Origin of the sequence: Aeromicrobium sp. (genome assembly GCF_023146395.1) — a bacterium.
GTDB lineage: Bacteria > Actinomycetota > Actinomycetes > Propionibacteriales > Nocardioidaceae > Aeromicrobium.
The window spans coordinates 1-48,186 of sequence record NZ_JAGLCD010000021.1; the positions used below are offsets into that span (position 1 = coordinate 1).

Here is a 48,186-nt window from a genome sequence, read left to right on the forward strand (position 1 = left end):
AGGGCATCACGTCCAACGCGATCTGCCCCGGCGCGATCGAGACCGAGCGCACCAAGGAGATCGGGCCGGTGTTCGCCGCCGAGAACGGCCTGACCTACGAGGAGTACCTGGCGGACTACTCCAAGGACGCCGCGACGGGTCGCCTCAACACGGTCGAGGAGATCGGAGCGATGGCCGTCCTGCTCGCCGGGCCGGCGGGTGCCGGCATCACCGGTGCGATGCTCAACGTCGACGGCGGCACCGCCCCGTACTGAACCGGCGGACAGCGCTGACCGCCGGTTCGGCGCAGCACAGCAGGGGTGGAGCCGCGGCCCCACCCCTGCTGTGCTGCGCCGAAGCGTTCGAGGTCACCGCGGTGGCGGGGTCGCCTCACCCGCGGCCTGGGCGTCGTCGGCTGCCGCCTCGCGCTGCAGCTGACGACTGCGCCTGGTCTGGCCGACCACACGGCTGGCCAGCGCCACCGCGATCAGCAGCGCCGCACCCTGGAAGAGCGGCTGGATCCAGAAGGTGCCGGGCCCGAAGGTGAGCTGCAGGCCCTTGACGCCGAAGGCGAGCGCGAAGTACGCGATGAGCGTGCCCCAGACATTGGGACGGCGCGCGAACTGTGAGGCGCCGAAGAACACGGCGGCCAGCGCCGGGAAGAGCAGACCGGGGCCGACGCTGGAGTTGTACGTGCCGACCTTCATCGAGAAGACGATGCCGGCAAAGCCACCGATGACCGCAGACGTCATGAGCGAGCCATAGGTCAGCCGCTCGACGTTGAGGCCGGCGAGCCGCGCTGCCTCCGGGTTGCTGCCGACAGCGAACAGGCGGCGCCCCACCGGGGTGTGCTCCAGGACGAACCACATGAGGACGGCCAGCACCAGCAGGTAGAGGGCCACGACGGGAATTCCGAGGACCTGCCCGTTGCCCAGGTCGAGCCAGGAGGACTCGAAGGCGCCGGTGAGCTGGCGATTGTTCGCCATGAACAGCTGGAAGGCCAGGAGCACCTGACTGACGCCGAGGGTGGCGATCAGCGACTGGACCCGGAACTTCACGATGACCACCGCCGAGCAGAATCCGATCAACGCGCAGAACGCCAGGACGCCGATGGCGACCTGCCACGGCGGCAGACCGGGGTGGTTGAGGCCGAACCAGTTCATCAGGACCAGCCCGGTGCCCATCGTGGCGCCGACCGAGAGGTCGTAGACACCGGCTGCCAACGGCACCAGGAAGGCCAGCGCGACGATCGCCGTGACGACGCCCTCGCTGAAGGTCAGGCGCCAGGTCACCGACGAGAGGAACGTGTCGGGCCGGAGGATGCCGAACAGGATCGTGAATCCGGCCCACAAGATGATGGCGCTGTAGCGGCCGAGCGTCACGCTGAGGGGGGTCGAGGTGGCCCCGGAGCTGGACTTGAGGCTGCGCCTCGCCGCGGGGGACACGACAGGCTTGGTGGTGTCAGTGCTCATGCTGATGCTCCTGCGACTTGCGCGTGATCGATGGAGGGGGCGTCCAGGTCGACACCGCGGCGGAGCTCGGCGACCACCCGTCCGCGGGACATGACGAGGACGCGGTCGCACAGGCGGGCGAGCTCGTCGCTGTCGGTCGAGGTGATCAGGACCGACATGGAGGCGCTGGCGTGGTCGGTGATGATGCCGTGCACCTGCTCGCGGGCGCCGACGTCGATTCCGGCGGTGGGATCGTCCAGCACGAGGAACGCGGGCTCCAGGCGCAGGGCTCGCGCCACGAGGACCTTCTGCTGGTTGCCGCCGGACAGGGTCGTCATGGCGGCGTCCGGTCCCGAGGCGACGATGCCGAGGTCGTCGATCCAGCGGGCGGTCTCGGCGCGCTCGGACCTGTGGTCGAGACGGCCGACCACGGTGTGGGGGGCGAGGTCACTGATCGTCAGGTTGGTGCCGACGCTCATGGTGCTGAACACGCCGAAACGAGCCCGTTCACCACAGATCCACGCCATGCCGGCCGCCATCGCGGCGATCGGGCTGCCGGCGTCGACGGTGTCGCCGTTGATCGTCACGGTGCCCGCGGAGCGGGGTTCGCGTCCGATCGTCAGCGCGGCCACCTCCTCGCGCCCTGAGCCGGTGAGGCCGGCCACGCCGACGATCTCGCCGGGATGCAGGTCCGCACTGAAGCTCAGGAGGGCCGTGCCCTCCAGGCCGGTGATCTGCACGGTCGCCGGGGTCTCGCCGGTGGCGACCCGGGGTCGCTCGATGTTCTTGACCAAGGACCCACCGATGATCAGGGTCGTGAGCCGGTCGTGGTCGACCTCGCTCGTGGCCACGCAGGCCACCTTCACACCGTCGCGGAGCACCGTGATCGAGTCCGAGACGCTGAGGATCTCGTCCAGATGGTGTGAGACGAGGATGACGGAGTTGCCAGCAGCGGCCAGGTTGCGGATGGTGGCGAAGAGCGCCTCGACGTCCCGCGCCGGGAGCGCGGCGGTCGGCTCGTCGAGCACGATGAGCGCGGGGTCGTCGTTGTCGGGCAGAGCGCGAGCGATCGCGATGCGGGTGCGCTCGGCAATGCCGAACTCCCCGACGGTCCGGTCGACGTTGATGGGGGGACCCGTGCGAGCCAGGCAGTCGCGGGCGATCTGCTTGGCCTTACCCCAGTTGATCTTCACGCCGGCGATCTTGGGATAGGTGCGGCCGAGCATGATGTTCTCGGTGATGCTCAGGTCGTTCACGAGCCCCAGGTCTTGGTGCACGAAGCGCACGTTCAGCCGGTCGGCGGCCGAGGCCGAGCCGAGCTCGAGATCCTGGTCCAGGACCGTCGCGGTCGCCCCACGATCGGGGGAGTGGTAGCCGGCGAGGATCTTGATGAGCGTTGACTTGCCTGATCCGTTCTGGCCCACCAGGGCGTGGACCTCACCCACCTTCACGGTGAGGTCCACGCCGTGGAGAACCACGTGACCAGAGAACGTCTTGGAGAGTCCTCGGATGTCAAGGGCGTTCATGATCAGCTGAGGCCCCAGAGGGTCCTGTACTGATCCTTGAAGCCGTCCGGTCCGGGCCAGCCGTCCTGCAGGTCGACGATCGCCTCGGCCTCCTCGACCGTGTCGATGATGTAGATCGGCGGCACCGCGGCCGTGCGCTCCAGCCCCTGGTCCCACTCGCCGTTGGCGACGCGAGCCATCTGATCGGCAAGCGTCCACATGGCGTTCTCCTGCGGAGTTGCGATCCAGGCCGACGACTCGCCGTTGATGAGCGACTCGATCTGCGCCTGCTGCGGCTGGACGCCGACGACCTTGACGTCGTCGAGGCCGGCGCTCTTCAGAGCCTGGCCGAGCCCGGGCTCGAAGTTGCCGAAGGCGAGGTAGAGGTAGTTCACCTCAGGGTTCGACTGGAGGAACGAGACGATCGCGTTGGTGGATCCGCCGCTCGTGAGCACGTCGACCGAGATGTCGACCGGCTGGCTGGTGCACGTGTCGCAGAACTCCTCGAGGGTCTCCTCCACCCCCGGGACGGCGTTGGACAGGGTCGGGAACTCCGGCACGTTCACGACGCCGATCGAGGCGTCGGCGCCACTGTCCTCGATGATCCACGAGGTCAGCACACGCGAGTAGGTGTCGACAGCGGTGAGGTCGTAGCAGTTCGCGAAGAGGTTGCTCGCGTCACCTTCCGGGACGTCGCTGGAGTAGCAGCTGAAGTACGGGATGCCCGCGTCAGTGGCCGCGTCGAAGGCGTTCTGGAACGTGGCGACGTCGCTGCCGGTGCCGGCGATGTAGTCGACACCCAGGTCGATGGCCTGCTGGACGGCCGAGCCGAAGTCGGTGGCCGGCGCGTTGATGCCGGTGTAGTCCCAGCCGAGCTCGGTGACCGCCCCTTCGAGCGCATCGCCGAGGACCGTGCAGGTCGGGTCGGCACACACGATGAAGGCCACCGACTTCTTCTCAGGAGTGGCGCTGAGTGGCTCGGTCTGCTTGATGTCGGTCGGCGCGTCCTGGTACTCGGCGACGAGATCCTTGACCTCCTGGCTGACCTCGCCTCCGCCGGACCGTTCGCCGTCGCTGGATGAGCTGCAAGCAGCCAGCGAGAGCGAGCCGATGACGGCTCCCGCGATGAGCAGGCCGAGCCTGCGGTGCCGCATGGGATTCATGATTCCTCCATCGGGGGTGTGCCCGTCAGTCGCGGCTTCGAGGTCGGGGGCCTCGCTGCCAGTGTGACCTGGGACACGTGTGGATGTGTGGGACCACTTCAGCGCATGGCGGCGTTCCCGTCAAGAGAACATCATGAGAAATTATAAGATTCATGATGAGCAACTAGCCCGAGCTCGGGCACCGCGAGGCGCCCTCCCTGCGTCCGCCAGAGGGGTGCGACGTCGGGACGGGGAGTCCCGCGCCGCAGCGTCAGAGGCGCCAGTCGATCCGACGCTGGCCGGCCGACGGATCGCGTTCGAGGTAGGTCTGCGAGACCTCGAGGATGTGCTCGGTCATGAGCTTGCGGGCCTTGGAGGGGCGGCCGTCGAGGATCGCCTGAGCGACATCGGCGTGCGAGTGCGAGAGCATCTGGCGCTCGGCGATCGGATCGACCCTCTGGAGCACCTGTTCGGCCACGACGTGGGTCACGGCCTGGGTCACGAGGGTCAGGACGCGGTTGCCCGACAAGCCCGCGATCAGTGCGTGGAAGTTGTTGAAGTCGTCGAAGAGCTCGAGCTCGACGTGCGACTCGGTGTCGTACTCCAGGAACGGCGTGAACATCTCCCGCTTGGCCTTGCTCGAGGGGAGCTTGGCGGCGCGCTCGGCCAACGTGGGCTCGAGCGCGGCCCACGTGTCGAGCAGCTCGGAGTACGTCGCACCGCTCAGGTGGAAGTACAACGATGCCGTGCGCGCGAGGTACCCGGAGTTCAGCGGGGCCACGAACGGGCCGCCGCCGGGACCGCGCTTGATGTCGACGATCCCCTGGATCTCGAGCAGGCGCAGCGCTTCGCGCAGCGACTCGCGACTGACTTCGTAGCGCTCGAGCATCTCGGGCTCGGTGGGCAGCTTGTCGCCGACCCGGACACGGCCCTCGAGGATGTCGTCGACGATCCGCGAGGCGGTGACCTCGGCGGCCTTGGGGGCGCGCTGACGCGGGTTCTGGGTGTCGGCCGCGCTGAACCCGCGCGGCGCGTAGACGATCGGTAGGCCGTGCGCTGTGCCGTCATCCGGGCGGGGGGCTGACCCGCCGAGAAGATTCGGACGGCGAGCGTTCATGGGATTCCTTGCTCGAGAGGGCGGGTGCGGTCCGGGACCGCAGGGCCGGGCCTGCCCACTCTGGCAGTTTCCTTCCGAGGATTCAACGGACATTCGAGCCGAGATGAGGCGTGTCGCACGTCGAGGAGTCCCCCAATGGTCATGATGATTTTGGGCGGCCGACGCTCCTCGGTGACGCCTTGAGGTGCGAGGCCGGGTGACACCCTTGACTAAGTTCATCATGAGGAATAATCTGCAGGAGTGACGCAGAACACGTGGATGAGCGACCCCTCCGATCCGGTGATCGGGGTCGCAAGCGACTCCTCCCGCAGCCCCCGACCGCGGACCGGGCCTCTGGCCGGCGTGCGGGTCGCCGACTTCTGCTGGATGGGTGTCGGAGCCGTGGCGACGCGCCTCCTGGCCGATTTTGGCGCCGATGTCATCAAGATCGAGAACCGCAAGCGTCTCGACATGCCGCGCCGGCTCCCCATCTACAAGGGCGAGACCCGGTCCTACGGTGCCGAGGATCCAGACCCGGACCCGAACAAGGGCGGTCTGTTCAACAACTACTCCCGCAACAAGCTCGGCATCACGGTCGACATGTCCGACCCCCGCGGCCGTGAACTGGTCCTGGACCTGATCGAGCACTGCGGGATCGTGACCGAGAACTTCGCCCCCGGAGTCATGGAGCGCTGGAACCTGACGTACCCGGAGCTCCGGGAGATCCGCGACGACATGATCTTCGCGCGCATGAGCGGGTACGGTCACTCCGGACCACAGGCGCACTACCGCAGCTACGGGCCCGTGGTCCAAGCCGTCAGTGGCCTGTCGTTCAACAGCGGACTCCCCGGGCGGGAGCCGTCCGGCTGGGGCCTGTCCTACATGGACAACCAGGCCGCCTACTACAACTCCGCAGGTCTGCTGCTCGCGATCTACCAGCGCATGCTGACGGGCCAAGGCACCGAGGTCGACGTCTCGGCGATCGAGGCCGGGATCGGCTTGCTGGGCTCCGACCTGCTCGACACGGTCGTCAACGACCGTCCGAGTCGTCGTCCGGACTACCCGCGCGGCAACCGCCTGGAGCATCCGACGGCCGCGCCGCACGGCGTGTACCCGGCAGCCGGGACCGATCAGTGGATCGCGATCGCGGTGTTCTCGGAGGCCGACTGGAAGGCGCTGCAGACGGTGATGGGCGACCCGGCGTGGGCCAGCGATGCGCGCTTCGCGACGGCTGACCAGCGCATCGTCCACCAGGACGAGCTCGACGCCGCGATGTCCGGATGGACACGCGACCAGGACAAGCATCGCTTGATGGGCGCGCTGCAGGATGCCGGCATCGCCGCCGGCGCCGTGCAGAACTCTCAGGACCTCGCCGAGCACGATCCGCAGATCGCGGCCCGCGGGACGTTCTTCGAGCTCGACCACCCGGTCATCGGCCCCGCCCTGTTCGAGGGCTTCCCGGGTCAGCTCGGCGCCTCGAAGCCCGACCACTGGCGGTCCGCGCCGCTGCTGGGTGAGGACAACCAGTTCGTCTTCGGCGAGATCCTCGGCCGTGATGCCGAGACCCTCGCCGAGCTCTCGGCTGAAGGAGTCATCTGATGGTGGCCGCACAGGTCCTCCAGGGAACCAGCCCGGTCCGCGACCTCGTCGTCGTCGAGCTCGCGCAGAGCCCGGCCGGTGAGCAGACCGGAAAGTTCGTCGCCGACCTCGGCGCGGACGTCGTCAAGATCGAGCCTCCGGGAGGTGTCGCGAGCCGGCACGTCGGCCCGTGGGCCCACGGACAGCGGGACCCCGATCACAGCCTCGAGTTCTGGGCCTACAACTCCAGCAAGACCAGTCGGGCTCTGGACGCCGCCTCGCCGGACGACCGCTCCCAGTTCGGCGCGCTCCTCGCGACCGCCGACATCCTGATCGTCGAGGACCGCCGATGGCTGCGTGAGCTCGGCACCGACCTGGACGAGCTGCTGGAGCAGCGCCCCGACCTGATCGTCGTCGCGGTCACGCCATTCGGGTTGACCGGACCGTGGCAGGACTACCGCACGAGCGACCTCGTCGCCCTGGCGGCGGGCGGCATCCTCAACAGCTGTGGTTACGACGACCACTCCATCCCGCCGATCCGGCCCGGCGGCAACCAGGGCTTCCAGCTCGGCGCGAGCTTCAGCTGGTGCGCCCTGCTGCTGGCCCTCATCGAGCGTCGACGCACGGGCCTTGGTCAGCTCGTCGACATGTCGGTCCACGAGTCGAACGCCGTCAGCGGCGAGCTCGCGAATCCTTACTGGTTCTATCCGAAGGCACTCGTGCAGCGACAGACCTGCCGACACGCCCAGCCCGAGCCGACCCAGCCGGCGTTGTTCGAGTGTGGTGACGGCAACTACGTCTACTTCGCGCTGATCCTCGCCGAGCAGAAGGCGTGGTCGAGCCTGCTCGGCTGGATGTCGGAACTCGAGATGGCCGCCGACCTGACCGATGCCTCGTTCCAGGACATCGCCTACCGGCAGCAAGAGTTCAGTCACGTCCAGGAGGTCATCGAGGTCTTCTTCCTCGTGCAGGACGCGGACACCGTCTATCACGAGGGACAGCGCCGGGGGCTCCCGATCGGGCGGCTCAACGCCTTCGAGGACCTGCCGCTCGACGTGCACCTGCAGGAACGCGAGTTCTTCGTCGACCTGCCGACCCCGGACGGCGAGACCGTGACGTACCCGGGACTGCCGTACCGATTCTCCTCCTTCGAGACCGTGCCGGGACGTCCGCCGCGCCTCGGGGAGGGCCACCATGGTTGAGCCGGCCTGGACGCCCGGAGCCTGCGCGATCGTCGGAATCGGTGCGACTGACTTCTCCAAGGCCTCCGGTCGCTCGCCGCTGACCCTGGCCGCCCAGGCCAGCCGTGCCGCGCTGGCTGATGCCGGGATCGACCCGCGCTCGGTCGACGGCATCGTGCGGTGCGACATGGACCTGGTCTCGGCCCCGGCCCTGGCCGACTCGCTGGGTGTTCCGGACCTGACCTACTGGGGCGAGACCGGCCCGGGTGGCTCGGGTCCGGCCGCGATGGTGGGTCAGGCGGTTGCCGCGGTGACGGCGGGTCTGGCCACGACGGTCGTGGTGTTCCGCTCGCTCAACGGTCGATCGGGCAACCGGTACGGCCTGGTCGGCGAGCGCGGCGCGATCGGCGGGGAGGGCAGCTATGACGAGTTCTTCCTGCCCTTCGGGATGCAGACGCCGGGTCAGTTCTTCGCCGTCGTGGCACGCCGGTACGCGCACGAGCACGGGCTCACGCTCGACGAGCTCACGCACGGTCTGGGCTCGATCGCGCTGGCCAGCCGGGCCCATGCCAATGCCAATCCGGCTGCCCAGTTCTTCGATCGTCCCATGACGCGCGACGACTATCTCGCCTCACGCATGCTGGCGGACCCGCTACGCCTGTTCGACTTCTGCCTCGAGACCGATGGGGCCGCCGCGGTCGTCGTCACGACGACGGAGCGCGCTCGCGATCTGGCCGGCACCGCCGTCCCGGTGCTCTCGGTCGCGCAGGGAACGGGTCGCGGGGTGCAGCCGGGCCAGATGTTCCCGGCCCTCCTGCGCCCCTCGATCACGTCCTGGCCGTCCGCCGCGGCGGCGCCCACCGTGTTCGGTCGCGCCGGGATCTCGCCGGCCGATGTCGACGTCGCCCAGATGTACGACTGCTTCAGCATCACGGCGCTGATGCAGCTGGAGGACTACGGCTTCGTGGCGCCGGGCCAGGCGGCGCACCTCACGGAGGCCGACCTGTCGGTCGGCGGGACGCTGCCGGTCAACACCAGCGGCGGTCATCTGTCGGAGGGCTACATCCACGGCATGAACCACGTCCTGGAGGGCGTACGTCAGATTCGCGGCACCTCGACGAACCAGGTCGAGGGCGCCGAGCTGAGCTTCGTGACGTCGGCACCCCCTCCGGGTGCCAGCGCCCTCGTGCTGGGAGCCGACCGATGACCGACCAGAACACCCCCCTCGTCCCGGTGATCGACGACGTCGACACGGGCGGCTTCTTCGCCGCTGCCGCGCGTGGTGAGCTGGCGATCCGCGTCTGCAGCGAGTGCCGTGCCGACCTGCACCTGCCGCGGGAGAACTGCCCCCGGTGCGGAGCCTTCAGCCAGGAGTGGCGCACCGTCGCCGGCGCGGGGACGCTCTACAGCTGGACGGTGGTCGAGCACCAGGTGCACCCGGCCTACCCGGTTCCGTACACCGTGGTCCTCGTCGAGCTCGACGACGCGAAGGACGTGCGCCTGCTGGGCCGCCTCGACGGGCGACCCTCCCTCGAGATCGGCCAGCCCATGCAGGCCTGGTTCGAGCAGGTCGGCGACGCGACCCTGCCGCAGTGGCGGCCCGCCGCCGAGCCGTCCGAGGAGAACGTATGAGCACGACCATCAGGTGGGTCGACCCGGCCCTCGTCATCGACCCAGCGGCCGGTGGACCCGTCGAGCTGGCCGGAGCCCGCTGCCCCGTGTGCGCCACGACGGCCTTCCCCTTCCAAGGTGGGTGTCCGCGCTGTGGTGGTGAGGCGATGGAGCGCGTCGCTCTGCCGACGACAGGTTCCCTCTGGTCGTACACGGTGCAGAACTTCGAGCCCAAGCCCCCGTATCGCGGGGTGGAGCCGTTCGAGCCGTACGGCGTCGGCTACGTCGACCTCGGCGACGTGTGCGTCGAGTCGCGGCTGACGGTCAACGACCCGGCCGCCCTGTCGCTCGGCATGGCGATGCGGCTCGTGACGATCACGGCATTCGTCGACGGCGACGAGCCGGTCCTGACGTTCGCCTTCGCTCCCCAGGAGGTGGCGGCATGAGCACGGACGTCGCGATCGTCGGCATCGGCATCCACCCGTTCGGTCGTACCGAGGGGGTGAGTGGACGGGCTCAAGGGGCTCACGCCGCCCGCCAAGCACTCGGTGACGCCGGGGTGCAGTGGTCCGACATCCAGTTCACGTACGGCGGCAGCCACTCGGCCGGGGACGCGGACTCGTTGGTCTCCGACCTCGGCCTGACGGGCGCCCCGTTCATCAACGTGCACAACGGGTGCGGCACCGGCGGGTCAGCCCTCATCTCGGCCCGCAGCGCCCTGCTCTCCGGGCAGTACGACCTCGGCATGGTCGTCGGCTTCGACAAGCACCCGCGAGGCGCGTTCGCGACCAAGCCGTCGAGCCTCGGCATCGGCGACTGGTACGGCGAGACCGGGATGATGGTCACGACGCAGTTCTTCGCCCAGAAGATCGGGCGCTACATGGAGCAGTACGGGATCGGCGAGGAGACCTTGGCCGCCGTCGCGGAGAAGTCGTTCTCGTTGGGCGCGGCCAATCCGAACGCCTGGCGGCGGTCGCCCAAGACGCGGCAGGAGATCCTGGACGCGCCGATGGTCAATCATCCGCTGACGCAGTACATGTTCTGTTCGCCCGGTGAGGGCGGCGTCGCGCTCGTGCTCGCCCGCGGCGAGGTCGCCCACCGCTACACGGCGAACCCCATCTACCTGCGCTCGGCTGAGTTCCGGTCGCGCCGCTTCGGCTCGTTCGAGGTCTTCAGCCCGTGGACGACCCCCGAGATCCTGTCCGGACCGACCGGTGACGCCTCGGCGGCCGCGTTCACCTCCGCCGGCATCGGACCGGAGGACATCGACGTCGCCCAGATCCAGGACACCGAGTCCGGCGCCGAGATCATGCACATGGCCGAGACCGGTCTGTGTGCGCACGGCGAGCAGGAGAAGCTCATCCTGACCGGTGAGACCCGACCCGACGGCTCGCTGCCGGTCAACACCGACGGTGGCGTGATCGCCAACGGCGAGCCGATCGGGGCGACCGGTCTTCGACAGGTCTTCGAGTCGGTCCTGCAGCTCCGGGGCGACGCGGGCGACCGCCAGGTGCCCGGCAACCCCAAGACCGGCTTCACGCACGTGTACGGCGCACCCGGCATCAGCGCCTGCACCGTGCTGAGCCGCTGACACTTCATCGACCACTACAGCCAGGAGACGACATGACGTGGGGATTCGAGACCGACGCGGAGTACCAGAAGGACCTGGACTGGGCCGAGGAGCTCGTCCGGACCGAGATCGAGCCGGTCGACCAGCTCGTGGAGCACGCCTGGGACGTGGGCGACCCGGTGCGCAACGCCCTGATCCGCCCCCTGCAGGAGAAGGTGCGCGAGCGCAACCTGTGGGCCTGCCACCTCGGCCCGGAGCTCGGCGGCCAGGGCTACGGCCAGCTCAAGCTCGCGCTGCTCAACGAGGTGCTGGGTCACACCCACGCCGGCCCCGTCGTCTTCGGCAACCACGCGCCGGACTCGGGCAATGGTGAGATCCTCGCGCACTACGGCACCCCGGAGCTCAAGGAGCGCTACCTCAAGCCGCTCATCGACAACGAGATCGCCTCCTGCTACTCGATGACCGAGCCCCAGGGAGGATCGGACCCGACGGCCTTCGTGACCCGGGCGTTCGACGACGGCGACAGCTGGGTCCTGTCGGGCCAGAAGTGGTTCTCGTCGCACGCGCGCTTCGCGAGCTTCTTCATCGTCATGGCCGTGACCGACCCCGAGGCCGACCGGCACCGCCGCGCCTCGATGTTCGTGGTGCCGGCCGACACCCCCGGAATCGAGATCATCCGCAACGTCGGCGTCTACGGGCACGACGAGGTCGAGGGCACCCACGCCTACGTGCAGTACAACGACGTGCGCATCCCGAAGGACCACATCCTCGGCAACCGCGGCGAGGGTTTCGCCGTCGCGCAGACGAGGCTCGGCGGCGGACGCATCCATCACGCGATGCGCACGGTCGGCCTGGTGCGCGAGTCGATCGACATGATGCTCGAGCGCTCCGTGTCGCGAAAGAGCGGCGACGGCACGCTCGCCGATCGTCAGCTCGTCAAGACGATGATCGCCGACTCGTGGATCCAGTACCAGCAGTTCCGTCTGCTCGTGCTGCAGACCGCCTGGAAGATCGACCAGTACCAGGACTACCGCAAGGTCATCACCGACATCTCGGCCGTCAAGGCCGCGATGCCCAAGGTGCTCAGCGACGTCGTCGGCCGGGCCATCCAGCTGCACGGCTCGCTCGGCATCTCGACCGAGCTGCCCCTGGGCCAGTGGTCGGCCGAGGCCCACCACATGGCGCTGGCCGACGGTGCGACCGAGCTGCACCAGCTGCAGGTCGCCAAGCAGCTGCTGCGGGGCGCCACGCCGGCCCCGGGCCTGTTCCCGACCCGCCACAAGATCGCCCTGCGTGAGGCCGCCGAGCTCAAGCTCGGTGACCGTCTCGTCTCGGTCGACGACCTGGTCGGTGCTGAATGAGCGAGACCGCGACGAGCGCCGAGGCCACGACCGAGACCGCTCCGGTCCGGGCGGGCGAGGAGCTCGACTGGCCACGTCTGGAGGCCTACCTGCGCGAGCACGTCGACGGCCTCGAGGGTGAGTTCTCGGTGCTGCAGTTCCCGCGGGGCTCGGCGAACCTGACCTACCAGGTCACGATCGGCGACACCCGACTCGTGGTGCGCCGTCCCCCCTTCGGTCAGGTCGCGCCGGGTGCACACGACATGGTGCGCGAGTACCGCGTGCTGTCGAAGCTCCATGCGCAGTTCGACCGCGCCCCGAAGGCGCTCGCCCTCTGCGAGGACGTCGACGTCATCGGCGCACCGTTCCTCGTCTCGGAGTACCGCTCCGGCGTCGTGATCTGGAACGAGATCCCGGAGACGATGGCGCACCACGCGGACGCGGGCCGGGCCGTCGGCTTCGCCGTCGCGGAGGCGTTGGCCGACCTGCACGACGTCGATCCCGAGGCCGTCGGTCTCGGCGACCTCGGGCGCCCGGAGGGCTACCTCGAGCGCCAGGTCGGCGGCTGGCTGAAGCGCTGGGCCGCCGTGGCCGAGGACGGCAAGGAGGTCGTCACCGAGGTGGGCGAGCGCCTGCGTGAGCTGCTCCCGGACCGCGCCTCGGGCGCGATCATCCACAACGACTTCAAGATCGACAACTGCCAGTTCGCCGTCGACCAGCCCGACCGGGTGACCTCGGTCTTCGACTGGGACATGGCCACCCTCGGCGACCCGCTGGCCGATCTCGGCACCCTCTTGAACTACTGGCCCGAGGAGGGCGCGCAGGGTGCGATCGCGCTCCCGGGGATCGAGACGCTCGGGCTGCCGACCAAGGCCGAGCTCGTCGAGCGCTACGCCGCGCGGCGCGGCCTGGACCTGACGCGCGAGGACCTGCTCTGGTACGAGGCGCTGGGGTGCTGGAAGACCGCGATCATCATGCAACAGCTGTACATGCGCTGGGTCCGTGGCGAGTCCACCGATCCCCGCATGGGGGAGCGCGGCGGTCCCGTCGCCTCCCTGGCACGACGAGCACTGGACCTGCTGGACGGCGTCCAGCCCCACGGAAGGAATGCGTCATGAAGGTCGGTCAGCGACTCCGGAGCGCCGTGTGCGCGACCAACGTGGTCGTGGTGCGCGCAGCCGACGTCACGCTCTCGTGCGGCGGCACCCCCGTCGTCGAGAAGCTTGACGGCGAGCCCAGCGGTGACCTCGCCGCGGGCCACGACGGCGGGACCCAGCTCGGCAAGCGCTACACCCACGCGGCCTCCGGCCTCGAGGTCATGTGCGTCGCTGGCGGCGCCGGCGCGCTCTCGGTCGACGGCGAGGTCCTCGAGCTCAAGGCGGCCAAGTCGCTGCCGGCATCGGACTGACGTGCCGTGAGCATCCTGATGCTGCTGACGATGGCGGTCGAGCTCGATCCCGACCGCGTCGCCGTGACCTCGGGCGACGAGCACCTCACCTACGGTGACCTGCTCGAGCGCTCGCTCGCGGTGGGCGAGCTGCTGCGCAACGACGGAGCCGAGCACGTCGGTCTGCTCGACCTGAACACCTCGGCCTTCCCGGTGGCCCTCTTCGGCGCCGCGGCCGCCGGTCTTCCGCTCGCGCCGCTCAACTACCGCCTGGCCGACGACAAGCTGACCGAGGCCATCGGTCGTCTGAGCCCGATCGCGCTGTTCCGCGGCGAGGGCGTCGCGAGCGTCGTCGACGTCGGCGACCGCGACGTGGTCCGCGCGACGGGCGACCTGCTGACCGCCACGCGCGCCGCCAGTGCGGACGCCGAGCCCGAGCTGGTCGACAGCGAGTCCCCGGCCGTGCTGCTCTTCACCAGCGGCACCACGGGCACGCCGAAGATCGCGGTGCTGCGGCACCGCCACCTGTTCTCCTACGTCATGTCGACCGTCGAGTTCGGTCATGCGGGATCCGAGGAGGCCATCATGGTCTCGGTCCCGAACTACCACATCGCCGGTATCAGCTCGGTCCTCGGATCGATCTTCGGAGGGCGCCGGATCGTGCAGCTGCCGAGCTTCACGCCCGAGTCCTGGGTGGCCACGGCGGCGCGCGAGCGCGTGACCCATGCGATGGTCGTGCCCACGATGCTGGGTCGGATCCTCGATGTGCTCGAGGCGACCGGCGAGACCCTCCCGGCCCTGCGCCACTTGTCCTACGGCGGCGGTCGCATGCCGATCGAGGTCGTGGAGCGCGCGGTGCGGATGCTGCCGCACGTCGACTTCGTCAACGCCTACGGGCTGACCGAGACGAGCTCGACCGTGACGATCCTCGGGCCGGACGACCACCGCGACGCGATGGCCAGCGAGGATCCCGCCGTGCGGCGGCGCCTCGGGTCGGTCGGGCGTCCCGTGCCCAGCATCGAGCTGGAGATCCGGGGGGTCGACGGCACCGTCGTCGCGTCGGGCGAGATCGGTGAGGTCTACGTCCGCGGCGAGCAGGTCTCCGGCGAGTACACGTCGCACTCCGTCGTCGACGCCGACGGCTGGTACGCGACCCGCGACCAGGGCCATCAGGACCACGACGGCTTCCTCTACCTGCGCGGTCGCGCCGACGACGTCATCGTGCGCGGCGGCGAGAACATCTCCCCCGAGGAGGTCGAGGACGTGCTGACGGCCCACCCGCGGGTCCGGGCCGCGGCGGTCGTCGGGGTCCCCGACGTCGACTGGGGTGAGCGCGTCGAGGCCGTGGTCGTGATCGACGGCGAGCTCGACGACCTCGAGTCCGAGCTCGTCGCGCGGGTGCGCGCCGAGCTGCGCTCGACCCGCGTGCCGGTGGCCTTCCACGTCCGTGACGAGCTGCCGTTCAACGAGACGGGCAAGCTGCTGCGCCGTGCCGTGCGCGCCGAGCTGTCCGAGAAGGCTGGTGTCGCATGATCAGTGTCGAGAGCCCGGAGATCGGCGACGTCCGATCGGTCGCGTCCGACTTCTTCGACCGCCACCGCGTGGTGCTGGACGACGACGACGCCCCGCGGTACGACCGCGCGGCGTGGGTGAGGGCGTGCCAGGACCTCGGCGTCAGCGCCATCCTCGAGCCCGAGGACGACGGCGGCCTCGACGGCGGCGCCGCGATGCTCGCGGCGGTGCTGGTGGAGGCTGGCCGCACGCTCAGCCCCCTGCCGCTGCTGAGCTCGGCCGTCCGTGCCCAGACCGCCCTTCGCCTGATCGCCACGAACGACGCGCGCGACGAGCTCCTGCCCCAGCTGCTCACGGGCTCGGTCGTGGCGACGCTGGCTCCGTGGAGCCGGGCGATCGAGGCCAGCCCCGCTCCTGGTCCCGCCACCGTCGAGGCGGACTGGACGGTCTCAGGATCGGCGAACCGGGTCCTCGACGGCGTCGGCGCCGACCTGCTGCTGGTGCTGGCCCCGGTCGACGACGCGATCGGCCTGTTCGCGATCGAGGGCGACGTCGTGCGCGAGGCCCAGGCGACGATCGACGTCACGCGTCAGTTCGCGAAGGTCACGCTCGACGCAGCGCCCGCGCGCCTGCTCGGCACGGCCGACCAGGCCGTGCTGCCCACGCTCGACCACTGGACGACCCTGGCGTTGACGGCCGACCAGGTGGGCGGCGCCGCGGCGTGCCTGGCCATGACGGTCGAGTACCTCAACACGCGCGTGCAGTTCGGGCGCGTGATCGGCTCGTTCCAGTCGCTCAAGCACCAGTGCGCCGACCTGGCACTGCGCGTCGACGAGGCGCGCTCGGCCCTGGCTCACCTGGTGTGGGCGCTCGACGAGGCACCTGACCACGTCGCGGAGGCGTCCGCCATGGCGACCGTCGCCGCGTCGACGGCGTACACGACCTGTGCCGAGGAGACCGTCCATCTGCACGGCGGCATCGGCTTCACCTGGGAGCACGACGCCCACCGTCACGTGCGACGTGCTCTCACCGACCGATCGGCCTTCGGTTCCGTGCGTGCCGCGCGTGAGGCCGTCCTCACGGCCCGCGGAATCTGATCGCCCCACCATCCGACGTTTCCCTCGAGAGGAATCCCCATGACCACCGAGCTGTCCCCCACCCTGTCCCACGTCTCGGCCCCGACCATGAGCTATTTCACGGACAAGTTCTTCGGCCACGTGATCGACGGAGTCGTGGTCGAGTCGATCGAGGGCGGCACGATGCCGGTCATCGACCCCTCGACCGGCATCCAGATCGCCACGGCAGCGAGCGGTACCGCGGCCGACGTCGACCGCGTGGTCGCGAGCTCGCGCCGCGCCTTCGACGAGGGCGTGTGGCGCAACCTCTCGCCGCTGGAGAAGGAGGCCCGCCTCCACAGCTTCTCGCGGACCATCGACGAGCACCGCACGATCTTCGGTGACCTCGACGCGGTGGACGCCGGCCTGCTGCGCACCTACACCTCCTTCATCGAGGACTTCGGCGTCAACGCCACGGCCTACTTCGCTGGTTGGCCCACCAAGCTGCACGGCTCGATCCCGCCCGTGCCTGCCGGCATGAACGTGCAGCACCGTCGCCTGCCGCGCGGCGTGGTCGCCGCGATCGTTCCGTGGAACGGACCGAGCGCGGTCGTGGCGATGGCGGCGGCGGCCCTGGCTGCCGGCAACTGCATGATCCTCAAGGCGGCCGAGAACACCCCGATGAGTGCCGTGCTGATGGCGGAGCTCGCGGTCGAGGCCGGCATCCCGCCGGGCGTATTCAACGTGCTGCAAGGCACGGGCCAGGCCGTCGGCTCGGCCCTGGTCGAGCACCCGGGAACGGACTTCATCTCGTTCACCGGATCGGCGGCCACGGGTCGCGCGATCCAGATCGCCGCGGCCAAGACCTTGACGCCCGTGGCCCTGGAGCTCGGCGGCAAGAGCCCGTTCATCGTGTTCGACGACGTCGACATCGCTGCGACCGCGGCGTCCGCCACGGCCGCCGTGTGGAGCGGCTCGGGACAGATCTGCACGGCAGGGTCGCGCGTCCTGGTCCAGCGGTCCATCCACGACGATTTCGTGGCCGCGATGGTCGACGCCAGCCGCTCGGTCAAGGTCGGCAACGTCTTCGACCCCGAGTCGACGCTCGGCCCGCTCGTCTCGCAGACCCAGCTCGACCGGGTGGCCGGCTACGTCGACCTCGGCCGGTCCGAGGGCGTCGAGGTCGCGCTGGACGGCGGCCTGACCGGTGACGGCGGCTTCTTCCACGAACCCGTGATCTTCACCGACGTGCGCAACGACATGCGGATCGCCCAGGAGGAGATCTTCGGCCCGGTGATGTCGGTCATCCCGTTCGACGACGAGGCCGACGCCCTCCGGATCGGTAACGACATCGACTACGGCCTCGCGGCCGGTGTCTTCACCAACGACCTCGGCCGCAGCCAGCGCATGATCGACGGTCTTGACGTCGGCACGGTCTGGGTCAACACGTACCAGGCCGGGTACCCGACGGTCTCCTACGGCGGCGTGAAGCAGTCCGGCTACGGACGCACGCTCGGCGAGGAGATGGTGCACGAGCTGACGCACATCAAGAGCGTCTGGATCGCGTCCTGACCCGCGGACCGCGGTCCCCCATCACGAGCACAGGAGATTGACCATGTCGAACGTCCTCGAGGGCAAGATCGCCCTCGTCACCGGCGGCACCCGCGGCCTCGGTCGCGCGATCGCGCAGGGCCTGGCCGAGGCCGGCGCGACCATCGTCGTGTCGAGCCGGAAGGCCGAGGCCTGCGAGGCGACGGCCCACGAGATCACGGAGTCGACCGGCGCGCGGACGCTCGCCCTGCCGCTGCACGTGGGGGACTGGGACGCGATCGAGCCGGCCCTGGCCCGCGTCGAGGCTGATCTGGGCACCCTCGACGTCCTCGTCAACAACGCGGGCATCGCCCCGCAGTCCCCGTCGCTGCTGGAGCACACTGAGGCGCTGTACGACAAGACGATGCAGGTCAACCTCAAGGGCCCGTTCCGGCTCATGGCGGTCGCGGGTGAGCAGATGGTGCGCGGTGGCGGCGGTTCGATCATCAACATCTCGAGCATCGGCTCGCAACGCCCGGGCCCGAACGAGGCGACGTACACCGCGGCCAAGGCCGGTCTCAACGCGCTCACGATGTCCTTCGCGCAGGAGTACGCCCCCACGGTCCGTGTCAACTGCATCATGCCCGGCGCGTTCGCGACCGACATGTCAGCGGACTGGGACGAGGAGTTCGTCGGTCTGGTCGTCGACGGGCTTCCGGCTGGCCGCCTCGGGCAGCCGGCCGAGCTCACCGGGATGGTGGTCCACCTGGCAAGTGACGCGAGCAGCTACACCACGGGAGCCGTGATCCCGATAGACGGAGGTCGGCTCGCGGTGTTCTGACCGGCATGGGCGGCCGGAGCGCGGCGACGCCCCACGCGGCTTGGTCCGTGTGGGGCGTCGCTGTCGGCGCCTACGGGCTGGGGGCCTTCCACCGGTCGTCGCTGGCGGTCGCCGGCATCTACGCCACCGAGCGCTTCGACATCTCGGCGACGCAGCTCGCGTCCTTCGTCGTGCTGCAGCTCGCGGTCTACGCCGCGCTGCAGATCCCGGTGGGCCTGCTGGTCGACCGCTTCGGCTCCGGCCGCGTGCTCCTGGTGGGGCTGCTCGCGATGAGCGTGGGCCAGGTCGCGTTCGCGCTGACCGACTCCTACGCGCTCGCGCTGCTCGCCCGGGTGTCGGTGGGTGTCGGAGACGCGACGACCTTCGTCTGCTGCCTGAGGCTGATCAGCTCGTGGTTCCCGACCCGCCGGATCCCGGTCATGACGCAGCTGACGGGTCCGCTCGGTCAGGTCGGCACGATCGCGGCCGCGGTGCCCATGACCTGGGCCCTGGGCCGGTTCGGGTGGGAGCGCTCCTACCTCGCCGTCGCGGCCGTGGGCCTCGTGGTCGCGGTTCTCGTGCTGGTGATCGTGCGGGACGAGCCGGGGCGGCGGACCCTGTCCGGTTCGGCTCTGGGCCTTGCGGTGGTCAGGAGCAGCCTGGCGCAGTCGTGGGCCGAGACCGGGACTCGCCTGGGGTTCTGGATCCACTTCTCGCAGCACTTCAGCGCGTCGATGCTGGGCCTGCTGTGGGGATTCCCGTTCTTCGTGCGCAGCGAGGGGACCTCGGAGGCCACGGCTGGTGTGCTCCTGACCGTCATGGTCGTGGCCGTCATCGCCATGGCCCCGCTCACCGGGTGGTTCGTCACGCGGTTCCCGGCGCGACGCTCCGACCTCGTGCTCGGGTCGATCGGTGCCGTCGCGGGGCTGTGGGCCGTCGTCCTGCTGTGGCCGGGGACCGCACCGGTGTGGCTACTAGCGATACTCGTGATCGTGGTGGGCGCGGCCGGCCCGATGGCGATGATCGGCTTCGACTTCGCCCGCCTGGCCAATCCACCGCACCGCTTGGCTTCCGCGGTCGGGATGGTCAACCAGGGCGGCTTCCTGGCGAGCCTGACGATCATCCTGGTGGTCGGCGCACTGCTTGACCTCGGCTCGCGGGACGCCGACGGCACCTACACCCCGGCCGCCTTCACGCTCGCCCTGAGTGCCCAGTTCGTGCTCTGGGGTGTCGCTGCCCTGCAGATCTGGCGCCTCCGTGCCCAGTTCCGCGACGAGGCGCACCGGCAGCCGACGAGTGCGCCGATGCCCGGGGCTCGGGCGGCGGACTCCTAGGTGGTCACGATCCGGCGCGGGCGGCGCCGCTCGAGCCTGGCCAGTGTCCGGCGGTGCACCGCGTCGGGTCCGTCGACGATGCGCAGGGCCCTGGCCCACGCGGAGAAGTACGCCAGAGGGGTGTCGTCGGAGACCCCGGCTGCCCCGAAGACCTCGATCGCCCGTTCGATCACGGCACAGGCCACGGCCGGTGCGGCGATCTTGATCTGCGCGACCTCGGCCCGCGCGTTCTTCGCGCCGCCCTGGTCGATCAGCCACGCACAGCGGTAGACGAGCAGCCGCGCCTGCTCGATCTCGATGCGGGACTGGGCGATCGCGTCCTGCACGTTCGCCTGCTCGATCAGTGCCTGGCCGAACGCGACCCGATGGGTCGCCCGGTCGACCAGGAGCTCCAGCGCGCGCTCGGCCATGCCGATCGCCCGCATCGCGTGGTGCACGCGGCCGGGTCCGAGGCGCGCCTGGGCGATCGTGAACCCGTCGCCCTCGTGGGCGAGCAGGTGGCGGGCCGGCACGCGGACGTCGGTGAACGAGATCTCCGAGTGGCCGTGCTGGTCCTGGTAGCCGAACAGCGGGAGATGACGCTCGATCACCATGCCCGGGGTGTCGCGCTCGACCAGGATCATCGACTGCTGCCGGTGTGCCTCGGCCTCGGGGTCGGTCTTGCCCATCACGATGAAGATCTGGCAGCGCGGGTCGGCGGCGCCACTGATGAACCACTTGCGGCCGTTGATCACGTAGTCGTCGCCGTCGCGCTCGATGCGGGTCTCGACATTCGTGGCGTCGGAGGAAGCGACCGCCGGCTCGGTCATCGCGAAGGCCGAACGGATCGTGCCGTCGAGCAGCGGCTCGAGCCACTGCTCGCGCTGCTCCTGTGTCGCGAAGAGCTCGAGCGTCTCCATGTTGCCGGTGTCCGGAGCCTGGCAGTTGATGGCCTCCGGGGCGATGACCGGCGACCAGCCGCTGATCTCGGCGATGGCGGCGTAGTCGACGTTGCTCAGGCCGGAGTAGGTGGGGTGGAAGAGGTTCCACAGGCCACGGCGGCGTGCCTCGGCCTTGAGGTCCTCCATGACGGGCGGATAGGCGTGCGGTCCGTGCTCGGCCAGGTGGGCCGCCCAGACGGGTTCGGCCGGCAGCACGTGCTCGATCATGAAGTCCCACATCTGCTCGCTCGTCTCAGCGGCGCGTGGGGACGGGGTGAAGTCCATGGGGTCTCCCGGGGGTCGGTGGTGGCTCAGAGGAGGTCGAGGCCGCGGGCTGCGAGGCCGACGATCTCGGTGTCGAGGTCGCCGAAGTCCTGGCCGGCGGCGCTGCCGGCGCGACCTCGTGCCTGGACCCCTTGCGCGACCGCGGCGAACTTGAAGTGGGCGAACGCCTGGTAGAAGTCCATCTCGGCCAGGTCGATGTGGGTCAGCGCGGCATACCAGCCGAGGAGGTCCTCCCGACTCGGCATCCCGGCCAGGTGGCTGATCGGGGGGATCAGTGTCAGCGGCAGGTCCTCGGTGCCGCGCCAGTAGAGCATCAGCAGACCGAGGTCGGTCAGCGGATCGCCGAGCGTCGACATCTCCCAGTCGAGGACCGCCGCGATGCGTCCGGGCGTGGTCGGGTGCAGCACGAGGTTGTCGAGCTTGTAGTCGCCGTGCACGATCGAGGATCGCTGCTGGGCGGGAACTCGCGCGGCCAGTCGTCGTCCGAGCTCGGTCATCTCGGGCACCTCGTGCGTCAGCGACTTCTGCCACTGTCCGGTCCAGAGCCGGACCTGGCGCTCGACGAAGCCCTCCGGCCGCCCGTAGTCGGCCAGGCCCACGGCGGCTGGCGCCGTCGTGTGGATCCGCGCGAGCGTCTCGACGAATCCGTGGCCCAGGGCCTGGCGTGAGTCCGCACTGGCGTAGGTGTCGGGCAGGGTGTCGCGCGCGACGTCGCCGGCGACGCGCTCCATGACGTAGCAGGGCAGGCCGAGGACATCGCCGTCGTCGCTGAGGACGATGGCCGGCACGGGGACGTCTGACCCGGCTAGTGCCAACTGCACGCGAGCCTCGCGGCGCATGTCGTGCGCCTTCGGGAGGAGCTTGCCGCTCGGCGGGCGGCGCAGCACCAGCTCACCGGCGGACGAGCGCAGGAAGAACGTCAGGTTCGACTTGCCACCTGTGACGAGCTCCCAGGTGAAGATGTGCCAACGGTCGTCCTCCGTGGCCGCTGCGAGGGCCGGGCCGAGGGCGTCGGGACGGATCAGGTCGGTCAGGTCTGGGGACACGTTGACGACACCTCTCGACTCCGAACACTGACCACACGATCGTACAGTAGGTGTTCAGTGAACAATGGGGTTCGCTGTTCGGTACCGTGTTTGGTGTGACCGAACACGAGGTTGGACCGATGATCCGAGAGACGCGGGAGGCCCGTGGGATCAGCCTCCGCTCGCTGGCGGCGACGCTCGGCCTGAGCCCCGCCACGCTCAGCGCCCTCGAACGGGGCCTCGCTCCCCTGACGATCGAGCGAACCCGTCTGGCTGCCGGAGCGCTGGGCACGACGGTCGAGTCCCTCCTGCGTGGTGAGGTGACCGGGGCGGTCTCGTCCCGTGAGCCCGGGAACGGCAGCTGGCGGGAGTACGGCGACCTTCGGCTCGACCCGGTTCTGGAGGCGGCGTCGCAGGTGTTCGTGCGCCACGGGTACCACGCGGCCACGATGCGGCAGGTCGCCGAGGAGGCAGGTCTGAGCACCGCCGGTGTCTACCACCATCACGGGAGCAAGCAGGAGATCATCGTCGCGCTGCTCGACGTGACGATGGCGGAGATCCGGTGGCGTCTGCTCGCTGCGCGCGACGACGGGACCGACCCGGTCGAGGGTTTCTCGCTCATGGTCGAGTCGTTGGCACTGTTCCACGCGACGCGCGGTGACCTGGCGTTCCTCGGCGCCACCGAGATGAGGGCGCTGCACGAGCCCGACCACGGACGGATCGTGGCACTGCGCGACGAGGTGCAGCATCTGCTCGACGGCCAGGTCGACCGCGGCATCGACGCCGGACGGTTCCGGGTCGAACGACCACGGGTCGCCGCGCGTGCCGTGGCCACGATGTGCACCTCGCTGCCGTCGTGGTTCCGTACCGACGGCCCCCTCTCGGCCGCCGAGGTGGCCCGAGACTACGCCCGCTACGCCGTCTCGCTCATGACCTGACGCCGGGCCAGACCTAGGCTGGCGCCATGGTCACCGAGGTCCGGCCCGCCCGGCAGCACGAGGTCGAGGCGCTCCACGAGCTCGCGGCCGCCACGTTCCCCCTGGCGTGCCCGTCCCACCTGCCGGCCGTGGCGATCGCCGACTTCATCGCCACGCACCTCAGCGTCGCGGCGTTCACGGCCCACCTGGCCGAGCCCGATCACGCCGTGCTGGTGGCCGAGGTCGACGGCGACCTGCGGGGATACGCGCTCGCGAAGCTCGGACGCCCATACGACCCGGACGTCCTCGCGGCCGTGCCCGACGGCCCGTGGTGCGAGCTCAGCAAGCTGTACGTGCACCCGGACGCGCACGGGTCCGGCCTGGCGCGGGCCCTGCTCGACGCCGTCGAGTCCACCGCGCGCGACGCCTCGGCCGTGACGCTGTGGCTCGGGGTCAACGCGCTCAACGCCCGCGCCAACACCTTCTACGCCAAGCAGGGCCTGGAGGTCGTCGGCCCCCGGCGCTTCGTCGTGGGTGGTCAGGTGGAGGAGGACTTCGTCCGCGCCAGGCCGGTGGGCGCATGACGGGCCGGCTGCGCTGGGGGATCTTGGGGCTCGGCGGGATCTCGCGGAAGTTCACCGCCGACCTGTGGGCCGCGGGGATCGAGGTCGGTGCGGTCGGGTCCCGGTCGCAGGCGACGGCCGACGCGTTCGCCGCCGACTTCGGCGTGGCCCGGGCGCACGACAGCTACGCCGCGCTCGTCGACGACCCCGCCGTCGACGTCGTGTACGTCGGCACCCCGCATCCGTTCCACGCCGAGCACGCCCTGCTGGCCCTGCGCGCCGGCAAGCACGTGCTCGTCGAGAAGCCCTTCGCGCTCAACGCCGCCCAGGCGCGCGCCGTCGTGGCCGAGGCCGACGCCCGAGGGCTCGTCGTGCTCGAGGCGATGTGGACCCGCTTCCTGCCGCACATGGTGCGGCTGCGCGAGCTGATCCGCGGTGGCGCGATCGGCGAGGTGCGCACCCTCACCGCCGACCACAGCCAGCGGCTCCCGTCCGACCCCGGTCACCGGCTCCAGGACCCGGCCCTCGGCGGCGGCGCGCTGCTCGACCTCGGCATCTATCCCGTCTCCTTCGCGTGGGACGTGTTCGGCCGGCCGGAGACCGTCTGGGCGCGGTCGACGCCCACGGCGACGGGGGTCGACGCCCAGACCACGGTCGTGCTGACGTACCGCGACGGTCAGCAGGCCGTGACCCACTCGGCCCTCGACGTCGCCGGACGCAACGACGCCGTCGTGCTGGGCACGGAGGGGCGGATCGAGATCGATCCGACCTGGTACCGACCGACGACGCTGCGGCTCGTGGCCCCGGACGGTCGCGTGGTCGAGTCCGTCGACGGTGTCGTGCCGGGTCGCGGCATGCAGCTCCAGGCGTTCGAGCTCGAGCGCCTCGTGCGGGAGGGGCGCGCGTCCGGCGACGTCCTGCCGCCGCAGGAGAGCGTCGCGATCATGGAGACCCTCGACGAGGTCCGCCGGCAGATCGGCCTGGTCTACCCCGGCGAGTGACGGACGCGCCCGGGCTGCTCAGGACAGGGTGCCGAGCACGGCGTCGAGCTCGTCGAGGCCCGCGTCGAGGTCGCCCAGGGTCACGGCCAGCGACGGCCGGAACCGCAGGCTGCGCGTGCCGCAGCCGAGCACCAGCACGCCGCGCGCCATCAGGTCGCTGACGACACGGTCACGGGTCGCCGCATCGGGCAGGTCGATCGCGCACATCAGCCCGGCGCCGCGCGGGTTGCTGGCCAGCGGGTGCCGCGCGGCGAGGTCGCGCAGACGGGCCACGAGGTGCGCGCCGAGGTCGGCGGCGCGGGCCACGAGACCGTCGCGCTCGATGACCCGGAGGATCTGCGCGGACCGCACCATGTCGGTCAGGCTGCCGCCCCAGGTGGAGTTGATCCGCGACCCGACCGTGAAGCAGTTGTCGGGCACCTCGTCGACGCGACCGCCGGCCATGATCCCGCAGACCTGGGCCTTCTTGCCGAACGCGACGACGTCGGGGACGACGCCGAGCTGCTCGAACGCCCAGGTCGTGCCGGTCATGCCGAGGCCGGTCTGGACCTCGTCGAGGACGAACAGGGCGTCGTGCTCGTGGCAGAGGTCGCGCATGGCCTGCAGGAACTGGGGTCGGAAGTGGCGGTCGCCGCCCTCGCCCTGGATGGGCTCCATGAGGAAGCAGGCGATGTCGTGCGGGTGGGCAGCGAACGCGTCACGGGCCGCCTGCAGCGTCACGGCCTCGAGCGCGGCGGCGTCGCGCACCGAGCCGTCGGGGTCCAGGCCCGTGTACGGGGCCGGGATGCGCGGCCAGTCGAACTTCGGGAACCGGGCGACCTTGTTCGGGTCGGTGTTGGTCAGCGAGAGCGTGTAGCCCGATCGGCCGTGGAACGCCCCCTCGAGGTGCAGCACGCGCGTGCCGAGCTCCGGGTCGATGCCGCGGGACTCGTTGAGCCGACTCTTCCAGTCGAAGGCGACCTTGAGCGCGTTCTCGACCGCCAGTGCGCCGCCGTCGATGAAGAACAGGTGCGGCAGCTCGGGGTGTCCCACGACCCGCGCGAACGTGTCGACGAAGTCGGCCAGGTGGGTCGTGTAGATGTCGGAGTTGCTCGGCTTGTGCACGGCGACGCGCTGCAGCCGGTCGAGGAACTCGGGGTCCTGCGTCAGGCCCGGGTGGTTCGTGCCGATCGGGTTCGAGGCGAAGTACGTGAAGAGGTCGAGGTAGTCGCGGCCCGTGCGCGCGTCGTGCAGGTACGAGCCGTGCGACCGGTCGAGATCGACGACCAGGTCGTATCCGTCGACCAGGAGGTGACGAGCGAGCGAGGTGTGGACCTGGTCGGCCGGGACGGAGGTCGTCGGACGGAGGGCACGGTCAGTCAGCGCGGTCATGACGCCACGATAGGTCAATCACCGGTAAAACTGAAGATCTACCGACGAAACGCCGGTCAAGTAGAGGTTTCAGACGTATTTCGTCTGGTCTGGCGCGACCGGGCGCTCGAAGAAGGTCTGGAGCGCCACCGTCGTCCTGGTGCGCACCCCGGCGGTGGAGCGGATCCGGCCGAGCAGCTCCTCGAGGGCGCGCGGGCTCGGCACCCGCACCGTCAGCATGTAGCTCGCGTCGCCGGCGATCGAGTGGCACGCGGTGATCTCGCTGATGCCCTCGAGGCGGCGCGGGGCGTCGTCGGGCTGGGCCGGGTCGAGCGGCGAGATCTCGACGAAGGCCGCGATCGGCAGTCCGACCTCCTCGGGGTCGATCACGACGCGGTACCCCGTGATGACGCCCTCGGCCTCCAGGCGCCGCACGCGAGCCTGGGTCGCCGAGGTGGACAGGCCGGTCGTCTCGGCGAGCTGGGCGAAGGTCGAGCGACCGCTCGTGGACAGTGCGCGCAGGAGAGCGTGATCGGTGGCGTCGAGGTTCACGCGCTCACTGTACGAGCGTCAGCCGGTCGGTGCGGGTGCCTGTCGGCCGACGTGGTGGATCGCGTCGAGGCAGGCGCGCACGATGGGACGCTGTGCCGCGGCAGCCCGGGTGACCAGGAGCAACCGGCGGCGTAGCACCGGGGCCACGAGACGACGGACCTCCACCGGGGCGACCGAGTCCGCGACGGCGCGCCGGGGGAGCAGGGCCAGGCCCGCCCCGCGGGACACGGCGGCCACGAGCAGCAGGAGGTCGTCGGTCTCCCACGCCGTGCGCGGCTCGAAGCCGTCGGCGCGGCACGCGTGACGGGTGGCCGCCCCGCACGCCGTGGTGGCCGGGGGGAGCACCCAGTCGTGATCGGCGAGGGCGCTCAGGGTGGGCCGGCGGGGCACGTCCGCTCCAGCGGCGCAGACGAGCACGAGCGGCTCGGTCAGCACCTCCTCGACCAGGAGGTGCGTCGGCAGCGCCAGGGGCACGTGGTCGTAGACGTCGATCAGGGCGAGGTCGGCGACCCCGTCGTCGATCGCGTCGAGGCTCGCCTGGGGCTCGCGGACCGTGACGGACATCGTGACGTCGGGCGCGGTGCGGCCGAGGACCGTGGCCGAGGGCAGCACCAGGGAGGCCGCCGCCGAGGCGATCGTCGAGACCCGGACGCGGCCGGCCAGCTCACCGCCGAGCTGCGCCATCGTGGTGGCGGTCTCGTCCAGGTGGCGCACGAGCTCCTCGGCCCGTTGGAGCAGCACCTCACCCGCGCTGGTCAGGACCGCGCCGCGCGGCTCGCGGTCGAGCAGCCGAGCGCCGCACTCGGCCTCGAGGGCCGTCATCTGCTGGGACACCGCCGACGTCGTGATGCCGAGCGACCGGGCGGCCGACGTCAGGCTGCCGTGGCGGGCGACGCGGGCGAAGGTCACGAGACGGGCGGCGTCCGGCCAGCGCTCCATCGACATTCTCCTTCAGATCTGCTTAACACTCTAGTGGATATGCCTTCATGGGCCTGATGATCAGGACATGAGCACACGCGAGCAGGCCCGTGAGATCCTCCAGCGACTCGGCGCGGGTGACCCCTTCGCCCCCGACGGCGCCCTGGAGGCGCGCAGTCCGATCGACGGAGCGGTCATGGGCCGTCTCCGGGCGCACGCGGTCGGCGAGGTCGAGGAGGCCGTGGGTCGGGCCCACGAGGCCTACCTGCAGTGGCGCACCGTGCCGGCCCCGGTCCGGGGCCGCGTGGTGCGCGAGCTGGGCGAGCTGCTGCGCGAGCACAAGGACGATCTCGGGGCCCTGGTCTCGATCGAGGCCGGCAAGATCGTCTCGGAGGGCCTCGGCGAGGTGCAGGAGATGATCGACATCTGCGACTTGGCGGTGGGGCTGTCGCGGCAGCTGCACGGCCTGACGATCGCGACCGAGCGCCCCGGTCACCGCATGATGGAGCAGTGGCACCCGCTGGGCGTGATCGGTGTGATCAGCGCGTTCAACTTCCCGGTCGCGGTGTGGTCCTGGAACGCGGCGCTGGCGTTCGTGTGCGGTGACGCGGTGGTCTGGAAGCCGTCGGAGAAGACCCTCCTGACTGCTCTGGCCTGCCAGGCGCTGTTCGCCGAGGCGGCCCGCCGGGCCGGTGCCCCGGCCGACCTGTCGATCGTCCTGCTCGGCGACCGTGAGGTCGGCGAGGCGCTCGTCGACGACCCGCGCGTGCCGCTGGTCTCGGCGACGGGCTCGACCCGTATGGGTCAGCAGGTCGCCCCGCGCGTGGCGGCCCGGCTCGGCCGGTCGCTGCTCGAGCTCGGCGGCAACAACGCCGCGATCGTGGCGCCGAGCGCCGATCTCGATCTCGCGGTGCGCGGCATCGTGTTCTCGGCCGTCGGCACCGCGGGCCAGCGGTGCACGTCGCTGCGCCGGATCATCGTCCACGAGTCGATCAAGGACGACCTCGTCGCCCGGCTGGCCTCCGCCTACGAGACGCTGCCGGTCGGGTCGCCGCTCGAGGCGTCGACCCTGGTCGGTCCGCTGATCGACGGCACGGCCGCCCAGGGCTTCACGGCCGCGATCGAGCAGGCGCAGGCCGACGGCGGCACCCTGCTGACCGGCGGTGAGTCCGTGCCGGTCGGCGAGGGCGGTCACTACGTGCGGCCCGCCATCGTCGACATGCCGCGCCAGAGCGACATCGTCAAGACCGAGACGTTCGCGCCGCTGCTCTACGTGCTGACCTACCGCGAGCTCGACGAGGCGTTGACCCTGCACAACGAGGTCGCCCAGGGCCTGTCGTCGTCGATCTTCACGCTCGACGTCCGCGAGGCCGAGACCTTCGTGTCGGCGATCGGCTCCGACTGCGGCATCGCCAACGTCAACATCGGCCCTTCGGGCGCGGAGATCGGTGGCGCGTTCGGGGGCGAGAAGGAGACCGGCGGCGGACGCGAGTCCGGCTCGGACGCCTGGCGGAACTACATGCGCCGCACGACCAACACGATCAACTACTCCACCGAGCTGCCGCTCGCGCAGGGCGTCGAGTTCGTCTGACGGCCTTCGCGGTCGGCGTCGAGGGCCGGGGCTTGCGGCCCTCGACGCCGGCACGCGCCTGACGCGAGCCGTCCGCCGAGGGTGTGGGCCGGCGTCATCGGGGTACTCCCTGGCGGACGTCCGCCGACCGAGGAGATTCCATGACCGACGAAGACCAGCGCCCCGCCACCACGACCGATGCCGGCATCCCCGTCGCCAGCGACGAGCACTCGCTCTCGGTCGGTCCGGACGGCCCGTTGCTGCTGCAGGACCACTACCTGATCGAGCAGATGGCGAACTTCAACCGGGAGCGCATCCCGGAGCGCCAGCCGCACGCCAAGGGCGGTGGCGCGTTCGGCAGCTTCGAGGTCACGCACGACGTCTCGGCGTTCACCCGGGCGGCGGTCTTCGCCCCTGACACGACGACCGACGTGCTCGCGCGGTTCTCGACCGTCGCGGGCGAGCGCGGCAGCCCCGACACGTGGCGCGATCCGCGCGGCTTCTCGCTCAAGTTCTTCACGAGCGAGGGCAACTGGGACATGGTCGGCAACAACACGCCGGTCTTCTTCGTCCGCGACCCCATGAAGTTCCAGCACTTCATCCGTTCGCAGAAGCGCCGCCTTGACAACAACCTGCGCGACCACGACATGCAGTGGGACTTCTGGACGCTCGTGCCCGAGTCGGCACACCAGGTGGCGTGGCTCATGGGTGACCGCGGCATCCCGCGCACCTGGCGGCACATGAACGGCTACTCGAGCCACACGTACTCGTGGATCAACGCCGAGGGCGAGCAGTTCTGGGTCAAGTACCACTTCAAGACCGATCAGGGCATCGAGTGCTTCACCCAGGACGAGGCCGACCAGATGGCCTCGGCCGACACCGACTACCACCAGCGCGACCTGTTCGAGCACATCGAGGCTGGCGAGCACCCGAGCTGGACGCTGCACGTGCAGATCATGCCGTTCGACGACGCCAAGACCTATCGGATCAACCCGTTCGACCTGACGAAGGTGTGGCCGCACGCCGACTACCCCCTGCGGGAGGTCGGCAAGCTGACGCTGAACCGTAACGTCACCGACTACCACGCCGAGATCGAGCAGGCGGCGTTCGAGCCGAACAACGTCGTGCCCGGCACGGGGCTCTCGCCCGACAAGATGTTGCTGGCCCGCGGGTTCAGCTACGCCGACGCGCATCGGGCTCGCCTGGGTGTCAACTACAAGCAGATCCCGGTCAACGCCCCGAAGTCGCCGGTGCACAACTACCAGAAGGACGGCGCGATGCGGGTGCAGAACGCGACCGCTCCGGTGTACGCGCCCAACTCCTACGGTGGCCCGGCGGCCGACCCGAGCCGCACCGACGACGGCGGACGCTGGCACGCCGACGGCGAGATGGTGCGCACGGCGTACACGCTGCGCGAGGACGACGACGACTGGACCCAGGCCGGCACCCTCGTGCGCGAGGTGATGGACGAAGCCGCCCGTGGTCGGTTGGTCGACAACGTCGTGGGACACCTGCTGAACGGCGTCAGCGAGCCTGTCCTCGAGCGTGCGTTCGCGTACTGGCGCAACATCGACGCCGATGTCGGTGCGGCGATCGAGTCGGGCGTGCGCGCCAAGGCCGACGAGACCGACCCGAAGGCCGAGCAGCAGGGCAACCCGGCACGGTCGGACATGCAGCGCAAGGCCTGACACCCCCGGACGCTGTCCCGCCGCGGGCCCGGTTTGACTGTCGGCGGTGCCCACGCCGACGTCTCCGAGGTCGCGGTCGGCGATCCGCATCTCGTCGATCCCACCGACGAGATGCGGTGACCGTCGAGGTTGGGTGAGATGGAACCTCGGACGCCCAGCCCCAGGAGGACCCATGACCAGCCAGGACACAGCACGGCCCACGCGGATCACTCGCGCGTCCTCCCGGTGGCGGTGCTGGTCGCTGCGGTCCTGCAGACCGTGACCCCCGTCGTCACGATCGCCGGGCCGGGCTCCTCGCCGGGTGAAGGCTCGGGTCCGGAGCTGCTCATCACGCCGGTCGGCTGGGCGTTCTCGATCTGGGGCGTGATCTACACGCTGGCGATCGTGCAGGCCGTCGCGGCCCTGGTCACACGGTCGCACGGCTCGCCGCGGCGCCAGACCGCCCAGCTCGCCCTGTACCTCGGCGGTGCGGTGTGGATCCTGCTGGCCGGGATCGACAGCAGCCTGGCCACGGCGGCCGCGCTCACGGTCATGTTCGGAGCCGCTGTCGTGGCGGTGCTGACCGTGGCGCGCGAGGAGATCGACCCGTCGTGGCTGCGCCGGCTCACGCGCGCGGCGGTGGGCCTCTACGCCGGATGGGTCACGGCAGCGTTCTTCCTCAACGTCTCGACCGCGTTGGTCGACGCCGGGGTCGTCGACGCCGACGACCTGGCATGGCAGGTCGTCGTGCTGGCCGTGGCCGTCGTGACGCTGCTGGTCCTGGCGGTCGCCGCCCGCGGCCTCGCCGCCTACGCGCTCGCCGGGGTGTGGGCGATGATCGGCATCGCGGTCACGGCGCGCGACAACGGCGACGACACGATCGTCGCGGCCACGTTCGTCGGCGCCGTCCTCCTCGTCGTCGTGACGACTGTCATCGACCTGCGGCGCCGGAGGGCCCCTCTGCCGGTGCTCTGACCGACCGCAGCCCCACGGCCGACACGAGCGCACCGGCCGCGAGCAGGGCCGCGACGACCACGACGATCCGGTGGAAGCCGTCGACGTCGAGCACGCCACCGGTGATGACGCCGATGAAGGCGACGGCGACGAGACCGGCGACGCGTGAGATCGCGTTGTTGACGGCCGACGCGATCCCGGCCTCCGCGGGATGCACCTCGGCCAGCACGGTCGAGGTCAGCGGCGTGACCGTGATCGTGATGCCGAGGCCGAACAGCACGACGCCGGGCACGACCTGCCAGGCGACGTCGACGGGTTCGCGGACCGACAGCATCCAGAGGAACCCCGCGGCCACGACGAGTGGTCCGATCGTCATGAACCACCGTGGGCCGCGGCGCGCGGCGGCCGCGCCGACCCGGCTCGCCAGGGCCAGCGAGATGAGGGTCGGCGGCAGGAGTACAAGCCCCGACACGGTGGCCGAGAGACCGGCGACCTCCTGCACGAGCAGCGGGATCGCCAGGGTGCCGAGGCCGATCGCGGCGTAGATGCCGATCGTGGCGAGGTTGCCGACCGCGAAGCTGCGCACCTGGAACAGCCGCAGCGGCATCATCGGGTGGCGCGCGCGGCGCTCCCACAGGACGAACGCGACGAGGCAGACCAGGCCGACCGTCAGCGCCGCGAGCACCACAGGGTCGTCGAACCCCAGGCGCTGGCCCTCGATCAGGGCGAACACCGGACCCGCGAGCCCCAGGGCCGCCAGCGCGGCGCCGAGTCCGTCGACGTAGGCGTGGCCGTCGGTGCCGCGGTGCGCGTCCTGGGGGAGCCGGGCGACCAGGGCAAGCGTCGCCGCGACCGGAAGCACGACGATGCCGAAGACCCACCGCCACCCGACGGTGTCGACCAGGATCCCCCCGGCGAGCGGGCCGACCAGGAACGCGGTACCGGTCCAGGCGGTCCAGGTGCCGATGGCCCGGCCCATCGCGGCACCGCTGAACGTGGACGTGATGAGGGCCAGGCTCGACGGCACGAGCAGGGCACCGGCCATCCCCTGCAGTGCCCGCGCGACGATCAGCAGCTCGCCGGTCGGCGCCAGGGCGGCGAGCAGCGACGTGGCGGCGAAGCCCACGAGCCCGGCGGTCAGGATCCGGAGCCGGCCGAACGTGTCGGAGAGGGAGCCGGCCACCAGCATGAGCGATCCGAGGGTCAGGAGGTAGGCGTCGACGACCCAGGCCTGGAGCGTCACGCCGCCGTCGAGATCGCGGGCGATGTCGGGCAGGGCCACGTTGACGATCGACCCGTCGAGGAACGTCACGAAGGACGCGAGCACCGCGACCGCCAGCACGGTGCGCTCGTGATCGTCCTTCACGGACCGAGCATAGGACCGGAGTCGGGGGTCGGGCCCGGTACGTGGACCTGGCATGTGGACCTGCTGCGCGGGCCGGTGCGCGGCGGCCTAGGGTCGGACCTCATGAGTCCCGCCGAGGTCGTCGCGATCATCCTGGCGGGAGTCGCCGCCGGCACGATCAACACCGTCGTGGGCTCGGGCACCCTCGTGACGTTCCCGACCCTGCTCGCGATCGGCGTCCCGCCCGTCACGGCCAACGTCTCGAACTCGATCGGCCTCGTCCCGGGCTCGATCTCCGGCGCGATCGGGTATCGCCGGGAGCTGGCCGGTCAGTGGCGTCGTGCCGTCCGCCTCGTGCCGGCATCGGCGGCGGGTGCCGTGGTGGGCGCGGTGCTCCTGCTCGTGCTGCCCGCGGGGGCGTTCTCCGCGATCGTGCCGGTGCTGATCGTGCTCGGGTGTCTGCTCGTGGTGCTCGGACCGCGGATCTCCGCCGCCGTCGCGCGCCGGCGTGCGGAACGCGCTGCGGCGCCCGACCACGGTACGTGGTGGACGCCTCCGCTCGTGGGCCTCACCGGGGTCTACGGCGGCTACTTCGGGGCCGCCCAGGGCATCATCCTGCTGGCCGTCATGGGCATCGGCATCGACGACGACCTGCAGCGCCTCAACGGCATGAAGAACGTCCTGGGCGCCGTGGCCAACGGGGTGTCGGGCCTGGTCTTCATCGTCGTGGCCGACGTCGACTGGCTCGTCGCGCTGCTGATCGCGATCGGCGCCGTCGTCGGGGCACAGATCGGGGCGGCCTACGGGCGACGGCTCCCCGACGCGGCGCTGCGCGCCTTCATCGTGCTGGTCGGGGTCGTCGCTCTCGCGGCCTTCCTGCGCGGTTGACGATCGGCGCCCGGACGGCGTGATGCCTGCCGTCCTAGGATGAGCCGATCCTCGCCGGTCCGGGCGGGGCGAGGAGGACCATGAGCGAGACCGGGCGACGCCTGCTCGAGGCCGCCACCGCCGCGTTCGCCGCGAAGGGCTTCCACGGCACCACGACGCGTGACATCGCCACGGGGGCCGGTGTCACCCCCGGCGCCGTCTACGTGCACCACCGCTCGAAGGAAGAGCTGCTCTTCCAGATCTCGCGGCACGGCCACGAGGCGACGCTGGACCTGCTCGTCTCGACGCTCGAGCAGGCGCCCGACGACCCCGTCGAGCAGCTGCGGGCCCTGATGTTCGAGTTCGCCCGGTGGGAGGCGGTGCACCACACCACGGCGCGCATCGTGAACTACGAGCTCCAGGCGCTGAGCCCGGAGCACCTCGACGAGGTCGTCGCCCTGAGACGCGACCTGCGCGCACTGGTGCGCGACCTCGTGGAACGCGGTCGGGCGGCCGGAGTCTTCCACGTGGACGATCCCGGCCTCACGGTCGTCCTGCTGATCTCGCTGTGCATCGACATCACCCGCTGGTTCAGCGACGACGGTGGGTGGAGTGCGGAGGAGGTCGCCGCCGGTGTCAGTCAGGCCGCCCTGCGACTGGTCGGCGTCGCGCCGCAGTCCTGACGATCCGCTCGGGTGCTTGACGCGCGCGGGGGGTGTCGTCGATCCTCAACTAACTAAGCGCTTAGTTACCAGGAGTCGCGATGAATCTGATGCTCGACGACGCGCTGCGACGCATGCGTGACGCGCTCGCGGGCTTCCTCGATCGCGCCGTGCGACCTGCGGAGGCGGTGTACCGACAGCAGCTGGCCCTGCAGGACGATCCGTGGCACTGGACGGCGCCCGCGGTGCTGGGGGACCTGCGGGAACAGGCCCAGGAGCTCGGGCTCTGGAACCTGTTCCTGCCGGGCGACCAGGGCGCTGGCCTGACGGCGCAGGAGTACGTGCCGCTCGCGACGCTGGCGGCCCAGAGCCCGATCGGTCCGGTGGCGATCAACTGCGCCGCGCCGGACACCGGGGTCATGAACCTGCTCGCCGAGCAGGGCACCGCGTCCCAGCAGCGCCGCTGGCTCCAACCGCTGCTGGCGGCACGCGTCCGGTCGGCCCTCGCGGCGGCGCCGGCTGGCACGAGCATCGTCCGCGACGGCGACGAGTGTGTCGTCAGTGGCCTCCAGCCCGGCGTACCCGGTGCGCTGAACCCCGACGCGCGGATCTTCCTCGTCGCGGCGGAGGCGGAGCCGGAGGTGGAGGCAGGGCTGGAGGTCAGTGCGCCGCGTCGTCGGCGCCACGTGGTCGTGCCCCGCAGTGCCGCGGGCGTGACGGTGCGCCGCTCGACGTGGGCGGAGGGCGCGCGCGACGACAGGCCACCGGGCGGAGTGGCGACGCTCGTGCTGGACGAGGTCCGCGTGCCGGTCACGAACCTCCTCGGATTCGCCGGCGACGGCGCCGGCGATGGGGGGAGTGAGGCGCGGGGCGACCTGGGCCTCGACCAGGAGCGCCGGACCGGCTGAGCGATCAGGCCGCGGTGTCCGCCGGGTCGCCGCGCCGCCTCGGGTCGGCGGCGGCGAGATCGGTCGCGACGCCACCGACGACGCGTGACTCGTGCCGGGCGGAGGTCGTGACGGCGGCGTCGGTGACCCACGCCGACACGGCGCCACCGGCCAGCAGTCGGTCGACGAGGTCGGTGTCCTCGTGCACCCTCAGGTCACGAAAGCCTCCCGCTGCGGCGTAGACCGAGGCGCGCACGCCGAGGTTGGCCCCGTGCACGTGCCCGTGACCCGCGTTCCGCCCGGTCGCGCGGTGACGCCGGTAGTCACGCAGCCACCGTCGCTGGCGGGCCGCGTCGGCCTCGGTCAGTGTCACCGTCCCGAGGACGAGGTCGGCCCCCGTCGTCGCGGCAGCGAGGTGGCGCAGCAGCCAGTGCGGTGGCACGACGCTGTCGGCGTCGGTGCTGGCGAGCCAGGTGAGTCGCTCGTCGGCGCACCGGTCCAGGGCCCAGGCGCACCCCAGGGCGCGGGCCGCCCCGACGTTGGCCTCGGTCGCGACGATGACGTGGGCGCCGGCCGCGGAGGCAGCCGCGGCGGTGTGGTCGGAGCAGGCGTCGGCCACGACGACGACGTCGACCGTGAGCCCGGGCGGGAGGTTCACGGCCGCGGACCGTGCGGCGTGGACCGCCGCGGCGACGCTGCGCTCCTCGTCGCGGGCGGGGATCACGACGGCGACGTGCTCGATGGTGGACTCAGGCACGGCCGAGCACCGTCAGACGAAAGTCGTGCTCGACGTGCGTCACGAGCCGGACAAATGCGGGGGCCTCGACGATCTCGGCCTGCGCCTCGTCGCCCGTGCACGCGGCCTCGTCGAACCGGTGGCGCCAGTCGACCAGCACGACGTGGCCGTGCGGGCCGAGGCTCTCGACGACGTGCTGCCGCACCTGGGCGCGGAGGGCGGCAGAGAGGAAGTAGAGCACCTCCGAGAGCACCACGAGGTCGAGCTCTCCGGCGGGCCAGTCGGGCAGCGCGGACTGTGCGAACGACACGTGCTCGTCCGGCACCCGTCGGCGGGCGGCGACGAGCGGCTCCGCGACGGCATCGGTCGCGACGAGCTCGTCGCAACGCGGCGCCAGGAGAGCGGTGAGCAGACCGATCGAGCACCCGGGCTCGAAGCCACGCCGGTACCGCTCCCGTGGCAGGCACGCGACGGTCAGGGCGTGCTTGCGCTGCTCGTACGGGTTGTCGTCGAGGTGCCAGGGATCGTCGGAGGCGGCGTACATCCGCTCGAAGTAGGCCGGATCGGTCACACGATCACGACCTCGGGAGCCCCGTAGGCGTGTCGCAGGAGTGCTTCGTCGACGATCGGCGCGTCGCCCGCGGCTGCTCCCACGGGTCGGATCTGCGTCACGAAGGCGTCGATCGCCCGCCGCTTCAGGTCGCGGGCCGCGGGTGCCGTCACGAGGCGGCGGGCCGAGGCGAGCCAGGGCTCGTCGGCGGGCTCGGTCCAGACCCAGGTCCAGATCGGGAACCGCCACAGGACCGGCCCGCCGGCGCAGAGCTCCCCCGCGACGTCGCCGAGCGCGTCGTGATCGGGGTGTCCGTCGTGCTCGAAGGGAGCCAGCACCAGGTCGGCGGCGCCGATCCGCGGGGCGAGGGCGGCGCGCAGCGCGTCGCGGGTGCCCGCGAGCCCGCCGTCGGGGAGTCCGAGCCGGTGGACCACCGGATCGGCGAAGCCGAGACGGCCCAGCGCCTCGAGCAGCTCGCGGGGACGCTGGTCGCGCAGCTCGTCGGGGGTCACGGCCGAGCTCTGGGGGTGGGAGGCCTCGCCGTCGGTGGCCGTGACGAACTCGATCGGTCGCACGGTCTGGCACGCGAGCCACGCCCCGACGGCGAGGACCTCGTCGTCGGGGTGCGCCGAGAGCACCAGGACGCGTCCGCCCGGGTCGTGCGGACGCTCGAGCGGCAGGGCGCCCAGGGTGTCGCTCCACGTCTCAGTCATCGCGCACCTCCAGGGTGCCGAGCCGCTCGAGGTCGCGCTCGGCGTGGTGCTGGCGCACGAAGACCTGCAGGTCGTGGACGTGCTCGGCGTGAGCGGCGTCGAAGGCGAGCGGTCCGGGCCCGAGCGCCCGCCCGACGTGGCTCACGACGCTCTCGACGACGCCGGCCGCCTGGGCGCGCAGCGCGTGCGCGAGCCGTTCGGCCCGCTCCAGCGGCAGCGGGCCCTGATCGGCCAGGTCGGCGGCCGCGTCCAGGGCGAGCCCCGCGGTGAGCAGCGCCGCACGGACTGCTCCGAGGTGGGCGCGGCCGTGGCCGTCGAGTCGCGGACCCGCCGCCTCGAGGGTCGCGGCCACGCCGCGGGCGCCGCCGATCCAGCACGCCGCGATGCCGATCGCACCCAGCCAGAAGCCGGGGCGGTCGGTGTAGTCACCGGCGCCGCCGACGGGGCGGGCGGCGACGTCGTCGAACGCGAGGCAGGACGTGTCGGCGCGGGACATGCCCGGTCCGGCCCATGTCGGGGCGCCGTCGTCGGTCGTGATGCCTCCCGCGGCCAGGTCGACCGCGAACAACCGGCTCCCGCGATCGGTGCGCGCCGTCACGAGGGCGTGCGTCACGAGCGAGGCCCCCGAGCAGAACGCCTTGGTGCCGCGCAGGGTCCAGGCGTCGCCCTGTGGCGTCGCCTCGAGGACGGCGAACGGCGGCTCGGCCGCCCACACGGCCCACGTCTCGTCCGGACCCGGTGCGGGCGCCCCGAGGTCGGCGAGGATCGCGGCGGCGTCGTGGTGCGGCTCGACGAGCTTGGCGAGCGGGAGGTCGCGGGCCGCGAGATCGGCCAGGGCCGACCACCGGCGGGCGGTCTGGCCGCCGCCGGGCAGCGGCCAGGACCGGGCGACGTGCTGGCGGACGTCGTCGGACGTCAGGGGTGAGCGCGGCGAGCTGGACATGATTCCTCACGGACGGCGGGGCGCCCGGCTGCCGGCTGAACCAGGAACCTCCACGGTCCCACGCCTGCGGGACCGCGCAACTGCGGCGAGCCTCTCGGCTCCAGGCGACCGCCTCGGCGAGGTCGTCGGAGCGCTACCGTGGCGCAGCGACCGGCCCGCGGTCGCGTCCCGATCTGGAGGTCCGTCATGAGTGAGTCGATCGAGGTCGTCGCGACGTTCGTCGCCAAGCCCGGCCAGGGCGAGCAGCTCGAGGAGATCCTCGCGGGTGCCCTCGCGTCGGTCCGCGCCGAGGACGGCTGCCTGCGCTACGACTTCTTCCGGGTGCGACGCGACGACACCGCGTTCGTGATGATCGAGGAGTGGGCGTCGACGGACGCGCTGCGGGCGCACGGCTCGAGCGACGCCTTCCAGGCCCTGTCGCTCCGCCTCGGCGAGGTCGTCGCGGAGGCGCCCGTCATCCGTCTGCTGGAGCCGGTCGCGCCGACCGTCTGACCCCCAGATCCTCAGGCCGGGGCAGCGAGACCGGTCCGGGCCGCCGCCAGGAGGCGGTCGCGGAACCGGCGGGTCGTGGCGGTGCTGTCGGTGAGACCCGCGTCGGCGCCGTGGAACATCCCGGGCTCCACGAGGAGTCCGCAGTCGACGCCCGCGGAGCCCAGCCGTGCGGCGTACGCGACGGCCTCGTCGTGGAACTGGTCGACGTCGCCGACACCGATCCACGCGGGCGCCAGACCCGTCAGGTCGGTGCGGCGGGCCGCCGCGGCGTACGCGGGCGCGTCCTCGCCCCCAGCCGCGCGGCCCAGGTAGCTGGTCCAGCCGAAGCGGTTGGACGCACCGGTCCACACGGGCCAGGGGCGCCGCCCGAGCGGGCCGAACGGGGTGCGGTCGTCGAGCATCGGATAGACCAGCAGCTGGAACGCGAGCGGAATCTGCCCCTCGTCGTGGGCGCGCTGCGCGAGGGCCGCGGCCAGCCCGCCGCCCGCGCTGGCCCCCCCGACCGCCAGGCGGTCGGGATCGATCCCGAGGACCACGGCCCGTTCGTGCATCCAGGTGAGCACGACGGCCGCGTCGTCGAGGCCGGCGGGAAACGGGTGCTCGGGCGCGAGCCGGTAGTCGACCGAGACGACCACGATGCCGAGCTCCCGGGCGAGCCAGCTGCTGTGCTGCTGGTCGGCCTCCGGGCTTCCCATGACGTAGCCGCCCCCGTGGAGCCACAGCAGCGCGGCAGCGGGGGTCGCGACGTCCTCCGGCCGGTACGCGAGTGCCCGCACGCCCTCGACCCGCTCCTCGCTCACCTCGACCCCCTCACCCATGGTCGAGGCGGACGACAGGAGCCGGCGCACGAGCCGCAACGAGACCGGACCCGTCACCGACAGCGGCACCGCGAGCGACGCCGTTCGCAGATCTGGGGCGAGCTGATCCAGGAGCGGGCGGTGACGCCGGACGTGGCGCGCGAGAACGACGCCGACCAGGGTGGCGGCCCCAGCGCCGACGCCACCTGTGGTGAGCAGGGTCCGGCGCAGGTTCATGGAGACATCGTGGTGCACGGCGGCCGGCGGCGGGTGCCGTTCGGGCCAGCCTGCCGTGTGGGGTGGCCGGGAGCGCGGTTCGGGCGTTGGATGGAGGGGTGACGACACCGAGCTGTCCCGAGCCGCCGGCGCGCGCGCCCAGCGTCTCCCACTCGATCACGGTCCGGCTGGAGGTGCCCGCCGGCGGATCGGCCGTCGGTCAGCTGACCTCGACCGTCGAGGCCGCCGGGGGTCTCGTCACGGCGCTCGACGTCGCCTCGTCGGCGACCGACGTGCTGCGCATCGACCTCACGGCGGCCACCTCCGACACCGACCACGCCGACGCGATCGTCGAGGCGCTCGTGGCGATGGGCGACGTCACGGTCAAGAAGGTGTCCGACCGGACCTTCCTGATGCACCTCGGCGGTGTCATCGAGACCGCCACCAAGCACCCCCTGCGCAACCGTGACGACCTGTCGATGATCTACACCCCGGGCGTCGCCCGGATCTCGCAGGCGATCGCGAAGGATCCCGAGGACGCGCGCCGGCTGACGATCAAGCGCAACAGCGTGGCCGTCGTGACCGACGGGTCGGCCGTGCTGGGCCTGGGCAACATCGGTCCGTACGCGGCCCTGCCGGTCATGGAGGGCAAGGCGGCCCTGTTCAAGGCGTTCGCCGACATCGACGCCTGGCCGCTGTGCCTCGACACGCAGGACACCGAGGAGATCATCACGGCGGTCGCGGCGATCGCCCCGGGCTTCGCGGGCATCAACCTGGAGGACATCGCGGCGCCGCGCTGCTTCGAGATCGAGGCCCGCCTGCGCGAGCGCCTCGACATCCCCGTGTTCCACGACGACCAGCACGGCACCGCGATCGTGGTCCTGGCCGCGCTCGAGAACGCCCTGCGGGTCGTGCGCAAGGAGCTCGCCACGGCGCGCATCGTCCTGGTGGGCGCCGGCGCCGCCGGCACGGCCGTGCTGAAGACCCTCGTGCACGCCGGCGCCGCCGACGTCGTGGTGTGCGACGTCGACGGAGTCATCCACGCCGGTCGCCCGGGCCTCGACCCGTCGCTGCGGTGGACGGCCGAGCACACCAACGCGGCCGGACTGACCGGCTCGCTGCGCGACGTGCTGCCCGGGGCCGACGTCTTCATCGGTGTCTCGGCCCCGAACCTGATCGGCGCCGCCGACGTCGCGGCGATGGCCGATGACGCGATCGTCTTCGCCCTGGCCAATCCCGATCCGGAGATCGACCCGGCCCTCGCCCGCCAGCACGCGGCGGTCGTCGCGACCGGCCGGTCCGACTACCCGAACCAGATCAACAACGTCCTGGCGTTCCCCGGGATCTTCCGCGGCCTGCTGGACGCCCAGAGCCGCGGGATCGACATGGACGTCCTGGTGGCCGCGGCCGACGCGATCGCCTCGACGGTCTCGCCCGACGAGCTGGGGCCGAACTACATCATCCCGAGCGTGTTCCACCCGGAGGTCCACGAGCTCGTGGCCACCGCGGTCCGTGACGTCGTGGAGCGCTCCCGCGCCTGACCCCCGGCAGGCGCGGTGAGTCCTCCACGTTGTTCCGGGAGGGGCGGTGAGTCCTCCACGTTGTTCCGGGAGGCGCGGTGAGTCCTCCACGTTGTTCCGGGAGGGGCGGTGAGTCCTCCCCCGCCTCAGCGCTGGTGCGGTGGAACACTCACCGCCCGTGCCGTGAGGGGTGGAACACTCACCGCCCCCGGGAACGAGGCCTAACACTCTGGCCACAGTCGTCGCGAACATGTAATACTGCGAGGAAAGGCGGAACCCGTCCGCCGGCAGGAGGCATCGTGCGCGCGACCCACACCGTGACGAACCAGGTCCCACCGCTCGTCGACTTCGACGCAGCCGACTACGCCCCGATCCTCGAGGCGCTCCAGCGCGAGGGGGCGTCGCACGCCGTCGAGGGCCTGCACGAGGTCGGCCGCCTCGCCGGCAGCGCGCAGGCGCTGGGCTGGGGCGATCTCGCCGAGGCGCACCCGCCGGTGCTCCACACGCACGACCGGTACGGCCACCGCATCGACGAGGTCGTGTACGACCCCAGCTACCACCAGCTGATGGACACGGCGGTCTCGCTCGGCCTGGCCGGGTCGGTCTGGCGCGACCCGCAGCCCATGCCGCACCTCGTGCGGGCCGCGCGCTCCTCGGTCTGGGGCATCACCGACGCCGGGCACGGCTGCCCGATCTCGATGACCTACGCCGTGATCCCCGCCCTGCGCGCCAACGCGGAGATCGCCGCGCAGTACGAGCCGTTGCTCTGCTCGCTGGAGTACGACCCGTCCCTGCAGGCCCCGCTCGGCAAGCGGGGCCTGATCGCCGGCATGTCGATGACCGAGAAGCAGGGTGGCTCGGACGTGCGGGCCAACCGCACCGAGGCCGTGCCGCAGGCCGACGGGTCCTACCGGCTGACGGGCCACAAGTGGTTCACGTCGGCCCCCATGTCGGACGTGCTGCTGGTCCTCGCGCAGGCCCCCGGCGGCCTTTCCTGCTTCTTCCTGCCGCGCATCCTGCCGGACGGCACCCGCAACTCCATGGCGATCCAGCGGCTCAAGGACAAGCTCGGCAACCACTCCAACGCCAGCGGCGAGGTCGAGTACGACGAGGCCACGGCCTGGCTCGTGGGGGAGGAGGGGCGCGGCGTGCCGACCATCATCGAGATGGTCAACATGACCCGCCTGGACTGCACGCTCGGCTCGGCCACCGGCATGCGCGTGGGCACGCAGCAGGCCGTGCACCACGCCACGCACCGCGCCGCCTTCGGCTCGGCACTGGTCGACCAGCCGCTCATGCGCAACGTCCTGGCCGATCTCGCGGTCGAGTCCGAGGCCTCCACGACCGTGGCGCTGTGGCTCGCGGCCCTGACCGACCGTGCGGTCGCGGGCGAGGAGGGCGCCGACGCGCTGCGTCGCATCAGCCTCGCGGTCAGCAAGTACTACGTCTGCAAGCGGGGTCCGCTGCACGCCGCCGAGGCCCTGGAGTGCCTGGGCGGCAACGGCTACGTCGAGGACTCGCGCATGCCCCGGCTCTATCGCGAGGCCCCGCTGATGTCGGTCTGGGAGGGCTCGGGCAACGTCGCCGCGCTCGACACGTTGCGCGCCATGACCCGCCAGCCCGAGACGCTGCAGGCGTTCTTCGACGAGCTCGACGCGGCCGCCGGGGCCGACGCGCACCTCGACGCCGCGGTCAGGCGGCTCAAGGACACCTTCACCGACGTCGAGACGATCCAGCACCGGGCGCGCACCGTCGTGGGTGACATGGCGCAGGCGCTGCAGGGTGCGCTGCTCGTGCGGCACGGCCATCCGGCCGTCGCCGACGCCTTCACGCGCAGCCGCCTCGGCGGGCAGTGGGGCACGGTCTTCGGCACGCTGCCCACGGGGGTCGACACCGCGGCGATCATCGAGCGCGCGGCGCCCAAGGTCGGGTCGTGAGCCCGGGGGAGACGCCGGCCGCCTGGCGCGACGGCCACGGCGCCGACGACCCGCTCTACGCCGGGCGCCCAACCCCGGCCGACCACGTCAACTACCCGACGCTGACCTACGAGGTCACCGGCCGCGTCGCCCGGATCACGTTCAACCGCCCCGCCCAGGGCAATGCGATCACGAACGACACGCCGCACGACATCGCCCACGCGGTGGAGCGGGCCGACCTCGACCCGCGCGTGCACGTGATCCTCGTGAGCGGCCGCGGCAAGGGGTTCTGCGGCGGCTACGACCTGTCGATCTTCGCCGAGAGCGCCATGACGCCGCCGGGGTCTGAGGGGTCCGACGGCGCGATCCCCGCCGACGGCACCGTGCTCGACCCGGAGGTGCAGGCCCGCAACCACGATCCCGAGGGCACGTGGGACCCGATGGTCGACTACGCCATGATGAGCCGCTTCAACCGCGGGTTCTCGGCGCTGCTGCACGCCAACAAGCCCACCGTCGCCAAGATCCACGGCTTCGCGGTGGCCGGGGGCAGCGACATCGCCCTGTTCGCCGACCAGATCATCTGTGCCGACGACGCCCGCATCGGCTATCCGCCCACCCGGGTGTGGGGCGTGCCCGCCGCCGGCATGTGGGCGCACCGCCTCGGTGACGCGCGGGCCAAGCGCCTGCTGCTCACGGGCGACAGCCTGACCGGTCGCCAGGCGGCGGAGTGGGGACTCGCGGTCGAGTCGGTGCCGGCCGAGGAGCTCGACGCGGCCACCGAGGACCTCGTGGGCCGCATCGCGCAGATGCCGGTCAACCAGCTCGTCATGGTCAAGCTCGCGCTCAACAGCGCGCTGCTGGCGCAGGGCGTCGCGAACTCCGGCATGGTCAGCACCGTGTTCGACGGCATCTCCCGGCACGCCCGGGAGGGGTATGCGTTCCAGCAGCGCGCGGCCACCGTGGGATTCCGTGAGGCCGTGCGCGAGCGCGACGAGCCGTTCGGCGACGCGAAGCCCCGATCCCAGCAGTGACCACGACAGCCCAGTCTGTGCGGCCGCTCACGGCGCGGTCGGCGATCCTGAGCCTCCTGCTCGGCGCCCACCCGCCCGAGGCCCCGGGCAGCAGCATCGTCGGCTGGGGTCGGGCGCTCGGGGTCACCGAGCCCGCGGTCCGGGTCGCCCTGACCCGCATGGTCGCGGCGGGCGACCTGGAGCGCACCGACTCGGTCTACCGGCTGAGCCCCCGGCTGCTGCGACGCCAGGAGCGCCAGGACGCGGCGATCGAGCAGCGCACGTCACCGTGGAACGGCGAGTGGCACGCCGCCGTGGTCACGTCGGTCGGTGCCGGTGCATCCGTGCGCGCCGATCTGCGCCAGCGCATGGTCGGCTCGCGCTTCGGTGAGCTGCGCGAGGGGTTCTGGATGCGACCGGCCAATCTCGACTGGGCGCCGGATGCTGCCGTGGCCGCGAGCCTGGAGGTCCTGACGGTCCGTCCCGCGCGTCCCGCGCCCGAGCTCGCGGCGCTCCTGTTCGACCTCCCCGGCTGGGCTGCGACCGCGCACGATCTCGCGGCGTCGCTGGCGGCGAGCGAGCATCTGGCCGAGCGCATCGCGATCGCCGCGGCGGTCGTGCGCCACCTTGTCGCCGACCCCCTCCTTCCGGACGCCCTGCTGCCGGCGGACTGGCCCGGCCCCGAGCTGCGCCGCACCTACGGCGCCTTCCGCGAGGAGCTCGTCGCCAGCGTCAGCCGCTGAGGCGAGGTCGTCCCGGCTCAGCGCAGGGAGTACGTCACGACCGAGACGGCCACGTACTGCGCCACGAACGCCAGGACCGTGCAAAGGTGGAAGACCTCGTGGAAGCCGAACGTCTCGGGCCGCGGGTTCGGGCGCTTCGTCGCATAGACCACCCCGCCGATCGTGTAGATCACGCCACCGGAGGCGACCAGCGCGAGCGCCGTGACGCTGACCCAGGTCGGGAACTGGTCGGCGCCGTCGATGAAGGCCGGGATGAACGGCAGGGCCAGCCAGCCGAGCGCGATGTAGAGCACCGTGAAGACCCAGCGGGGCGCCTCGATCCAGATGATGCGCAGCACCGAGCTCACGACCGCCGTCACCCACACGGTGCCGAGCAACCACCAGCGGGTGCTGCCGTCGAGGTAGAGGATCGCGAACGGCGTGTACGTGCCGGCGATCAGGACGTAGATGTTGGCGTGGTCGAACCGGCGCCAGAACGCCCAGAGACGGATCTCCCACGTGCCACGGTGGTAGGTCGCCGACACCGTGAACAGCAGGATCGCGCTCGCGACGTAGATCGACGAGCCCCATCGGGTCGCGGCCGTCGGCGACAGCACGATCAGCACCACGCCGGCCGCGATCAGCAGCGGCAGGAAGCCGGCGTGCACCCATCCCCGCAGCCGGGGCTTGAGCTCGGCGATCTTGTCGGCCATGCCGCGGGTGCGGCGGTCGACCGGACCCGTCTCGTCGGGGTCGGCCCCACCCGCTGCGATCTCGCCCACGGCCACGTCCTGTCGTCGGGAGCGATCGGAGCATCGCCAGGTCCAGCAAACCGCGCCGGCGGGTCAGGGAGCGGGAGGCCGGCCGTGTCGGGGCGTCGGCGCGTCCGGCTGTCGCAGGCGCACGAGCGCGGCGACGCCGATCAGGAGCTCGAACGCCGTGACGGTGTAGACGGCCAGCCGCTCCCAGACACCGTCCGGGAGCAGGGTGACGGTCGTCGATCCGCTGTCGAGCACCAGGCCGAGCGTGCTGAGCAGGCCCACGACCCCCAGCGCCACGCAGACGGTGCCGACGCGAGCGAGCCGCGCGGAGCGTCGTGCCGCCAGCCCGGCCACGATCGCCGTGAGGTTGCCGCCGACGATCGCCATCGCCGCCCCGAGGCCGTGCACCGCGACGAGTCCGTTGTCGGCGTTGACCGGTCCGCTGTGGACGACCCCCACCAGCACGATGCCAATCCCGTGAGTCAGGGCGAGCGCGACGAACACCCGCCGGTGCGACGCGCCCAGCACCGGGGCGGCCAGCAGGGCAGCCGCGACGAACAGCACCCCGTGCAGCACGAACCCGGCGTTCATGACCGCGTGCAGGGGCGAGTCGATCGCCCGGCCGGAGTACGTGCCGACCTCGGGGATCCCGAGGTCGCTGATGTAGTTCTGGGCGTAGGAGTACCCCGGGAACGCGGAGGCCGCGACGGCCTCGGCGGCCAGGTAGACCACACCGGCCGCGATCCAGCAGGCCGCGGGCGCGATCGCGGTGCGCAGCGGTCTCACGCGGTCGTCGCCCATGTCCGGTCGACGGTACCGGCTCTCCCGGGTGCCGGCAGGTCAGGACGGTGCGGCTCAGGGCGTCGAACCGGCTTCGATAAGATCGTTGAACGGTCATGCAGTCGGCCGAGAACCCTTCCGAGACGGAGGAGCCATGGACCGTGCTGCCCGCGACGCAGCGCAGCGCGTGACCGCCGCCATCCGCGACGTCCGCACCGACCAGAGCCTTCAGGCCACGATCGACGCCCTCGTCCGCCGCACGCTCGAGGTGCTACCGGACTGTGACGCCGCGAGCCTCGCCGTGGTGGCGAACCACACCCGCACGATCGAGGCCTACGCGACGAGCGACCCGGCACTGGAGGCGCTGGACCGCCGGCAGTACGAGATCGGGGAGGGCCCCGCCCTCGACGCCGCCGACCAGATGCAGGTCGTGGAGTCGGCCGACCTGGCACAGGACTCGCGGTGGGACGGGTGGCGGCCCACCGCGGCGGAGGCGGGGATCGCGACCGTGCGGGTCCTGCCGATCCACGTGGCGGACCGCCCCTACGGCACCCTGCACTGCTACGGCCGGGGCCGTCCGCTGCCCGCCGGCGACCTGATCGTCACGCACCTGTGGGCCGCGCACGTCGCGTCGGTCGTGGCAGGCGCGCACGCCCGGGCCGGCCTGGAGGTCGCGGTCGACTCACGCACCACGATCGGGGTCGCGATCGGGATGCTCATGGTGCAGTACGGCATCGACCGCGACCGGGCCTTCGACGTGCTCAAGCGCGCGTCGCAGTCGGCCAACCGCAAGCTCACGGCCGTGGTCGAGACCTACATCGAGACCCGTCGGCTCCCCGGGGTCGATCGCGAACCCCTTCCGCGGCTGTGACCGACGACGTGACCATTCAGGGAGCGCGCGGACCGAGTGCGTCCTACCCTCGAGACATGAGCTCTCCAGGCGGATCGGGTCGTGGCCCCGACGATCCCTGGACGACCTACCACCTGCCCTTCGACATCGCCGCTCCGCGGGCGGCGCGCCGGTACCTGCTGGAGGACCTGACGCGGGCCGGGCTGCGTGAGGCCGTCGTCGTCGACGCGCAGGTCGTCCTGGCCGAGCTCGTCAACAACGGCGTCGAGCACGGCGCGCCCGGCCCGAACGGCACGATCGAGATCTCCTGGCGCATCCTCGACGACCACCTGCGCCTGAGCGTCTGCGACGGGGGCAGCGCGAGCGAGCTGCGCCCCATGGAGCTCACCGACCACCGCCTCCGCGGCCGTGGCCTGGCGATCATCGACCAGCTGGCCGACCGCTGGACGTTCGACGCGACCGCCGGCACCCGCATCACGGTCGAGCTCGACTACAGCGCCGAGGAGACCGTTCCGTCGGAGTGACCCCGGCCGGGGACGCTCCGGTGCAGCGCGCCGTGGGTACAGTCGGGACGTTCTGACCTAGGTGTGATGTCCAGTCACGTTG

The 48,186-nt window shown here is 71.3% G+C and carries 48 protein-coding genes; 31 read left to right on the forward strand and 17 right to left on the reverse strand.

The features are described from left to right. On the forward strand, positions 1-254 hold a 254-nt coding region (locus KAG51_RS13760; RefSeq protein ID WP_290584413.1), incomplete at its 5' end, for an SDR family oxidoreductase. A gap of 93 nt (positions 255-347) precedes the next feature. Here the strand turns inward: KAG51_RS13760 and KAG51_RS13765 are convergent. The 4 genes from KAG51_RS13765 to KAG51_RS13780 form a co-directional block, all read right to left on the reverse strand. Further along, positions 348-1,451 (reverse strand): ABC transporter permease, encoded by a 1,104-nt coding sequence (locus KAG51_RS13765; RefSeq protein ID WP_290584414.1) that lies wholly within the window; start codon positions 1,449-1,451, stop codon positions 348-350. Continuing rightward, the gene (locus KAG51_RS13770) at positions 1,448-2,908 is read right to left on the reverse strand and encodes a sugar ABC transporter ATP-binding protein (RefSeq protein ID WP_290584415.1); all 1,461 of its coding nucleotides are present in this window, start codon (positions 2,906-2,908) and stop codon (positions 1,448-1,450) included. Before KAG51_RS13770 ends, KAG51_RS13765 begins: the two co-directional genes overlap by 4 nt. A 50-nt stretch (positions 2,909-2,958) precedes the next feature. After that, the gene (locus KAG51_RS13775) at positions 2,959-4,089 is read right to left on the reverse strand and encodes a substrate-binding domain-containing protein (protein WP_290584416.1); all 1,131 of its coding nucleotides are present in this window, start codon (positions 4,087-4,089) and stop codon (positions 2,959-2,961) included. Positions 4,090-4,348: 259 nt separating this feature from the next. Then, the gene (locus KAG51_RS13780) at positions 4,349-5,194 is read right to left on the reverse strand and encodes a GntR family transcriptional regulator (RefSeq protein WP_290584417.1); all 846 of its coding nucleotides are present in this window, start codon (positions 5,192-5,194) and stop codon (positions 4,349-4,351) included. A gap of 240 nt (positions 5,195-5,434) precedes the next feature. Here KAG51_RS13780 and KAG51_RS13785 point away from each other — a divergent pair, with 240 nt between their 5' ends. From KAG51_RS13785 to KAG51_RS13850, 14 genes are read left to right on the forward strand one after another with little or no spacing between them, the layout of a single operon-like run. Next, positions 5,435-6,772 carry a CoA transferase gene (locus tag KAG51_RS13785; RefSeq protein WP_290584418.1) on the forward strand — a complete coding sequence of 446 codons (1,338 nt, stop codon included), beginning with the start codon at positions 5,435-5,437 and terminating at the stop codon, positions 6,770-6,772. Next, entirely contained in the window at positions 6,772-7,953 is a 1,182-nt protein-coding gene (locus tag KAG51_RS13790) for a CoA transferase (RefSeq protein ID WP_290584419.1), read from the forward strand. Before KAG51_RS13785 ends, KAG51_RS13790 begins: the two co-directional genes overlap by 1 nt. After that, positions 7,946-9,139 (forward strand): lipid-transfer protein, encoded by a 1,194-nt coding sequence (locus KAG51_RS13795; protein ID WP_290584420.1) that lies wholly within the window; start codon positions 7,946-7,948, stop codon positions 9,137-9,139. Before KAG51_RS13790 ends, KAG51_RS13795 begins: the two co-directional genes overlap by 8 nt. Then, complete coding sequence (locus KAG51_RS13800; RefSeq protein WP_290584421.1) at positions 9,136-9,564, forward strand: OB-fold domain-containing protein; 429 nt, start codon at positions 9,136-9,138, stop codon at positions 9,562-9,564. Before KAG51_RS13795 ends, KAG51_RS13800 begins: the two co-directional genes overlap by 4 nt. Continuing rightward, on the forward strand, positions 9,561-9,989 hold the full coding sequence (locus KAG51_RS13805) for an OB-fold domain-containing protein (RefSeq protein ID WP_290584422.1): 429 nt from the start codon (positions 9,561-9,563) through the stop codon (positions 9,987-9,989). Before KAG51_RS13800 ends, KAG51_RS13805 begins: the two co-directional genes overlap by 4 nt. Beyond that, on the forward strand, positions 9,986-11,134 hold the full coding sequence (locus KAG51_RS13810; protein WP_290584423.1) for a thiolase family protein: 1,149 nt from the start codon (positions 9,986-9,988) through the stop codon (positions 11,132-11,134). The genes KAG51_RS13805 and KAG51_RS13810 overlap by 4 nt, the downstream gene beginning before the upstream one ends. A gap of 32 nt (positions 11,135-11,166) precedes the next feature. After that, positions 11,167-12,474 (forward strand): acyl-CoA dehydrogenase family protein, encoded by a 1,308-nt coding sequence (locus KAG51_RS13815; protein ID WP_290584424.1) that lies wholly within the window; start codon positions 11,167-11,169, stop codon positions 12,472-12,474. Then, the gene (locus KAG51_RS13820; RefSeq protein WP_290584425.1) at positions 12,471-13,571 is read left to right on the forward strand and encodes a phosphotransferase family protein; all 1,101 of its coding nucleotides are present in this window, start codon (positions 12,471-12,473) and stop codon (positions 13,569-13,571) included. Before KAG51_RS13815 ends, KAG51_RS13820 begins: the two co-directional genes overlap by 4 nt. Further along, positions 13,568-13,861 carry a hypothetical protein gene (locus tag KAG51_RS13825; RefSeq protein WP_290584426.1) on the forward strand — a complete coding sequence of 98 codons (294 nt, stop codon included), beginning with the start codon at positions 13,568-13,570 and terminating at the stop codon, positions 13,859-13,861. Before KAG51_RS13820 ends, KAG51_RS13825 begins: the two co-directional genes overlap by 4 nt. Positions 13,862-13,867: 6 nt before the next feature. Then, positions 13,868-15,373, forward strand: coding sequence for a fatty acid--CoA ligase family protein (locus tag KAG51_RS13830; RefSeq protein ID WP_290584427.1), 1,506 nt, complete (start codon positions 13,868-13,870; stop codon positions 15,371-15,373). Further along, entirely contained in the window at positions 15,370-16,449 is a 1,080-nt protein-coding gene (locus KAG51_RS13835; RefSeq protein WP_290584428.1) for an acyl-CoA dehydrogenase family protein, read from the forward strand. Before KAG51_RS13830 ends, KAG51_RS13835 begins: the two co-directional genes overlap by 4 nt. Positions 16,450-16,488: 39 nt before the next feature. Beyond that, entirely contained in the window at positions 16,489-17,979 is a 1,491-nt protein-coding gene (locus tag KAG51_RS13840; RefSeq protein ID WP_290584429.1) for an aldehyde dehydrogenase family protein, read from the forward strand. Positions 17,980-18,022: 43 nt separating this feature from the next. Continuing rightward, on the forward strand, positions 18,023-18,778 hold the full coding sequence (locus KAG51_RS13845) for a glucose 1-dehydrogenase (protein WP_290584430.1): 756 nt from the start codon (positions 18,023-18,025) through the stop codon (positions 18,776-18,778). A gap of 47 nt (positions 18,779-18,825) precedes the next feature. Continuing rightward, a complete protein-coding gene (locus tag KAG51_RS13850) occupies positions 18,826-20,091 on the forward strand; it encodes an MFS transporter (RefSeq protein ID WP_290584431.1) in 1,266 nt (421 codons plus the stop codon). On the opposite strand, the gene KAG51_RS13855 is transcribed toward KAG51_RS13850, so the two are convergent. Next, positions 20,088-21,296 (reverse strand): acyl-CoA dehydrogenase family protein, encoded by a 1,209-nt coding sequence (locus KAG51_RS13855; RefSeq protein ID WP_290584432.1) that lies wholly within the window; start codon positions 21,294-21,296, stop codon positions 20,088-20,090. The two genes, KAG51_RS13850 and KAG51_RS13855, sit on opposite strands and share 4 nt — an antisense overlap. A gap of 26 nt (positions 21,297-21,322) precedes the next feature. After that, positions 21,323-22,342: a phosphotransferase family protein gene (locus KAG51_RS13860; protein ID WP_290584433.1), complete on the reverse strand. Its 1,020-nt coding sequence runs from the start codon at positions 22,340-22,342 to the stop codon at positions 21,323-21,325. Positions 22,343-22,461: 119 nt separating this feature from the next. On the opposite strand from KAG51_RS13860, the gene KAG51_RS13865 reads away from it, so the two are divergent. Genes KAG51_RS13865 through KAG51_RS13875 form a run of 3 tightly spaced genes read left to right on the forward strand, consistent with a single transcriptional unit; the run spans position 22,462 to position 24,802 of the window. After that, entirely contained in the window at positions 22,462-23,259 is a 798-nt protein-coding gene (locus KAG51_RS13865) for a TetR family transcriptional regulator (RefSeq protein ID WP_290584434.1), read from the forward strand. Positions 23,260-23,285: 26 nt separating this feature from the next. Beyond that, complete coding sequence (locus KAG51_RS13870) at positions 23,286-23,822, forward strand: GNAT family N-acetyltransferase (protein ID WP_290584435.1); 537 nt, start codon at positions 23,286-23,288, stop codon at positions 23,820-23,822. Beyond that, positions 23,819-24,802 carry a Gfo/Idh/MocA family oxidoreductase gene (locus KAG51_RS13875; RefSeq protein ID WP_290584436.1) on the forward strand — a complete coding sequence of 328 codons (984 nt, stop codon included), beginning with the start codon at positions 23,819-23,821 and terminating at the stop codon, positions 24,800-24,802. The genes KAG51_RS13870 and KAG51_RS13875 overlap by 4 nt, the downstream gene beginning before the upstream one ends. 18 nt (positions 24,803-24,820) lie before the next feature. On the opposite strand, the gene lat is transcribed toward KAG51_RS13875, so the two are convergent. The 3 genes from lat to KAG51_RS13890 form a co-directional block, all read right to left on the reverse strand. After that, positions 24,821-26,173 (reverse strand): L-lysine 6-transaminase, encoded by a 1,353-nt coding sequence (gene lat, locus KAG51_RS13880; RefSeq protein WP_290584437.1) that lies wholly within the window; start codon positions 26,171-26,173, stop codon positions 24,821-24,823. A gap of 69 nt (positions 26,174-26,242) precedes the next feature. Then, positions 26,243-26,704, reverse strand: coding sequence for an Lrp/AsnC family transcriptional regulator (locus KAG51_RS13885; RefSeq protein ID WP_290584438.1), 462 nt, complete (start codon positions 26,702-26,704; stop codon positions 26,243-26,245). An 18-nt stretch (positions 26,705-26,722) separates the two neighbouring features. Next, positions 26,723-27,643, reverse strand: a complete 921-nt coding sequence (locus tag KAG51_RS13890; protein WP_290584439.1) for a LysR family transcriptional regulator — start codon at positions 27,641-27,643, stop codon at positions 26,723-26,725. Between the two features lie 67 nt (positions 27,644-27,710). On the opposite strand from KAG51_RS13890, the gene KAG51_RS13895 reads away from it, so the two are divergent. The 3 genes from KAG51_RS13895 (at position 27,711) to KAG51_RS13905 (ending at position 31,834) form a co-directional block, all read left to right on the forward strand. Continuing rightward, the gene (locus KAG51_RS13895) at positions 27,711-29,213 is read left to right on the forward strand and encodes an aldehyde dehydrogenase family protein (protein ID WP_290584440.1); all 1,503 of its coding nucleotides are present in this window, start codon (positions 27,711-27,713) and stop codon (positions 29,211-29,213) included. Positions 29,214-29,353: 140 nt separating this feature from the next. Next, positions 29,354-30,880: a catalase gene (locus KAG51_RS13900; protein ID WP_290584441.1), complete on the forward strand. Its 1,527-nt coding sequence runs from the start codon at positions 29,354-29,356 to the stop codon at positions 30,878-30,880. A gap of 225 nt (positions 30,881-31,105) precedes the next feature. Beyond that, positions 31,106-31,834, forward strand: a complete 729-nt coding sequence (locus KAG51_RS13905; RefSeq protein WP_290584442.1) for a hypothetical protein — start codon at positions 31,106-31,108, stop codon at positions 31,832-31,834. On the opposite strand, the gene KAG51_RS13910 is transcribed toward KAG51_RS13905, so the two are convergent. Further along, a complete protein-coding gene (locus KAG51_RS13910) occupies positions 31,791-33,179 on the reverse strand; it encodes an MFS transporter (protein ID WP_290584443.1) in 1,389 nt (462 codons plus the stop codon). The two genes, KAG51_RS13905 and KAG51_RS13910, sit on opposite strands and share 44 nt — an antisense overlap. A 102-nt stretch (positions 33,180-33,281) precedes the next feature. Between KAG51_RS13910 and KAG51_RS13915 the strand changes: the two genes are divergently transcribed. From KAG51_RS13915 to KAG51_RS13925, 3 genes are all read left to right on the forward strand, one after another. Further along, positions 33,282-34,046, forward strand: a complete 765-nt coding sequence (locus KAG51_RS13915; RefSeq protein WP_290584444.1) for a sulfite exporter TauE/SafE family protein — start codon at positions 33,282-33,284, stop codon at positions 34,044-34,046. A gap of 80 nt (positions 34,047-34,126) precedes the next feature. Further along, complete coding sequence (locus KAG51_RS13920) at positions 34,127-34,708, forward strand: TetR/AcrR family transcriptional regulator (RefSeq protein WP_290584445.1); 582 nt, start codon at positions 34,127-34,129, stop codon at positions 34,706-34,708. A gap of 80 nt (positions 34,709-34,788) precedes the next feature. Beyond that, complete coding sequence (locus KAG51_RS13925; protein ID WP_290584446.1) at positions 34,789-35,595, forward strand: acyl-CoA dehydrogenase family protein; 807 nt, start codon at positions 34,789-34,791, stop codon at positions 35,593-35,595. 4 nt (positions 35,596-35,599) lie between these two features. Here the strand turns inward: KAG51_RS13925 and KAG51_RS13930 are convergent, their stop codons facing one another. The 4 genes from KAG51_RS13930 to KAG51_RS13945 are packed head-to-tail and all read right to left on the reverse strand — an operon-like array spanning position 35,600 to position 38,516. Further along, positions 35,600-36,331: a glycosyltransferase gene (locus tag KAG51_RS13930; protein ID WP_290584447.1), complete on the reverse strand. Its 732-nt coding sequence runs from the start codon at positions 36,329-36,331 to the stop codon at positions 35,600-35,602. Next, entirely contained in the window at positions 36,324-36,881 is a 558-nt protein-coding gene (locus tag KAG51_RS13935) for an SAM-dependent methyltransferase (RefSeq protein ID WP_290584448.1), read from the reverse strand. Before KAG51_RS13935 ends, KAG51_RS13930 begins: the two co-directional genes overlap by 8 nt. Next, entirely contained in the window at positions 36,878-37,573 is a 696-nt protein-coding gene (locus KAG51_RS13940; protein ID WP_290584449.1) for a PIG-L family deacetylase, read from the reverse strand. The genes KAG51_RS13935 and KAG51_RS13940 overlap by 4 nt, the downstream gene beginning before the upstream one ends. Beyond that, positions 37,566-38,516: an acyl-CoA dehydrogenase family protein gene (locus KAG51_RS13945; RefSeq protein ID WP_290584450.1), complete on the reverse strand. Its 951-nt coding sequence runs from the start codon at positions 38,514-38,516 to the stop codon at positions 37,566-37,568. Before KAG51_RS13945 ends, KAG51_RS13940 begins: the two co-directional genes overlap by 8 nt. Positions 38,517-38,702: 186 nt before the next feature. Between KAG51_RS13945 and KAG51_RS13950 the strand changes: the two genes are divergently transcribed. After that, positions 38,703-39,008, forward strand: a complete 306-nt coding sequence (locus KAG51_RS13950; RefSeq protein WP_290584451.1) for a putative quinol monooxygenase — start codon at positions 38,703-38,705, stop codon at positions 39,006-39,008. Positions 39,009-39,019: 11 nt separating this feature from the next. Here the strand turns inward: KAG51_RS13950 and KAG51_RS13955 are convergent, their stop codons facing one another. After that, positions 39,020-40,042 carry an alpha/beta hydrolase gene (locus tag KAG51_RS13955; RefSeq protein ID WP_290584452.1) on the reverse strand — a complete coding sequence of 341 codons (1,023 nt, stop codon included), beginning with the start codon at positions 40,040-40,042 and terminating at the stop codon, positions 39,020-39,022. Positions 40,043-40,140: 98 nt separating this feature from the next. Here KAG51_RS13955 and KAG51_RS13960 point away from each other — a divergent pair, with 98 nt between their 5' ends. The 4 genes from KAG51_RS13960 (at position 40,141) to KAG51_RS13975 (ending at position 45,210) form a co-directional block, all read left to right on the forward strand. Further along, positions 40,141-41,562, forward strand: coding sequence for an NAD-dependent malic enzyme (locus KAG51_RS13960; protein WP_290584453.1), 1,422 nt, complete (start codon positions 40,141-40,143; stop codon positions 41,560-41,562). 278 nt (positions 41,563-41,840) lie between these two features. Further along, positions 41,841-43,478 carry an acyl-CoA dehydrogenase family protein gene (locus tag KAG51_RS13965; protein WP_290584454.1) on the forward strand — a complete coding sequence of 546 codons (1,638 nt, stop codon included), beginning with the start codon at positions 41,841-41,843 and terminating at the stop codon, positions 43,476-43,478. Next, positions 43,475-44,488, forward strand: coding sequence for a crotonase/enoyl-CoA hydratase family protein (locus tag KAG51_RS13970; RefSeq protein WP_290584455.1), 1,014 nt, complete (start codon positions 43,475-43,477; stop codon positions 44,486-44,488). Before KAG51_RS13965 ends, KAG51_RS13970 begins: the two co-directional genes overlap by 4 nt. After that, positions 44,485-45,210 carry a PaaX family transcriptional regulator C-terminal domain-containing protein gene (locus tag KAG51_RS13975; RefSeq protein ID WP_290584456.1) on the forward strand — a complete coding sequence of 242 codons (726 nt, stop codon included), beginning with the start codon at positions 44,485-44,487 and terminating at the stop codon, positions 45,208-45,210. The genes KAG51_RS13970 and KAG51_RS13975 overlap by 4 nt, the downstream gene beginning before the upstream one ends. 17 nt (positions 45,211-45,227) lie before the next feature. Here the strand turns inward: KAG51_RS13975 and KAG51_RS13980 are convergent, their stop codons facing one another. Both KAG51_RS13980 and KAG51_RS13985 read right to left on the reverse strand, forming a co-directional pair. Beyond that, complete coding sequence (locus KAG51_RS13980; RefSeq protein ID WP_290584457.1) at positions 45,228-45,971, reverse strand: hemolysin III family protein; 744 nt, start codon at positions 45,969-45,971, stop codon at positions 45,228-45,230. Positions 45,972-46,034: 63 nt separating this feature from the next. Then, a complete protein-coding gene (locus KAG51_RS13985; protein WP_290584458.1) occupies positions 46,035-46,751 on the reverse strand; it encodes a DUF998 domain-containing protein in 717 nt (238 codons plus the stop codon). Positions 46,752-46,884: 133 nt separating this feature from the next. Here KAG51_RS13985 and KAG51_RS13990 point away from each other — a divergent pair, with 133 nt between their 5' ends. Together KAG51_RS13990 and KAG51_RS13995 are read left to right on the forward strand one after the other, a co-directional pair. Continuing rightward, a complete protein-coding gene (locus KAG51_RS13990; RefSeq protein WP_290584459.1) occupies positions 46,885-47,601 on the forward strand; it encodes a GAF and ANTAR domain-containing protein in 717 nt (238 codons plus the stop codon). 56 nt (positions 47,602-47,657) lie between these two features. Beyond that, positions 47,658-48,104 (forward strand): ATP-binding protein, encoded by a 447-nt coding sequence (locus KAG51_RS13995; protein WP_290584460.1) that lies wholly within the window; start codon positions 47,658-47,660, stop codon positions 48,102-48,104. Positions 48,105-48,186: the final 82 nt, after the last annotated feature.

What these genes read in the sequence shown, in the direction of transcription:
- KAG51_RS13920 (WP_290584445.1), top strand. Translation starts at nt 34,127, where the DNA reads ATGAGCGAGACCGGGCGACGCCTGCTCGAGGCCGCCACCGCCGCGTTC.
- KAG51_RS13825 (WP_290584426.1), top strand. Translation starts at nt 13,568, where the DNA reads ATGAAGGTCGGTCAGCGACTCCGGAGCGCCGTGTGCGCGACCAACGTG.
- KAG51_RS13765 (WP_290584414.1), bottom strand. Translation starts at nt 1,451, where the DNA reads ATGAGCACTGACACCACCAAGCCTGTCGTGTCCCCCGCGGCGAGGCGC.
- KAG51_RS13945 (WP_290584450.1), bottom strand. Translation starts at nt 38,516, where the DNA reads ATGTCCAGCTCGCCGCGCTCACCCCTGACGTCCGACGACGTCCGCCAG.
- KAG51_RS13940 (WP_290584449.1), bottom strand. Translation starts at nt 37,573, where the DNA reads ATGACTGAGACGTGGAGCGACACCCTGGGCGCCCTGCCGCTCGAGCGT.
- KAG51_RS13790 (WP_290584419.1), top strand. Translation starts at nt 6,772, where the DNA reads ATGGTGGCCGCACAGGTCCTCCAGGGAACCAGCCCGGTCCGCGACCTC.
- KAG51_RS13870 (WP_290584435.1), top strand. Translation starts at nt 23,286, where the DNA reads ATGGTCACCGAGGTCCGGCCCGCCCGGCAGCACGAGGTCGAGGCGCTC.
- KAG51_RS13895 (WP_290584440.1), top strand. Translation starts at nt 27,711, where the DNA reads ATGAGCACACGCGAGCAGGCCCGTGAGATCCTCCAGCGACTCGGCGCG.
- KAG51_RS13955 (WP_290584452.1), bottom strand. Translation starts at nt 40,042, where the DNA reads ATGAACCTGCGCCGGACCCTGCTCACCACAGGTGGCGTCGGCGCTGGG.
- KAG51_RS13810 (WP_290584423.1), top strand. Translation starts at nt 9,986, where the DNA reads ATGAGCACGGACGTCGCGATCGTCGGCATCGGCATCCACCCGTTCGGT.
- KAG51_RS13845 (WP_290584430.1), top strand. Translation starts at nt 18,023, where the DNA reads ATGTCGAACGTCCTCGAGGGCAAGATCGCCCTCGTCACCGGCGGCACC.
- KAG51_RS13915 (WP_290584444.1), top strand. Translation starts at nt 33,282, where the DNA reads ATGAGTCCCGCCGAGGTCGTCGCGATCATCCTGGCGGGAGTCGCCGCC.
- KAG51_RS13795 (WP_290584420.1), top strand. Translation starts at nt 7,946, where the DNA reads ATGGTTGAGCCGGCCTGGACGCCCGGAGCCTGCGCGATCGTCGGAATC.
- KAG51_RS13775 (WP_290584416.1), bottom strand. Translation starts at nt 4,089, where the DNA reads ATGCGGCACCGCAGGCTCGGCCTGCTCATCGCGGGAGCCGTCATCGGC.
- KAG51_RS13820 (WP_290584425.1), top strand. Translation starts at nt 12,471, where the DNA reads ATGAGCGAGACCGCGACGAGCGCCGAGGCCACGACCGAGACCGCTCCG.
- KAG51_RS13815 (WP_290584424.1), top strand. Translation starts at nt 11,167, where the DNA reads ATGACGTGGGGATTCGAGACCGACGCGGAGTACCAGAAGGACCTGGAC.
- KAG51_RS13835 (WP_290584428.1), top strand. Translation starts at nt 15,370, where the DNA reads ATGATCAGTGTCGAGAGCCCGGAGATCGGCGACGTCCGATCGGTCGCG.
- KAG51_RS13805 (WP_290584422.1), top strand. Translation starts at nt 9,561, where the DNA reads ATGAGCACGACCATCAGGTGGGTCGACCCGGCCCTCGTCATCGACCCA.
- KAG51_RS13990 (WP_290584459.1), top strand. Translation starts at nt 46,885, where the DNA reads ATGGACCGTGCTGCCCGCGACGCAGCGCAGCGCGTGACCGCCGCCATC.
- KAG51_RS13855 (WP_290584432.1), bottom strand. Translation starts at nt 21,296, where the DNA reads ATGGACTTCACCCCGTCCCCACGCGCCGCTGAGACGAGCGAGCAGATG.
- KAG51_RS13985 (WP_290584458.1), bottom strand. Translation starts at nt 46,751, where the DNA reads ATGGGCGACGACCGCGTGAGACCGCTGCGCACCGCGATCGCGCCCGCG.
- KAG51_RS13875 (WP_290584436.1), top strand. Translation starts at nt 23,819, where the DNA reads ATGACGGGCCGGCTGCGCTGGGGGATCTTGGGGCTCGGCGGGATCTCG.
- KAG51_RS13800 (WP_290584421.1), top strand. Translation starts at nt 9,136, where the DNA reads ATGACCGACCAGAACACCCCCCTCGTCCCGGTGATCGACGACGTCGAC.
- KAG51_RS13840 (WP_290584429.1), top strand. Translation starts at nt 16,489, where the DNA reads ATGACCACCGAGCTGTCCCCCACCCTGTCCCACGTCTCGGCCCCGACC.
- KAG51_RS13925 (WP_290584446.1), top strand. Translation starts at nt 34,789, where the DNA reads ATGAATCTGATGCTCGACGACGCGCTGCGACGCATGCGTGACGCGCTC.
- KAG51_RS13780 (WP_290584417.1), bottom strand. Translation starts at nt 5,194, where the DNA reads ATGAACGCTCGCCGTCCGAATCTTCTCGGCGGGTCAGCCCCCCGCCCG.
- KAG51_RS13890 (WP_290584439.1), bottom strand. Translation starts at nt 27,643, where the DNA reads ATGGAGCGCTGGCCGGACGCCGCCCGTCTCGTGACCTTCGCCCGCGTC.
- lat (WP_290584437.1), bottom strand. Translation starts at nt 26,173, where the DNA reads ATGACCGCGCTGACTGACCGTGCCCTCCGTCCGACGACCTCCGTCCCG.
- KAG51_RS13995 (WP_290584460.1), top strand. Translation starts at nt 47,658, where the DNA reads ATGAGCTCTCCAGGCGGATCGGGTCGTGGCCCCGACGATCCCTGGACG.
- KAG51_RS13950 (WP_290584451.1), top strand. Translation starts at nt 38,703, where the DNA reads ATGAGTGAGTCGATCGAGGTCGTCGCGACGTTCGTCGCCAAGCCCGGC.
- KAG51_RS13865 (WP_290584434.1), top strand. Translation starts at nt 22,462, where the DNA reads ATGATCCGAGAGACGCGGGAGGCCCGTGGGATCAGCCTCCGCTCGCTG.
- KAG51_RS13900 (WP_290584441.1), top strand. Translation starts at nt 29,354, where the DNA reads ATGACCGACGAAGACCAGCGCCCCGCCACCACGACCGATGCCGGCATC.